We start from the raw sequence: 57,671 nt of genomic DNA, 5'->3' as shown, positions 1-57,671 counted from the left end.
TTCCTTATTTTATCATAAAACTTGTTTACTTTGCGAAAAAAACCTCACCTGGTTTGTTTATGCCCAGGTGAGGCGAAAGGTTAACGATTATCCTTCGTAATAATCTTGAATTCCATTAAATATCGCACGTGCTGCTTTATCATAATATCCCGGCTGCTTCATACGTTCCGCATCTCCCTTGTTTGTGACAAAACCAAGTTCGATGAGCGTGCTTGGCATGGAAGTCTCACGAATCACGTGGAAGTTGCCTTCTGCTACTCGGCGATGCTTCATACCAGTCGCTTTCACGAGCCTTTTTTGGATAGCTGTTGCAAGTTCCTTACTTTCTTTAGCGCGATGGCGGCTGTGATAGAAAGATTCCGCACCTTCTGCGCTAGGTAAAAAGGAATTAGAGTGGATGCTGACGAAGGAATCGGCTTTTGCTCTCTCCGCAATTGCCACCCTTCCACGCAGTGTTACAAAGGTGTCGTCGTCTCTTGTCATGACTACATCAACACCAGCATCCCTCAAGAGCTTCCCTACACGGAGGGCGACGTTTAAGTTAACTGTCTTTTCGACAAGTCCGTGTCCAGAAGCTCCCGGATCATGCCCGCCGTGACCTGCATCTACTACGATGGTTTTCCCTTTAAGAGATCCAGATCCAAAGTTCTCATTTAAATAACCACTGTGTGTATAAGCCCAATCGCCTTTATATTTGATGAGCACCCAGCTTCCGCTTGTCCGTTCATAAATGTCTACAAGTTCACCCCGGCTTAAGCTGCCAACTTTCTCATGGTTCGTACCCGGTCCGGAACGAACCAAAAGTGTGGAAGCTGTTACTTTTGCCTGCGCAATCGGTGATGCCGGTTTGGTGTTGTCATCTTTATCAGAGTGGACTTCATCTACTTTTTTAACATAACTCTGGTAGACGTAACCCGTTTTGTCATCCACTGAAATTTTGAGCCATTCTCCTTCGATAGCGTACACGTTTACTTTCGTGCCGCTTGTAAGAGAATCAATCACCTGGTGATCCATTCCCGGCCCTTTTCTAACATTCAATGGGGTGCTCGCCTTCACGACTCCTTCATATAAAATCTCATCGTCTGCCGGTTTATCTACCGATCCGGAAGAATCACCATTATCTGGTGTGTCACTTCCTCCGCCATTTCCATTTATACGCAGGCTTTCATTCAGCGCACGCGCTACATACGCGGATAATTCAGCCCGAGTGGCTGGTTCATTTGGCTGGAAACGGCCACCGTCCTCAATTATGTCGTTGTCTACTAACGTTGCTATGTAGCCTTTTGCCCAAAAGGAATTGGAAATATCACTAAATGTTACATCTCCTGTGAAGTTCTCCGATTCTTGTCCAAAAAATGCGCGGGCCACAATCGCTGCTACTTGTGCTTTTTCAATGCTGTCACCAGGAAAGAATTTGCCATTTTTCCCTTTAAAGATACCCATCTCTGCTGCTTTTTCAATACGGGTATATGCCCAGTAACCCCGATCCACATCGGAGAACGTCGGCTGTGAGCGGTCTAGACTGTCTTCACCAAGGGCATGCGTCATCATGACAGACGCCTGCGCACGAGTCAGTGATTCATCTGGTCTAAACCTCCCTGTGTCATCCCCGGTAGCGATCCCTTTTTCCGCAACATAATCGATCTCCTTTGAAGCCCAGTGGCTATTAGCCACGTCTGAGAACCTGTCGCTCGCTTCTGCGTTTTGAACGCCGAAAAACGGGAATACAGAAAGTACAACAGTCAGTGCAAGCAGTACATATGAAATTTTCTTGTTTACCAAAGACAAGTTCCTCCTCTCTCTTGATGTCCCTTTATGTTTTTAGGGAATGTCTTATTTAGAAAAGCAGCGGATCTACTGCCCATGGATATATAAGTACAAGAACGTAAATTTAGTGCAAAATCTACAAAGACAGGCAATATCCTCCAACCTTTTCCTTCTTTTGATAGAATACCACGCGAAAGTCTTTGAAACTAGCTTTTTTGGAAGATATGTTAAAAAATAGGTCATTCATATTATGTAAGATTACAATGCGATTACAAACATGTTGCAGAGCAATTTAATTCCTTCTCCGATCGTTTAATAATCTGAATTAATTTCATAAATGACTAATGGAGGTCATAAATACGAATGTCTTTGTAACAACTTATACAATACGAATACCAACCTGTTGATTGTAACGGAAGGCGGCGACTCCGACGGGCGTCGGCTAAAAGCGGTCACGTCCTGTGACCAACGCCGACACTAGAACGTCGTGTTCGTCGAAAGCAACAGTCCGAAGACCCCCACAGACCTGCTTGCAGGTCGAGGAGGGCTGAGGCGTTGCTGCGGCTAAGAAGACACAGTGAGAGCAAGTGTAAGCGCAGTCTCGAACTGATGTCGCACTTGTGCCCTCGGGGTGAAAGCGTCCGCCTGCAGTGGAAATCAACCGATCTATGCTATATCTAAATTGTCCGTGTTTTAATCACTGAATTCGAATTATGAAATTGATTCTAGTATTGATCCAGTGGAATTATGAAATTCCTTCATCTTTCCTTTCCTGTGATTTTCGTTTAAAATACGTAAATAGTAAGTGATATGGAAAAATGAGGGATGAGTGGGATGAAACGAGCTATAGTAACAGCAGGAGTGCTTTTTTTGTTAGTCATCATTTCCGGCTGTTCGACGTTTGGCATGAATCGGTACGTAGCAAAAGAAGAAGCGATCAATACGGACAAATATGCTTATCATGACGAGAATTTTACATACGATCTGGAGACGCTGCAGGAGCTTGCTGAGCGCTTTCGGCTGGAAGAACTGTCCACAAGCAACGTCAACAGCATCATGAAGGATGAGATAAAGAGAGGGCGTTTTAACGAAATCATCATTTATCTTCGTGAGCTGCAAGCGGAGGAAGAAGAAGAGGCCGCTGCATTTTCAGAACGGTATTTAGAAGCACTGGCGGCCCATGTGCAGCGAACCAAAGATCCTTCCGAGGCGTTAGTAGAAGATGCAGTGAAGCTTATGCAAAAGCAGTATGAGCTTGATCCCGAGGATGAAGAAAAAACAATCCGCTACGCCAATATGCTTATCGATTCCAAAGTGGATGTGAAAAGAGGAGCACACCTCTTATTCGATTTCGAAGAGCATTTAAAAGAACAAGGGGAACAACCGAGTTTAGATCTTTTACTTGCGTTAGCTCAGGCTTACTATGCAGTAGGAGATTATGAAAAGAGCTTAGCCAGGTACGAGAAACTTACGACACTGGAAACGAGCGATCCTACTCATTTTTATCGAATGAGCGAAGTTTTTGCAGCAATGGGAGATGAAGAGGGGGAAAGAAAAGCGCTCACGAAAGCTTTTGAACCGACTTCTGAATTCCTCGGTAAGTACGGAGACAACAATTTCAGCTTATATAAAGACTACTTAGACGAATCGATTGACGAATAAAACAAGCGGCTTGCATTCACAAAAGGACGTGTCCTTTTCTGTGGTTGCAGCCGCTTGTTTTTCATTATTCCATTGTCATAGCACGTTTTAAGAAGAGTGCAAACTGAGAACGGGTGACTGTTTCATTGGGACGGTAAGGATCCTGATTCGTCAGCCCGCTTTGGTATAACGTGTTAATCGCCTCATAGTTCCAAAAATCACCCGAAATATCAGCAAACTCATGGGCATCTGGATTTGCAGGCAAATTTTCTTTAAAGGCTTCTGTCAGCACAGAGGCCATTTGCGCTCTTGTCATGTTTTCATTAGGGCGAATCTTGCTGCCGCTTCCTGTCATTAAACCGTGGTATTCCATAGTCTTCATAGCATTGTAACCGAGATCACCAGTATCCATATCCGTTGCTTTCAATTGGTACGATTTATCGGCTTTTAAGTGAAGAGCTTGGGCTAGCATAGAAGCAGCATGTCTGCGTAAGATTGGTTCATTAGGACGAAACGTTCCGTCCGGGTATCCGCTGATAATATCTCTTACTTCAAGAAAGCCGACTGCTTCTGTAACTTCCTGCCTTCTCACATCATAAAAGGGGGTAACTTCTCCTTCCCGAACATAAGAACTTGCCATGTAGCCGTGAATATCAGCATAATGAAACGGATAAAAGCCGAAATGATTGTCCCGGCTGTTATCGTGCTGCAGCTCCCCTTCTACCGTCAACGGCATGTACAAAGGCACATCCCCGACTTTTCTGGCCGTTACAGATGGCCCTACCCTAAAATTAATAGTTGAGCCTGGCTCTTCCGCAAAACTATATACATGCTCCCCGTTTTGAAACATCTGCGTGGAAGGTGTCTGCTTTTCAGTCACAATATGCATATCTTCCTCGGCAAATCGCATCCGGTTCTCATCATCCTTGTAATAAGGCTCGAACTTCGGCAGATCCCCCATGTCGATTAAATTACGAGACGCGATTGTTTCGTACACGCTGCCCTGATAGGTAGCAGCGTTCTCCGGATCATTGCGACGATCCAGGCCGTTGTAGGCGAGCACGGCAAAATACCAGTTTTCCAACTTGTGACGGTCGCCATCATTCACTTTTGGAATAATGTTTCCCGACCAGGCGAATTTTTCATTTAATAGTTTCGCGCCCATCTCGATGTTATAGGCCGTGTTATATTTCAGTTTTTCCATATCTATTTCTCTTTTCGCCAAGTCCTCTTCACCCAGCGTTACTTGCATCATGCCAACACCGCCGTCATCGTTGCGGTTCATTACCGGGCTTCCGTCCTTCTCAAATTGCATCATACCCGTTTCTTGATAAGCGATCGCCTTTAGTATTTCCGGCGGGATATCATATTTAATCCCTGCTTCCGTCAAGAGATCCTTTTTTTCTTTGAAACTTAATTTTTCCGCAAACGGAGCCCCACTATCACTGTCCGCTGCAAACACTTGACCGCTCACAAACAACGCACCAAGCAGGACAACGAATAGAGCCAACCAGTTTCTCATTCTACCTTCCCCCTCTTCTTAAACTTCTATCTCTATTATAGAGAACCCTCCTCTTTCTCTACAATCACTTTTTCTGACAGGCTAGTGAAATCATCTGTACAAAAATGCTATACTATACAGGTAACTTCATAGAATCCAGTCATGGATAAGGAGAGAAGACAAGACATGATTGCTTCGATTAAAAAAATTATCGGCGATGAACAGCAGCGCCGCTTAAAAAAATACAATAAAACAGTTGAGAGAATCAATAAATTAGAACCAGAAATGGAAAGTCTTTCCGATGAATCCCTACAGGCGAAAACCGCCGAATTCCGGGATCGGCTTGATAAAGGGGAAGCACTCGATAAATTAAAAGAAGAAGCGTTTGCCGTTATCCGAGAAGCGTCAAAGCGTGTCCTCGGCCTACGTCATTATGACGTCCAGCTATTAGGCGGGATGACGTTAAATGATGGTGATATCGCTGAGATGCCGACAGGTGAAGGTAAAACACTGGTCGCCTCTCTGCCAAGCTATCTACAAGCGCTTACCGGCAAAGGGGTTCATGTTATTACAGTCAACGAATACCTTGCTCGCCGTGACAGGGAACTGATTGGCCAAGTCCATGAGTTTCTTGGCCTTACAGTCGGGCTCAATGTCCCTAGGCTTGCTTCCGACGAAAAACGAAAAGCTTATCAAGCCGACATCACCTACGGGGTCGGAAATGAGTTTGGTTTTGATTATTTAAAGGACAACATGGTGTATAACCTAGCCGAAAAAGTCCAGCGTCCTTACCACTTTGCGATCATTGACGAAATTGACAGTGTTCTTATTGATGAAGCAAAAACCCCTTTAATCATCGCGGGGAAAACGCAAGTAAACCCAAGTCTCTATCAAATATGTGCCAAAATGGCTCGCAGTTTTGATGCGGACAAAGATTATCTGTATGATCCTATTTCCAAATCTGTTAGTTTAACCGATCACGGCATTACGAAAGTAGAGCGCGCCTTTGGAATTGATAATCTTTATGACCTCGAGCACCATACGTTATATCATTTTGTTCTGCAGGCGCTCCGGGCCCGGGTTATGTTTAAGCTTGACGTCGATTACATCGTTCAAGAAGGTGAAATCAAGCTTGTCGATATGTTCACCGGCCGTATTATGGATGGACGCTCCTTCAGTGACGGTCTTCACCAAGCGTTAGAAGCCAAAGAGAACTTGGAAATTACCGAGGAAAACAAAACACAGGCGCAAATTACGATCCAGAACTATTTCCGCATGTACCCGCGGCTTTCCGGAATGACAGGAACTGCCAAAACGGAGGAAGAAGAGTTCCGTAACCTGTACGGGATGAACGTTATCCAAATTCCTACAAATAAACCACGTATTCGCGAAGACCGTGATGACGTGATCTTTGCCACTGCAGCGGACAAGTATAAGGCAGTAGCATCGGAAGTCGAAAGCAGATTTAAAAAAGGGCAGCCGGTTTTAATCGGAACCTCTTCCATCATTCAATCTGAAACGATGGCAAGTTACTTGGATGAACAAAACATACCTTATGAACTTTTAAATGCCAAAAGTGTGGAAAAAGAAGTGCAACTCATTTCACTTGCCGGGCAAAAATCACAGGTCACCATCGCAACCAATATGGCAGGCCGCGGGACGGATATTATGCTCGGTGAAGGGGCAGCAGAAGCCGGTGGACTGTTCGTGCTCGGTACGGAAAGGCATGAGAGCCGTCGTATTGACAACCAGTTAAAAGGACGTTCGGGCCGTCAGGGAGATCCTGGTGAGACGCAGATGTACATTTCCCTTGAAGACGAAATGCTGCTCCGCTTCGGAAGGGAAGATATCGAGAAGCTTCACGAGAAGTTAAAAACAGATGAACGCGGAGTTGTACAGAATGAGGAAGCCCAGGATATCGTCAACCAAGCCCAGCGCATGTGTGAAAATGCTAATCTGTCTCTCCGTGAATACACACTGAAGCTTGATGACATTTCGAATGAACAGCGCAATGTCATTTACACCTTGCGTAATAAAGTGTTGGAAACAGAAGATCCACTCGCATTGTGGATGGATATGGTCAAATCAAGTACGAAAAAACTGGTCGAAGCTTACTGTGGGGATGAGTATCTGCCAGAAGAATGGAATATTACAGAACTGGAAAGCCGTCTGGCTCACATTATTACGGTACCCCCTGTTAAAATTTCCAAGAATACCGAGAACCGCCGTGATGTGCTCGACGAGGTAGAAGAACAAACCGAAGAGTATTTAGAGAAAATAAATAGCTTCCAGGAGAAAAGCGGTGTCCAAAACCAAGCTCGCAAAGTGCTGCTTGCTACAATCGACCGTCACTGGCTCCGTCATTTAGAAGAAATGTCCCGTTTGAAAGAAGGAATCGGTTTACGAAGCTACGGCCAGGAAGATCCGATGCGTGTTTACACTCGCGAGGGCTTCGAGTTATTTACACGGATGTACGAAATGATTGAACAAGATGCTTCCGTTCATCTATCCAAATTATTGAGACCACTAATGTCAGAAGAAGAGGTGAAACAGTAATGCTTCCTTTTTTCCGAAAAAAAGACAATGAAAACCCGAAATTAAAAGGGAATGAAACAACTATTTCTTCCGAAGAACTTCTAAATGAAACAAGTGACTCGACTAAAGCAGAGCAAGAGATTAACACGGAATTATCTATTCATCCAGAATGGACCATCTCAAAGGAAGACCAATACTCTTTTCAGTTTTTGAACATGGAATGTCCACCGCTTTTACCGAACCAAATTTCCCTGTATGGGATCAGCCTGCAGGAGGAAAAAGAAGGGGATTACCAGGTAACCGCCTTTATCCGCAATAGTTTGGATAAATCTATTACACTTCGGGAAACGACACTCGTTCTGCTTGACGCAGAAGATAAAGTACTCGGACGCAAAACCGTCGACCTCTCGGAAGCCGGTACGATTCCGAAGCGAAGCAGTCGTCCTTGGAATGTCGTCTTTACAAATCAAGACCTCTTCACTACGCAGCTCCCGGAAACAGGCTGGAAACTTGCATTTCAACTAAAACCAAGTTCCCGGAAACACAGCCTGGAACTGGAAAACAGCTGGGAACAGACACTGGCAGAAAAGGATAAAAATAAGCTACACGACATGGTCGAGAAATTAACCCCTCCAAAGCCAGGTGAAGTTAATTTCATGGGGCTGCAAGCCAGTCAGAAAGAAGACGGCAGCCTGCACGTTACGATGCTGATCCGAAATGGGAATGAGAAAAATATCAAACTCGAACAAATTCCTCTGCAAGTCGAGGATGCCCAAGGTGAGTTAGTCGCTAAAGGCGGCTTCACTCTGGAGAATTTTGAAGTGAAAGCCAATACGAGCAAACCTTGGACGTTTATATTTCCTAAGGAGCTTGTCCAAAAAGAAAATACGGATCTAAGCCGCTGGAAAGCATATCCTGTTCAAAAACAATCATAAAAAAACTGGTCCTGTCAACGCAGGACCAGTTTTTTTACTGTAAATCTTCGAGTGCACGTTTCATAAAGACTGCGAACTGTGCGCGTGTGACCGCTTCTCCCGGACGGAATTGGCCGTTGCTGCCGCGTCCGATACCGTGAGCTGCTAATGCCTCAATCTCTTCATAAGCCCAGTAGTCAGCATCCACGTCTTTAAAGCTGTTCGTCGAGTCACTTGTCAAGTCAAAAGCACGGGTCAGAATAACCGCCATCTGCGCTCGGGTAAGTTCACCATTTGGCCGGAACTTCTCGCCATTGCCTCGCATTAGTTTTTCATCAGCTACGGCGGCTACATCCTTGTACGCATGAAAGTCTTCCGCAACATCCACAAAGTCAGGGGCCGGACGGTTATCAAGCTTTAAATCAAAAGCCCTAGCCAACATACTTGCAGCTTGCGAACGTTTTAATTGCGTACTGGGACGATATGTTTTGTCATCATATCCGCCTACGATATTCCGTTCTGCTAAATATTCAATTTCATTCGCCGCCCAATAGTCAGCTCCGACGTCTTTAAATAGAGACGGTTTCGTCACCTTCACTGCTGTTGAGCCGACTTGCTTGCCTTTATACAAGGCTTGAATGCGGCCTTCTCCTTCTTTCTCTGCAACAAAAACATTGCCTTCCATCGTGCCGATATCATTACTGACTGTCCAACTGATATCACTGGCATTCACATTTACACGGTTATAATGTTCGTCCATTCCGTACATGAAAGAAAGCTTCATTTTTTCCCCGACATCCAGGGAGCCGTTACGGTTGGTTGCCAACACAAGGCGGGACAATTCTGACGTTGGTGCGGTGCTGATGGCTTGAAGGGTAGATGAAATCGCACGCTCACGGCCAGCCGATAATCTGTTCATCACCGTCGCAAATTCATCGCCATGCTTTCTGGCGACCAGGGTGGTGGAGCCGCCGCCATCGAAGTTCAACGCACTATGAGCGCCGATTTTTTTCATGTAGCGGGCTAAATCACGAATGTTTCCTTTATCCATTGTGACCATAAACACGCGTTCCCCAGAAGCATCTACGCCGACCGCCGTCCGGGCTGTCTGGGCAGTAAAACGCCAGCTGCTTGGATCCATGGTAATATTAACTTCTCCGTTTTGAACGAGCTGGGGGCCGCTTCCGATAATGAAAGAGGCATCTTTCCAACGGTCATTAATGGAGGCACTGACCGAAATCGTATCCCCTACTTTCACATCACCAAGCTGGCTGTATTTTGTCCCGCGAGCTGAGATGATAAAGCCGTTTTTCGGAATGCGATTGTTGCCTTGTGCGTCATAATCATGGACCGCTGTAACCGTGCCGCTCATTTCATCACCGAAGGAAAAGCTTCCTGGGTTGCCAGAAGCACGTTCTACGACAATCTCCATTCCGTATTGGTTTGTGCCCGTTCTTTCGTTTATGTAAGAGGGAGTAAATAAGACAGCTTCATTATCAAGCCGATCACTATTAATGTTGTTGATGGAGACCGTTTTTCCATTCACTTTCGCAGAAACGTTCGCTTTATACTCTCCGATAGACGCCTTCCCATTCGCACGCTGCCCGAACACAATCGGCTCACTCCGGTAATGGTGGCGGCCGTTAGAAACTCGTCCATAACTAATAATCTCATTTTCTTTCGTAATAATACTAAATGGCAATTTGCTTGAGCCAGAACCCATATCAAAGAAAGAAGCATTAATAGCGCCGGTCACTCTATGGCCTTCCCTCGTAGCTGCTTTTGCTTGTTGCGAAGTTGTTTGCAGCCTGTTTAACGGTTCAGGTATACTTACATCCAGCTGACTGTATTCATTCGTTAAATCTACTTTTACTATATCAGCTCCCGTACCCCGATCATTTTCATAGGTAACCCCCGGACTTACTTCAAATGAAGCGGCGTCACTGTCGTGTGTCGCTGCAAAAAAAAGCGACATCGAGACAACCGAGATAATCCCGCGGTTTAGTTTGCTTTTTACTGTCATAATGTATGAACCCTCTCCCTATGTAATAAAAACTATGAACCTACTTGTAAGAATATGTCACGTGTCGGATGGTGTCAATCAAACAAAAATAAGTTAGGAAAAAAGATAGAGAGATTCATAGACACAAAAAAAAGACCCGCCGTCTTCCTCGGCAGGCCTTCTCATTTTCTATTCTTTCAACACCTCAAAGCTGTCCAGATGAATTCGCTCTCCTAATGACTTCTCATTTTTCTTCCCTGTCACGGTAATGGTCAGCGTATGCTCCTCATCTGTAAGTCCATCTGCAGTGAAAATGTCCTTGTGAAAAGCTGCTTCTTCGGAAAATGTATCTACTTCCGTCTGTTTGCCGTCGATTTCAACAGCGGCTATCCCCTGAGTTGGACCGGTATAGCCGTACCAGTGTATACCTGTCCCTTCAAAAGAGATCGTGATTGTATCTCCTGCAGTCTCACTGAAGGAAGCCGTGCCTTCAAAATGACGGTCATTTGCGCTTTCCTCCCACGTACCCGCGTATTGAGCAGCTGGGTGGCCATCGTTGTACACACGTGGTTCTGTTGCTGGATCTATAAGGTGTAAGCGCGCCATAGCGATCACTTCATCTTTTTTATTATGGATGGTGAGCAATCCTTCTCCGGCTTTTTCAGCAGTGAAAGTGCCCTTTTCTATTTTTCCAAGTGCAGGATTGCTGATAGAAGCATAAGCGCCTTCCTTGCTTACTTTCTTCGTCCAATTAAGTTTCTCACCTGTACGTAGACGAATCGTGTCTTTCGGGATCGGAATGCCAACAGCTTGGATCGTGCCAATCGCTTCTCCGCTGTTGTCCGAGATCGTAATTTCGGCATCCCCTGTTTCCGAGACCGAAAAGCGATTTTGTCTCTTGATGTCAACTTTCTTACTGGCGGACTCAAGAATCGCCGGCTTGCCGTCCACGCGGACCTCAAGCGGTGTATCAGCGGTGTAGGTTCCTGTCCACGTTCCATCCTTCACCGGTACGTCTTCTCCGTATACTTGTACGCGGTGTCCATCTTCAACAGAAAAAGTGAGTTCGGTTAGCCCTGACAAGCCAAAGTAATCGACTAAATGGGCGTACATATAATCGTCACGTACCTTGCCAAATTTCCGCATTACGTCGATATTTTTCTTCCACTTTTCAAGCGATTCCGGTTCGCCCCAACGTTTTATATTTTGGGCCATTTCTGGTTCATACATCGCTTCAAACTCGTCTAATAACTCGGTGACTCGTTTCTCATTAAAATTCGTGTTCAAGTAATGGGAGAACGTTCCCATAAATTGAGCCTGGAATTCCTCGTTTTTCAATAATGTCCTTAACAAATAAGTGGCCCAGTCCGGGTTCGGCCAACTCTGCCCCCCCTCCGCTGTCGCAAAATCGAGAGTATGGTGAGCAACCGTTTCATCCACTCCTTTGAGGCCAAAACCGAAGTCAAGGTCAAAAATAGTCCAACGCCATTTCCCGTTCGGCTTCTCCCGCCAATAGCGGTTGTTATTGGCCGGCCAGTCCAAATTTCTCGTGTAAATCTCCGCAATGTTGTAATCGATAAAGTTCTTCATATCCATCTGTTCGGTTACTTGCGCATACACTTGCGGGTCTGTAATGTCGTTATGTTCGATATAATCAAGCATCTTCTGATAATGACGATTATCCCCAACTCGTACACTGGCATTATTCTCTAAATACTCCAGGTTTTCTTCCTTAACGCCATATTTAAACTCAAAATAATGCTTATCAATCCGTTCACGCAAATTATAAACGCCCCAATATTTCCCGTTTAAATAAAGGTTTACCGGCCGGAATGCCTGCTTTTCTACGTCGAACCCTGTTAGTAATTCTTGTAAGAAAGCATCCCGGAATAACGTTTCATCCCAGTCGTTACCAGAATTCCGAATGAGAAGGCGATTGTATTCATTTTCTTCCTCCCCCGGAAAGAGAGGGTAACTAAATGTATTTTCCGAACTGTAGTCAGATCGGGCGTACAACCGGAACGATTTTTTCGGGTAATAGCGGCTCGTGTTCCCGTGCACTCGGACGCCGGCCTGTTGATGGATCATGTTTGTACCATCCGGGGCGTATATTTCCACACTTGCTTCCCTTTCCCAAAAGTCACCGCTTTGCGCGTAGTTAGCGGTCTCCTCCGGGGTCTCTGCGCTTTCATCGTATTGAGAACCTTGCGCGTATATGCCAGTCGCTTCATTAAAAAAGTGCTCCGGGTCTGCTGAAATCGATACAACCGGGATTGTACTTTTTTCCCCGATCACATACGTATTCCCTTTCGTTTGTCCGGGATTCCCATAGCGATCGAAAAATTTAGCTTTTATTACAGTTGGCTTTTTAACGGTAATTGGTTTTGTATATTCTCTAGATTCTTCCGACGGTTCACTGCCATCGAGTGTGTATCGAATTGTTCCCTCGGCACCAATTAATTGTCGGAGCTGGATCGTTTGGGGTGATTCGTATTGCCCGCCCTTTTTGTTAAACACAACGGCAAGGTCAGGTGCATCAATATCCATTTTCTCAATCTGGTCATACAGAGGAACAAAATCTTCCAAATCCACTCCCGGATTACCAGTCACATACAGTCGTTTATGTAAATGCGGCAACGAGAGAATGGGGGAAAAGTCTTCTATCCTATTATTACGGAGATTCACATCTTCTAATTTCGTTAGCTTACGAAGCACGTTGATATTTTTAATATTATTGTTCCGGGCATTAAGTACCCGTAATTGCTCCATGTTCGCAAGCGGCTGTAAAGACTCAATCCGATTGCCACGAATGTTAAGATCTGTTAACAATACCAACTCTGAAAGCGGCTCCACATCCTTAATTCGAGTATCGCGGATATCTAAGGTTTGCATTCGCTTTAGAGGCTGCAGTGCATCGACCTTTTTGATCGGATTATCACGAAGGTTCAGATGTTCTAAATAAACAAGATCGGCAAGCGGTTCGATGTTGTCAATTCGATTCCCTTCTAGATTCAGGTCTCGAAGGGTAACAAAATCCTCCAGCCCCTCCAGTGACTCTATACCTCTATGGCTTAAATCCAAGGAGTCAATCTGCTGTAAATCCTCCCGCCTCAATGTTCCTTTTTTCTTATCCAACGCTTCCCGAACAGCGAGTTCTAAGTTTTCATCCATAAAATGTACATCACTCTCATTTGAAATATAAAATGCTACGATCCCGATAGCCAGTGCAATAGGTATCAGCAGCAGTGCTGTCACTTTTTTACTTTTGCTAGTAGACAATACTAGGTCCCTGCCTTTCTCTTTCCCTAGTCAAAAAAAATAGACCAGACTTATTATAGCAGAATGACGCTATTTCAGACAGTTTTCTTCACTTGAATTGGAAACAACCTATGCGATGACATTCGTCTCCTGCAAGTGATATAATGAAAACAATGTGAAGAAAATAGATGAGAAGGTGGTGAAGGGCGTGCAGGCGCGTGAGATTTTTCAACGGTATGAATTAAAGTATTTAATCCCATTTGATAAATATAAAGCGATTGCCAAAGAACTTACAACAGGCGATAAAATGAGGTACGATAAATTTGGCGATGGTTTCGGCTGCTATAACATTGTCAGTCTTTATTTCGATTCAGACGACAAAAAAATTTACTATGAAACTCGTAATAAACTGCGGTTCCGCCAAAAGCTGCGTCTCCGTGTTTATGATAACGCCACTTTGGACAGCCCTTCTTTTTTAGAAGTGAAGAAGAAATTCAACAAAGTTGTTAACAAAAGGCGGACCAAATTAAAATTGGCGGATGCCTATGAATATTTGAAAGCAGATAACAAAAGCGGACCGTTAGATATGTATCAACCTTCCAACTTGCAAATTATGAATGAGGCAGAAGCATTTCGTTCCTTGTACAGCCTAACTCCCCGCGTCGTTGTCAGCTATGACCGTCAAGCCTTTCACGGAGTAGAGGACTCCGATCTCCGGGTTACGTTCGATTATAATCTAATGGCACGGGATAATAATCTGCGGATTGAAGACGGACCTGAAGGCATTCACTTCGTGGATCCAAACCTGGTTGTGATGGAAGTAAAAGTTTCGCAAAGCGTTCCTTTCTGGCTGGCAAGATTGCTTAGCGACTTTGAGTGCCCGCGGCAGAGCGTCTCTAAGTTCTGCACGAGTATCGATCTCATGGAAGAGCTGGCGTCTCATGGTGCAGCCGGAACGCAGCAAAAGAAAACACCTGCCCCCTCGATGATTATCTAATTGAGCGCGTGTGCTAAGAAAGTGCCTGTTGCTAGAAAGCCGCGTTCTCTCTATAATATAATATGGTTGAAGTTAGACAGGTTAGGGACAATGTTTGTATAGTAGTATGAATGCAGAGTTACAGCCTATCCTGCTGGCTCTGCTTACTTTTTGTTAAAACATCCCTTATTTTAATGTTGAGGAGAATATCGAATGAGCCAGTTTATGGATGAAATCAGCAACGTTTCAGACTTAACGACGAAAGCTGCTGTAGTGGAAGGACTCGCAGCTATAATACTTAGCTTTGTCTTAAGTTTATTCATTACGTACGTGTACAAAAAAACACATAAGAGCGGGCGCTACTCTCAGTCTTTCGTACACACGATCATCATTATGTCGGTCGTTGTCGCTATCATTATGATTGTGATCGGAAATAACATTGCGGTTGCGTTTGGTCTCGTCGGGGCTTTTTCAATCATCCGCTTCCGCAGCGCCATGAGCGACCCGAAAGACATTGCTTTTATCTTTTTCGGTATGGCAGCCGGTATTTCCTGCGGTCTGGGCTTCTACGTGCTCTCGATCTTGTTTACCGTCGTTTTATCTGTGTTAATCTATATTCTTTTTGCTTTTGATTACGGCGGCATTAAAAGTTCCTATAAGTCTTTAAAAATTACGATTCCTGAGAACATGCATTATGAGAATGTTTTTGATGATATCTTCGAAGAGTATCTGGACTATCACCAGTTGAACATGGTCGAAACAACCAACCTCGGCACGATGTACCAGCTCACCTATTTAATTGCCAAAAAAGAAAACGTAACAGACAAAGACCTGATGGATGCGATCCGCGAAAGAAATGCTAACTTAAAAGTAGCGGTCGGCATGGTCAATTAAACACAGCAAGAAAGCTTCCTATCTCCTTTATATGGATTGCAGCAGGTGGGGGAAGCACTTATAAAACAGGAAGAAGCGGTGGTCCAGCCGTGAGCGGTCTCATGGACGCTTGATAAGACCAACAACCAGAGCGCTCACTGAATAAATGGTCTTATGAACGCCTTATAAGACCAAAAATAGCGGGAGCCTAGCCCATTTTGGTCTTTTGGACGGCTCTGAACTAAGCCCGCGAGACCATATACTGTAAAAAACCGCAAATTAAAAGGTTCCGGTCATCGCTAAACGATGGTCGGAACCTTTTTTTTATGATCTTCGGCAAGTTCGTGCTGCCCTGTTTCCGAGTGCTTCAGCTTCACTTGTCTTGTTCTGCGAGCGTTTGTTTTACGTAATCCAAAAGCGGTTCGCGTAAGTCATCCCGCTGAAGGGCAAAGTCTATGGTTGCCTTTATAAAGCCAAACTTATCACCAACATCATGCCGCACACCGCCAAATTGATAGGCTAAAACGGCTTGGGTTTCATTTAATTTTTTTATCGCATCCGTCAGCTGGATTTCATTTCCGGATCCAGGCGGAAGGTTGTGTAAGATATCGAATATTTCCGGACGGAGTACGTAGCGGCCCATAATGGCCATATTCGAAGGTGCCTCTGCCAAGCCGGGTTTCTCAACCAGGTCGCGCAAATGGATGACACCAGGTTCAATGTCGTTACCTTTTGGCGAGACGATTCCGTATTTTGACACATCCTCATCGGGCACTTCCTGCACACCGACAACGGAAGAATGATAACGCTCAAATGTATCAATCAATTGTTTCAAACATGGCGTCTCCGATTTAACGATGTCATCCCCAAGCAATACTGCAAACGGTTCATCACCGACAAAGCGGCTCGCACAAGCGATAGCATGACCAAGACCGCGCGGTTCCTTTTGGCGGATATAATGAATGTTAGCCATGTTGGAGATCGCCTGTACCTCTTCCAGCAAGCTCCATTTTTCCTTTTTTGCCAACGTTTCTTCCAATTCATAGGATTTATCGAAATGATCCTCCATGGCCCGCTTTCCGCGCCCGCTAACGATAATAATATCTTCAATTCCCGAATCTATCGCTTCTTCTACAATATATTGAATCGTTGGCTTATCTACAATAGGCAGCATTTCTTTCGGCTGGGCTTTCGTTGCCGGTAAAAATCTTGTCCCCAAGCCGGCTGCCGGAATAATTGCTTTTCTAACTCTCACGTCGTGACTCCTCCCAATTGAAGCATTTAATTTACTATGTAAGGAAATACAGACAGTACTCTCTCCCACTACTCTCATTATAGCGTTGCCACTCTCCCTGTCAAAAAATAGCTGACATTAATTTGATGGAACTTTATAAAATATTGTGGGATTTTGCGGGAGGTCTGACATCTCATATTATTGCCGCATGTATAAAGATGTTTTTATTGGAATAATCTGCTATATTTAAGATAACTTACAAGAAAGGAGGACCAGTGTCATTCGTTTCATCCCCAAGTAGTTCCCCTTTTTTACCTTTCTTATTTTCCTTCGTATGAAAGAGGTGGTAATCACCGTGCCCCGTGAGCAGCAATTCTGGTTTCCTGGCACTACTTATTATATTAAAGCACGCGGCGTAAGAGATTTAAGGATTTTTCTTGATTACAAAGACTATGCCCACTACGTGTATCTTCTCACAAAAATGAAGGCGGAGTGCGATTTTGATGTACACGCCTATGCCCTTCTCCCAAATGAGATCCACCTTCTCCTTGAAACCATTTCCCAAAAAACATCGATCATTATGCAACGGCTGCAAACGGGTTACGCGATGTACTTTAATCGTCGCCACCGTTTAAAGGGCCACGTTTTTAACGGTCGTTACGCCGCTGAGTTAGTAAAAGACGAAACACATTTTTTTGAATCAAGCCGGAACATCCACCTCACCCCTTTACAGGAAAAGTTGGTGACAGACTTACATGATTACCGATGGTGCAGTGCACGCGACTACCTAACTCCTCAACCAGAAGACACTCCCAATCACCCTGTGCTGACGCTTGACCGAACACTCCGCCTCTTTCCCTCTCCAAAACACAACTTTTACCATGAATTTATTCATCAGCCACTGCAGAAGTAATACATTCACTTTCGAAAGGAGCTCTTCTATGTTTAACCAGGTAACGCTCGTCGGTCGCTTCACTCGTGATCCCGAACTAACCTATACGAAAGACGGGACCCCGGTGTGTAATTTCACCTTAGCTGTACAGCGATCTTTTCGTAATATGCACGGCGATTTTGATGCCGATTTTATCCCGGTCACCACATGGCGGAAACAAGCTGAAAACACCGCAGCCTACTGTCACAAAGGGGCGCTCGTCGGCATAAATGGCCGTATTCACAGTAGAATCTATGAAAACAAAGACCAAAAGCGTGTCCAGGTGATTGATGTCAATGCAGACCAGGTTCGCTTTTTGAAATTAAATCCTCCTCAAAGTGCTACGCATACCGAAACTGCTTCTTCTCCAACGCAAGAAGTTCCTCTCGAACCGACACAACCGCCTGCCGCAAACCCATCCCCTTCCCACCAAGAAGAAGAGATCCCCTTTTAACCCACTAAAAAACGGATTAAAATTCTTTCCTCTCCTTCCCCCCTCATTACTGCCGGTCTACCTATGACCGGCAGTTTTTTTTGTTAATTCGGTTTCATGACGAACCCTGTCCTCCTATGACGTCGCTATTTTGCTGAGAACACTTTTTCATAGTGCCATTTGGACACTAGGGTGTCTCTATTTCCCCCGCTGACCTAGTATGCAACGTCATAGGCTCCCAATGACGTCTTTGTTTTCAATTTGATAGTTTTTCAAGGCCTCATTCACTCCCTATGATGATGCTATTTTTCTATCAGCACTTTTTCACGACTCCATTCGCCTGCTTTGAGGTCGTTATTTCTCTGTCTATACATTTTCATGACTCCATATGAGCTTGATGAGGTCTCTATTTGCCCCACTTCTCCATGTCACTACTACCACTCCCCTTTACGTTGTCGTTATTGTCGGTAGTGTCAATTTATGTTACATCATAGAAAAACAATGCTTCTTTAAACAATGCAAAAACCCTCCTGACACATCAGCCATGTCAGGAGGGTTTTTATATTGTAATGGATTAATTCATAAACTCAACGAATGTTAAGTACTCGTGAAGCATTTTTGCCATTTGGGCCCTGGTTGTTCCGACTTTCGGGTCAAAGATCGTTCCATTTTCGCGGCCGTCAATGACACCAGCCTGCATCAACAGTTCAACCTCGTCTTTGGCCCAGTCACCAATTCTCTCTTTGTCTGTAAAGGAATCAATGCTGCGATCTTTATCTAATTTGCCGTGATCAAAAACAATGATCTCCATCGCGCGTGCAAGCATAGCAGCCGCCTGCTGGCGAGTAACAGATTCATTTGGCGCGAACGTACCGTCTTTACGGCCTTGGATAATGCCTTGTTCAATGGCCGGTTGAATTTCATCCGTGAACCAGTCATCCGCATCAACGTCTGTGAACTCACCGTTATATTCGCCTTCTGCAGAAAGACCAAGCGAGCGGACGATTAAAGCCGCAAATTGGGCACGGCGCATTTCTTCACCAGGCGCTACCGTGTTGTCAGAGCGTCCCTGGAAAATAAAACGAGAAGCCAGCTTATCAAAATAATCCTCTGCCCAGTAATCAACCGGGATATCTGCAAATTTCTTTTCATGTTCCACGACAACGTATTTACTGAAATGCTGTGTTTTAAAGGTAGCCTTACTACCCTTGATTATGGTAGGAGCCGCAGTAAAGTCATCACTTTCGTCATCCAGTCGAAGAACTACCGAATTCTTCGCATCGAAAGTGTCTTCCCCTTTGATCGTCCGGGCAATGTGTTTATCAAAACGAGTCAGCGGTTTCTCTTCGCCGTTGACAAGGACACTGACTTCAAACTCGACGATAGGAGTCTTTGTATTTAAATCTTTCTTCTCCAATACATCAGCGCCAGCTTTCGTCTCATTGATTGCTACGCGAATAGCTGCCTCTTCTTCTGTTTGAACCAATGCGGAAACCGGCAGTTGAACCGTAGCTTCAGCCGCTTCAATTTCCACAAATGAACCTTCCGCTTTAGTTTCAATCGCTTTCACCGCTTCCATCGGCAGGCGAATCTCGCTCATGGCACCTTTAGACTTCTCCACGGCGAAACGGATGGTATCAATACTATCCTGCTTATCTAAAAACGAAGTAAGCTTATCGGTATCAACGTTATGAATAACACGCTCCACACCATCTTCGCCAGTCACCTGCTCCGGCTCGGTAACATTGTCAGGTGACTCCACAACACCACTGTCTTGGTCATCGTCATCACTATCAGTCGGTGGAGTATCACTACCTCCGCCGCCACCAGAACCTCCAGAGCCACCGGAACCTCCTCCAGATCCGCCTGAGCCACCGGATCCCGAATCGGAATCATCAGAACCTATAATGGATCGAATCAACCCGTTTTTAATGTTATTTTTATAATGTCCATCTGGATCGACTTTTTCTTCTAAAGACGTTTGTATATTAAATAAGCCCTCTATTCCAATCCCTAAGTTATCTGTAAGTATCCCATCGTATTTACTTTCGTCTTTTGCGGTTTGCTTTATAGCCTTTTGCGTAGCTTCCTCTATATTAAAACCATTACCTGCCTTTATCGAGTCTAAAATTTCGTCTTTTACATTTTCCTCAAAAGTAGAAAAGATCTCTAAAAGATTTTCAAAGGAAAGATTGCCCTTGAAAATTTCATAGAATGTTTCATCATAGTCTTCTTTATATTCACCGATATCACTTTTGATAACTTCTTTATCTGTTTCTGTTGTTATAAGTAGTAGTGTGAGGTCTTTTACAGCATCATCTATGTTGATCTCTTCATCAACTTGTACGGACCCTAAAATCGTTTCCCACTGGTTATCAGATAAATTAACAACGTTATTTCTGACTTTTTTAATCTCAGCTTTTTCCTTGCTCTTCAATTCCTTATTGACTTTCACTAATTTGCTAACTAATTGATCGACATCTTGATTCTCTGCCGCTTGTGTTACGGATGGCCCAAAAACAGGAATGTTCACAGCAAATGGTGTTGCCACAAGTGCTGTAGCTAACATAACTTTTATGACTTGTTTACTATAAGGGTATTTCTTCACGCTATTACTCACCTCTCCATTATATTTTGTATGTATATACCTAATATTACCATTAACCTGCCTAAGAGTGAAACAATTTAAAATATTTTAATCAAGATAGATTAATAGACTTACTCCGGACTTCTCCTTGCTGGATCGTCAAACGTTGAGAAGCAAGCTAAACCTTACTTACTGGAATCAAGTTCAGAGGTGCCTTATTTCCGAACAGTTGTATAAAACAACTCAACATTATTCGTTAAAGCCTACATATATCTGTTGATTGTAACGGAAGGCGGCGACTCCTGCGTGCGTCGGCTAAAAACGGTCACGTCCTGTGACCAACACCGACACTAGAACGTCGTGTTCGTCGAAAGCAACAGCCGAAAATCCCGCAGGAGGCGAACTTTGCTTCCGAGGAAGTTGAGGCGTTGCCCGCGGAAAGCGTCCGCCTGCAGTGGAAATCAACCGCTCCATACTATACACTAATTGTTCGGGTGCCATTAACTGTATGTGAAAGTAACTCCTTTAACAAACCTATTGAACAAAGCTTTCTAACTCATCCCGTTTTGCTGCTTTTTTTCCTTCATAAATACTCTTGAATTTCGAAGCTTGAGAGGGGTTGTGTCCATTTCTTTCCAAATCACTCTTCAGCTGACTGTACGTGCTGTAAAACTCGCTGTCCGCTGTACTTTGTAAACTTGCTGCTTTGGATTTGTATTTTCCTTGATTAACACTCCCCTCATTCATATATTCCTCGTATGCTTGCTGAATCAGCCCGTTTAATTGGCTTTCATATTTGCCTTCCATTGCCCGGAATTCTGCTTCGTATTGGTTCATGATAGCATTTGCGCTTTGGTTGTTTGTGGCTGAAGGTTTACTAGATCCTGATGGGCTTGTACCGGTGGTGTTCGTTTGCTTTGTGCGGTCATCCTTGTTTTTTGCCGAGGATTCTGTTTTGTCGGCCGCATTCTTGGCCTTCTCCGTACGAGAGGTAGAGTTATTATCGCCGTCTGCGGCATCTTCGTTCTTTGTTTTGCTGTTAGCCGCGTCTTTTCCTGTTTTCCCGGTTTCTGAGGTTGCGTTGGGCGCTCCGGCTTCTGCCTTGTTTTCATTTTCCTCTGTATCCGCGGCATGCAGCTCGCTGTCTTTTCCTTTCGAGCTCCGGTCCACACCTTCGAGTTCCCCTTGCGTTTGTTCTACCTTATTATTAAATACCAATGTTCCCGTGACAGCAAGGACGACGAGCAAGGCTGCTCCTAAGCCGATCCACTTTTTCATCTTGCCCACTCCTTTCCGTTTAGGTGAAGCTTCGTAACGCGATTAATTCACGGATAAATGCGATACGTTTCGTTTCTTTTACGTTCTCGTATTCCCATTCGTATTCCCATGTATAAGATTCATCGTATCCTTCTTTGCGTAACGACTCCTTTAGCGCTTCCATTTGCGTTTCGAAAAGCTCGTCTAATTGGTTTTCCAGCTGATCCGCTTTCCCCCTATATTTATCAACAATATCTTTATGCACTTGCTTTTTCTCAGGAAGATGTTCTTGGTATTCCTTTCGTGCCTGCTGCAAGTAGTCCTCTAATTCACTTTTATACTTTTCATTAATCCGGACAAATTGATTGGCAAACGGTGCTGCCAATTCACTGGCCGGTGGAACTTCTGTCGTTTGTTCTTTATGTTCTTTACGCTCTGGTGTAGGCGGACGCTGTTTTTCCAGTACTTCTGCGGTGTTCTCTGTGTCTTGCGCTACTTTCTCCGTGCTTGGCGCTGCAGATGACACATTGGTTAATTCCGCGTTTACTTGTTCGCTTTGCTTCTGCCAATGCCACCAACCGAACGATCCAATCATTATCGTCATCCCCACTATTAGGAGGGAAAGCCAACGTCCCATGGCTCATCTTCCTTTCGTTTTTCTTCGGTGCCGGTAAAAGATGAGGACCATCACAGCAAGTGCACCCCCACTCATATCGAGGACAACATCCTGCCAGAGGCCTGTCCGATCCGGGTGAAAAAAGTGACGAACTTCATCCACTACGGCAAACAGTGTGATAAACAAAAAAGCCAACGCCAGCTTTTGGTGAAATTTGAGCCGGTACGGCGTCAAAGCAACATACGCACAAACTGTCATGAATCCATAGATCAGAACATGCGTACCTTTACGAATGAAAAATTCAATAAAACCAGCCACACCTTTTTCTTCTATACTGACCGTTCCGGAGGAGTATGTAAACGTCACATCACCAACTATTTTTTCCAGCCAAGCGATCGGCAGCATATGAAGGTAACCGCGTAAATCCTGCTGTTCATAAGACATCGAAGAAGCGACAACGAGAATCCCCGCCACGAACAGAAGGGGGATTACTGTTTTAATTTTTTTGTTCACACAAGTTAACCTTCTCGCGGTTCATTTTGGTAGTCTGTGTAAATTTGTCGTAATTTACAAGAGAGGTCGTAGATGACTTGTTCTGTAGTCTTAGTGGGATTGTTCTCTGACTCGGTTAAAATTTCCTGCATGAGCGCCGTGATTTGTTTTCTTTTCTCCACGAAAAATCCCCCTTCACGAACTTTCTATATCATATCGTTCTTTTCCCTTGTATGTGTAAAAATTCACTCGTTAACTTAAATAGCAACTCGAAAAATAAAAAAGGGTGTTTGTTTTTTCGAAACTGAAAAGAGCGTCGGGCGGCGACTCCAGCGGGAAAAGCAACAGCTGAAGATCCCGCAGTGAGCGATCTTCGCTCACGAGGAAGCTGAAGCGTTGCCCGCGGAAAGCGTCCGCCCAGAGCGAATGGAAGTTAGCTGCAAATGTGCAACAATAGAGTTTTGAAAGCACACATTATTTAAAAGTCAATTCAAGAAAAATTTGACGAATGCTTTTCCCTTTTTATCATTGACAATAATTGTATAGTTATTTCTGCTTTTTTCCAAGAGTTAATACGGTGTTTTCGACAAAAATTAAAAATAAGTACATTTTCTACCTCGGAATTTCCCTTGATATTTGTTAAAATAAACGTATAAAGGAAGCATGATTATTTGCAAATCGGTTTCCTTTTAGTATAGTGGTTTCAGGGTATTATAAAATCCTGCCAAAAGCAGGTCTTTTTTAAATAATATGGATTGCACCATGAGTTTGTGACACATGGGCTGTTAATAAGGAGGTGGAACGGATGGCTTTTGTTATTACCGAGCCTTGTATTGGAGAAAAAGCCGCCGACTGTGTAGATGTCTGTCCGGTTGATTGCATTGAAGAGGGAGACGATCAATTTTTTATTGATCCCGATGTTTGTATCGACTGCGGAGCTTGTATCGTCGTTTGTCCGGTGGAAGCTATCGTTGAAGATACAGAACTTACACCTGAGACGGAACCTTACCTGGAGAAGGCAAAAGAGTTTTTCGGCAGTAACTAAATAGGTAGCGTTTTAAAAAAAGTCCGGTTTTTTTAAAAAACTGGACTTTTTTATGGTTAAAATTGTGGAGAGCGGGTATATAAATACTACCCCACCCCCATACCTCTTATAGATGGGCATTGTGGAAGTTTTTCACAGTGCCCGAAATGGTTTCAACCATTTCTTTTACAGCTGCCAGCTTAACACGCCGGCAGCTGTTTTTATGTAAAAAACCCGACGTGTATGACGTTGTGAAATAGGATTGCCGCAGAAATAGCAACGTCATACAAGGCTAATGACGCCACAAAAAAGGATGGGAGATACAATAGCGACTTCATTGAGCATGTATGACGTCGTGAAAAGATACTATTTACAATATAACGGCATCATTGAAAGCATATGGAGTCGCAAAAAGGTGGAAACGTTGAAATAGCGACTTCATTGAGAGCAAATCATAGGATGGTTGCCGGGAAGTCTGTCCTGTTCCCGGGAGCGATGGTGTCAGCCCCCTTCCTTGACTTTATTTTTTCTGTATTTCTTCAATAAAGTGCGGGAGAATAGGAATAATTAATTCGTTGACACCGAGTCGGACTGCATTTGATGATCCAGGTAATGCAAATACAGCCTTTTCGTTAGCACTTCCTCCGACGGCACGGCTGAACATCGCCTTTGCTCCTATTTCATCGTAGCTTAGCATCCGAAATAATTCGCCGAAACCTTCCATTTCCTTTTCAAGAAGCCCGGAGACCGCTTCATACGTAACATCCCGCGGCGAAAAGCCAGTACCGCCGCTTAGGATAATGGCATGCAGGCTGTCACGGTCCAGCCACTTTTTCAGAAGGCTCTGCAGTTCTTTCAGGTCATCTTCCACAATGTCATACGCGACAACTTCATGCCCAGCTTCTTCCATCAGGTCGCGAATAATTTTTCCGCTTTTATCTGTCTCTTTCGTGCGGGTATCACTAACTGTTAGAACACCGATTTTTCCTTTAATATTCTCATTAGTTGGATGCATGTATTTTTGTCCTCCTTTATGCTTTTCTGTTACACTAAAGATAGTATTGATAGTCATATTTTCTATACTAGCATTATTTTTATCAGTAGCAACTTAACTTCCTTGGCTACCTCTAAGCAAGGGTTTTATAGAATTTTCGGTTTCTCTTAAGGAGGAGATGACCATGACGTATTCTCACACGACGGACAAGTTAAACCGGCCCTTAAGAGACTTGCGAATCTCGGTGATTGATCGTTGCAATTTCCGCTGTACGTACTGTATGCCTGCGGAGGTTTTTGGCGATGATTATCCGTTTATGCCAGAATCTGAGCTACTCTCATTTGCAGAAATTACTACGCTTGCAGAACAGTTTGCCGAATTGGGCGTAGAAAAAATAAGACTTACCGGCGGAGAACCTCTATTGCGGCGGAACCTGTCTTCCTTAATTGAACAATTAGCAACTGTTCCGGGGATTGAAGATATTGCGCTGACTACAAATGGTGTTCTACTCGTTCATCAGGCAGAAAAATTAAAGAAGGCAGGGCTGGAGCGAGTGAATATAAGTCTTGATGCGATAGACGAGAAAGTGTTTCAAAAAATGAACGGTCGCAATTTTAAACCAGATGCTGTTCTCAAAGGTATTGATGCCGCATTGGCTGCCGGTCTCCAAGTCAAAATCAACATGGTCGTAAAAAAAGGCGAGAATGATGATCAAATTATTCCACTGGCCACTTATTGTAAGGAACGTGGAATCACTCTTCGCTTTATCGAATTTATGGACGTCGGTCAAACAAACGGATGGGACTTCTCCCATGTTGTTACAAAAAAAGAAATCCACGATAAATTGACACGTATCGCCCCCCTTGTTCCGGTGGAAAAAGCATACTTTGGTGAAGTGGCCTCGCGCTACCGTTACGAAGAGACAGATGTTGAAGTGGGTTTCATCTCATCGGTTTCCGAAACGTTCTGCTCAAGCTGCACACGTGCGCGCATTTCTGCTGACGGGAAACTTTTCACCTGCCTTTTTGCAGAGAAAGGGCATGATCTCCGTGCACTCTTGCGTAAAGGGTATTCAAAAGAAGAAATCAAACAAGAAATCGATTCAATCTGGCAAAAGCGAACCGACCGATATTCCGATGAACGTACAGAGGAAACGGTAAAGAACCGTAAAAAGATTGAGATGTCTTATATCGGGGGATAGCAAGAAGAGGCGCAAGGAATTTTCCTGGCAAGGAGAAGCAATACTTGCGCCTTCGCTCTTAACATATACGTTATATTCATTCTCAGAGGAGGAATAAGGGTGGAAAGCCGTTACGCACGACAGGAACGTTTTCCGGGAATTGGATCACAAGGACAACAACGCCTTCAACAAAAACATGTACTGATTCTCGGCGCGGGGGCGCTTGGTAGTGCTAACGCGGAAATGCTCGTACGTGCAGGAGTCGGCACCCTGTCGATTATTGACCGCGACGTAGTGGAGTGGAGCAACCTGCACCGCCAGCAGCTGTATACCGAACAAGATGCCGAAAACCATACGCCAAAGGCATTAGCAGCAAAGGAACGGCTGCAACGTTTAAATAACGATACGGTCGTGAAAGCTTACGTATTAGATGCGAAAGCGGATAATCTGGAAAAGTTGATTCGTGACGTAGACGTCATTATTGACGGTTCTGACAACTTCGAGATTCGATTTATCATCAATGATCTTTGCCAAAAATACTCGTTGCCATGGATATTCGGTGCTTTTGCAGGAAGCTTTGGCATGACCTATACGTTTTTACCTGAAAAATCACCATGCCTTCATTGCCTTCTGCCCGTCCTTCCTAGCGGAGGAATGAGCTGTGAAACGTCTGGTATCATTTCACCGGCCGTGCAAATGACCGCTTCTTATCAAACAGCAGAGGCAATGAAGCTTTTAACAGGAAGAAACGAGGAAGTTAGAGAGTCACTTCTTCTTTTTGACGTTTGGAAAGCACAGCATCAGCTGATAAAAACAGCAGGCGTGAAAAAGACGAACTGTCCGTCCTGCGGCACCGAACGCACCTATCCTTATCTTGTAGAAGAACAGCACACAAAACTGGACGTTCTCTGCGGAAGGAATACGGTCCAAATCCGCCCTGCCGAGCCAAGATCATATAATTTTAAAGCACTGGCCGACACACTCCGTACACATGGGGAAGTCCGCCAAAACAATCACGTGCTGACATGTGCTTTCCCTGATTGCAAGTTGTCTGTTTTCCAGGATGGCCGCGTCCTCATTCATGGCACCCAAGAAATCGAGAAGGCAAAAAATCTCTACTATCGTTATTTAGCAAACTAAGGAATCAAATCACGGAAGGAGTTGAAGGAATTGGCAGTAGAAAAACGAACCCCCCTCCCGGTTTCCGATGCGGTTACCCGTGTAATGGAACACGTTCAACAACCACAGCTGGATTGGGTGAATATTGAGAATGCGTACGGCCGCTTTCTTGCACAGGATCTGACAGCTGATCACGATGTTCCTTCTTTTGACCGCTCTCCCTATGACGGTTTTGCCATTATTGCCGATAATAGTAAAAATGCTTCGCGCGAACAGCCCGTTACATTTGAAGTGATTGCGGAAATCGGAGCAGGTTCTGTGTATGACGAAGAAGTAAAAGACTTCCAAGCTGTCCGGATTATGACCGGTGCGAAAATTCCCGCGGATTGTAACGCGGTCGTCATGTTAGAGCTTGTTCATGAATTTCAAGAAAACAATAAAAAGTATATCAGTATAAAACGTCCGTTTCAGAGCGGCGACAACATATCGTTCCAAGGGGAAGATACAAAAAAGGGCACAGCGCTTGTAGAAAAAGGTACATATATTAACCCCGGAATTCACGCATTGCTCGCTACTTTTGGATACAGCAAGGTTCCCGTCGCGAAAAAACCAGTGATCGGCGTGATTGCGACAGGCAGTGAGCTTCTGGAAGTAAACGAACCCCTTTCTCCTGGTAAGATTCGGAACAGTAACGCCTACATGATCCTCGCTCAAATTGAAAAAGCAGGGGGCTCTGCTATTTATTTTGGTAAGTTGGCAGATGATTTCGATACCTGTTTACAGGCCGTTCAGGATGCTCTGGAGCAAGTGGACATTCTAATTACCACAGGCGGCGTTTCCGTCGGTGATTACGATTACGTTCCTGCCATTTTAAAAGAGTTGAATGCCGATGTCCTTTTTAATAAAGTTGCCATGCGTCCGGGAAGCGTTACAACCGTAGCGGCAATTGGCAGCAAATTATTCTACGGGCTGTCCGGGAATCCTTCTGCTTGCTATGTTGGTTTTGAATTATTCGCGCGACCAATCATCCGGCGTGCCTTGTTTTCAACTAAACCTCATCTGCGCAAGACAAAAGCGCTGTTAGGAGCGGACTTCCCAAAGCCGAATCCGTTTACGAGGTTTGTACGAGCTTCTCTTTCTGATGAAGACGGCAAATATGCAGCTGTTCCTGCCGGCTTGGATAAGTCTGGATCTGTAACTTCCCTCGCGGAGGCGGATGCATTCATTGTTCTCCCCGGTGGCACAAGAGGGTACAAAGAGGGCATGGAAGTTGATATTCTATTATTGGAAGACAAACAAGGAAGTGAGTGGCCATGGAACAACATTGTCCCGTCATACAGATAATTGGTTACCAGAACAGCGGAAAAACGACATTAATGGAGAAACTCATTCATAAAAGCACAGAGCATGGCCTGCAAACCGCGTCTATTAAGCATCACGGGCATGGCGGATACCCGGAAGAGGAATGGGTGGAAAAAGACAGCACCCGTCATAATCGTGCCGGTGCCTTTCTGTCTTCTGCAGAAGGGGACGGTAAGCTCTATTTACAAGCTTATCAAGAAAGCTGGACCTTAACAGAACTTGTTCGAATTTATGAACATTTTAATCCTGACGTCATTTTTGTAGAAGGGTATAAACAAGCAAGTTATCCGAAAATTGTCCTTCTCCGTGAGGCCGATGATGTTCCATTACTGCGAGACTGCTCGAATATCATCTGTGTCCTAGGAAGGGAAGACTTTTCTCAGGAAGCTGGCAATTTTCCGTTCTTCTCTACAACGGAAGAAGTGGTTGATTTTATTTTTCAAAAGGTGTTGGCATCCGTATGACAGAAAAAAAACGTTTTATTGTAACAGAGGAACCCATTTCTGTTGATGATGTGATTCATAAAGTCATTCGCCGGGAATGTGGGGCGATCACAACATTTTTAGGTACTGTACGAGAATTCACACATGGCAGACGCACCTTGCACCTTGAGTATCAAGCCTATAAAAGCATGGCGGAAAAGATGCTGGCTGATATCGACAAAGAAGTGAGCGAAAAATGGCCGGAAGCAATATCCGCGGTAACTCACCGCATCGGCCGCTTAGAGATTACGGATGCCGCAGTCGTGGTTGCTGTATCCTCCCCCCACCGACAAACAGCGTATGAAGCGAATCAATACATCATGGAACGCATTAAACAAATTGTTCCGATTTGGAAAAAAGAACATTGGGAGGACGGTACCTCATGGGTGGGAGATCAGTTAGGTACCACTTCCTATCCAGAAGGAAAGCCTCCCGAAAGGAGCTTCGAATGATTAAAGTGTTGTTTTTTGCTCGTTTGCAGGATGAAACAGGGAAAGAAAGTATCGAAGTCGATAAAACCAACATCACGGTGGATGACCTGAAGCAGCATTTAGAAGAAGAATACAACTTATCTTCTCTCTCCCACACCATGGTCGCCGTTAATGAAAACTACGCGGACGGCTCCACTACTTTAAAAGAGGGAGACACTCTTGCGCTTATTCCACCAGTGAGCGGCGGTTAGGTTAAAAAAAGAAGCTGTCCATTTGCGGACAGCTTCTTTTTTGTTTGTAGTAGTTATTCTTTCGGTGCAAGATCTTCAATGGAGTCGATATCCATGTATTCCGGAACAACAAGACCGATCTTTACTCCAGTCATGCTGACACCAGCGTCTACGATTTGATCTCCGTAGTCCTCAACATATTTAGCGTGAGTGACTGGCAACCAACCTGCAAGAAGAGCATCTGCTTTTCCTTCAGCAACGGCGCCATACATAATTGGCGCTTCCATCGAGCTGACCTCTACATTGTAGCCAAGGTCAGAAAGAACTGTTTTCATCACATTTGTAGATGCGATTGTAGAGTCCCAGGCAACCATTGCAAGCGTAATGTCACCGCCGTCTACTTTTTCCACACCGTCAGTCCATTCAGCTACGAGATCTTCATTGTTGTCCACCCACTCACGAGCAGCTTCTTCGGGGTCAGTGCCCTCATGAACAGCACTCATTACTTTCCCCATGTCGGCGTCCGTCCATTTGAAGTTGCTCAAAACTTGGAATGCTTCCGGCGCATCTTCTTCAAGTCCCTGACGAGTGAACGTGTGGATTTCTTCTTCCCCACCAAAAGATTCTTTTGGATCATCTAGATATTTCAAGTCATACACAGCAAATTTCCAGTGTGGATTCCAGCCGGTAACAATAATAGGCTCTTCATTTTCAATTGCATCACCGAGCGCACCTGTCATCGCTGCACCAGAGCTAGTTTGTACTTCCCAGCCATCTAGGCCGTAATCTTCCACTGCCTGGTTTGCAGCTGCCATAACGCCAGCACCAGGATCAATTCCTGTAATCGTGTAGTCGATTTCTTCACCAAAACCGCCGGCAGCTTCTCCGCCTTCTTCTGCGGAACCTTCTGATTGCTGCTCCGTATCTGTATCAGTTCCCTCTGCTCCTTGTTCCTCTTCGTCTGCTCCTCCGCCACAAGCTGCGAGAATGAGTGACATCGAAAGTCCTGCAGCGACGCCAACACGCTTCCATGTTTTCTTCATCGTTTGACCCTCTCCCTTTTTTAAATTTTTATATGTTTACTCTATTTATTTTTGGAAATAGAGTTAAACGCTAGTCTTTTCCTTCACTGAAGCTTTGTGTCAAACGGTCTAATATAATAGCAAGTATGACGATCGCAAATCCAGCTTCAAAACCACCGCCAACATCATTACGGCCGACCGCATAATAAACAGCTGTTCCAAGTCCGCCTGCCCCAATCATGGAAGCAATAACAACCATGGATAAGGAAAGCATGATCGTCTGGTTGACACCCGCCATAATGGTCGTCTTTGCCATTGGCAGCTGTACTTTAAAAAGTTTCTGCATAGCCGTAGAACCGAAGGCATCTGCCGCTTCAATCATTTCTGTGGATACTTGGCGGATACCCAAGTTCGTTAACCGGATCGTCGGAGGCATCGCAAAAATAACAGATGCCACAACACCCGGTACCTCTCCAATACCGAAAAAAGCGACGGCAGGTATTAAATATACGAAAGCAGGCATTGTCTGCATAAAGTCTAGTACGGGTCTTAACGTTCCCTCTACCGCCTGTTTTTTTGCCATCCAGATCCCTAAAGGCACCCCGACTACGACAGAAATAATAGCCGCGGTCAACACAATGGCTAAGGTTAAGACCATGTCTTCCCAATAACCCATGTTATCAAGAAGCAACAAGCCAATCAACACAAAGGCTGCGAGACCGACTTTACGACCTGCAAACCAAAACGTTAAGGCTGTAAAAGCAATGATTAAAATCCAGGAAGGCAGAATACCGATAGCACCGGCCAATCCCGTCAGAATAACATCAATGAAACTAGTCAACCCATCAAAGATAAAATCCGCGTTTTTCAACCAGTCTACAAATGCATCGATCCAGTCGGCAAGCGGCAATCTAGGAAGAAATTCCATTGAGTTTCACCTCACTTCCAGAAAGTGCCGCTACAACAGTACCACGGACAACGATTCCTTTGATTTTCTCGTCTTCCACAACAGCGACCGGCACGTTCGATTTATATGTCAGTAATTCTAAGATATCTTTCAAGACAGTATCCTTGGTCGTCGTTGGGATATCTCGGTCAATGACTTCTTCCACGCTGTTTTTCCCTTCTTTCATTAACCTGGAGACATCATCAGCATGAACAATCCCAATCAGCTTCCGTTCACGATTTACGACAAAAATGCTGGAGATCTTGGCATCCTTCATTCGTTGCATTGCAACGCGCGGCCCTTCCTTATCCATATTGATCGTTTCAGCCCGCATCATCACGTTCCCTACTGTAAATACTTTCGAGCGGTCCACGTCTTCAACGAATTTCTCCACGTATTCATCTTCTGGCTCGGTCAGTATTTCTTCCGGTGTCCCGATCTGAACAACGGAACCACCTTTCATAATCATAATCCGGTCGCCCAGACGCAGTGCTTCGTCCAGATCATGAGTAATAAAGACGATTGTTTTTTGCATTTTGTTCTGCAAATCAATCAGCTCATCCTGCATATCTTTACGAATAAGCGGATCCAGTGCCGAGAAAGCTTCGTCCATTAAAAGAATATCCGGATCATTTGCAAGTGCTCTGGCAAGACCGACACGTTGCTGCATACCCCCGGATAATTCCTCAGGATACATATTTTCATAGCCTTTCAGCCCAACAAGCTCCAAAGCGTTCTGCGCTTTATCGGCTCGTTCTTCCTTGGCCATTCCTTGAATTTCGAGCCCGTATTCGACGTTACTTGCTATCGTTCGAAAAGGAAACAATCCAAATTTCTGAAAGACCATGCTCATTTTTTTACGGCGTGTTTCCCTTAGTGTCTTCTCATCCATCGTCGATAGGTCTTCGCTGTCTACCCAAACCTTGCCGGCAGTTGGATTAATAAGCCGGTTAAGAAGGCGGACAAGTGTCGATTTACCGCTGCCGGAAAGCCCCATAATGACAAAAATTTCCCCGTCTTTGACGTCAAATGTCGCTTTATTCACTCCGACTGTATTACCAGTTTCTTTTAAAATTTCATCTTTGGTTTTATTTTGTTCCAATAGCTCTAACGCTCTTTTTGGTTTTTTTCCAAATACTTTGGTTAGGCCTTCAACTTTTATTTTGGCCACCCTTCAACACCTCTTCACCATTTAATTGGTTTCCGTCTTACACTTTCTTTACTATACGGGAGTAGTAACAAAGTATCAAACGCCGTTTACAGTCTCTATCGTTTGTTTGGATTGTACAGTTTTTACTGTACAAATGTTATGTACTCATATCTATAAATCCCTGTCTTTTATGACAGGTTTACTCACTTTTTCACTGTTTGGAGTCTAGACATTATTCTGTTAAAATTTTTATTAATTGTATTGATATCATTCTTTTCATTACAACGAATGCCCCTATTTCAACTAAAGGGAGGCCCTGTAATGTGCCAGCAGCAAAATTCGAATGGGTGGCAGGCTTTAGACAAAACCCGACATCAATTTATATCAACAATCGCTCAAAACATGGATCTTTACGGGATTACAGAAACGAATGGCAGATTATACGGTACCATTCTGTTTTCAGAATTCCCAATGACGTTAGATGATATGAGCCAGGCACTTGCGATGAGCAAGACTAGCATGAGCACCGGTGTCCGGTCCTTGACGGAAGCTGGAATGGTCACGCGTGTTTGGGAGAAAGGAGTGCGAAAAGACCTCTATCAAACGGATGATGACTGGTATAAATCGTTCGTGTCCATATTCGTGAACCGCTGGAGAGAAGCAATTGACACGAATAAGAAAGCTGCTGCGGATGCTTTATCTGAATTGAAAATGCTATATGAAGAAACTACCGATGAATCGCTAACGGATGAGATAGAGAAAGACAGACGTACACTTGAGCGGGCAATCAACTATTATAGTTGGCTCGATGAAGTGATCACCTTATTTGAAACAGGGGATATTTTCAACCTTGTTCCAAAAAAATAAGTTTGAAAAACCGGAATTCAACACGTAAAAGCCGGTTTTTTCTTTTGTCTTAAAGAAGGCTCATTTTCTACCAGGGGGACCGTTGGGGTGTATGGAGGGGTGTATGAAGGCGTGAAAAAACCTAGTCGGAGAAATAGCTGCGTCATAGGAAGCGTATGACGACGTGAAAATGCAATGGTGTTAAAATAACGACGTCATTGACAGCCTATGAAGTCGTATAAAAGTGCTGTCAAGAAAATAGTAGCGTCATTAGGAGCCTATGACACCGTATAAACGCGTTCCCAGGAAAATAGCGACGTCCTTCAGAACGTTGAAAAGATCCAACGTGTAAAAATTCTCATTGAAAAGGCTGGTTTTCAACAATAGGAAGAAAACCAGCCTTTTTTCTATTTATTTTGCGCAGCACCTGCAAGAGCATACAAAATGATGGTGGAAGCAAGATGGGCAGAAAATTGGTTGACATCTGTTTCCGGGTACACTTCCACAAAGTCCATCCCAACGATACCTTTCTTCGCGAATTCGTGGACGAGAGTGAGTAATTCGTAGGAGGTCAAGCCATTTGCATCCGGCGGTCCTCCCGGATTAAATGCATAATCGAGAATGTCACTGCAAATCGATAAATACACAACATCCACATCCTGGCTTGCTTTCGCGTATATCTCATCCGACATTTTATAAATGTCTCCACATTCACGAATATCGCGGACGGTAATCGTTACGGCTCCGGCTTCCTGTGCCCTCTTGCCATTCTCGGGCTTATTGCGCGGCCCGTGAATTCCAGTATGAATCAGGCTCTCATTCCGGACACCGTCAAGTTCATATAGACGGGCAAACGGGGTGTTTCGGGCATATTTTTCCCCGGCAAATGAAACCGCATTGTCGTAATGAGCGTCCAGGTGAATAATACCGACTGTTACATCGCGTTCTTCTACCAACCCTTTTATGATTGGGTATGTAATGCTGTGATCTCCTCCCAATCCGATTGGTAACACAGAGGTGTTCCAGACGTTTTCCTTTGTGAAATCGGTAATCCGCTCCATCGTTTCTTCAGGGTCATTCCAATTAATGGTCACATCGCCGAGATCGCCAAGTTTTATATGCTCGAAGACGTCTATAGCATCTAGTTCAGGAAGAAATCCGGAATAGCGTCCGGAAGCAAGCCGCATCACTTTCGGCCCCATCTCGCAGCTCGTATAGTTCCCCCAAGTCACACCACCTTCCCAAGGTACACCGTAGACAACTGCATCTACTGCTTTCATATCTGCATTACTGGTAATCTTTTTACTGTTTAAAAAACACGGTGTATTTCCGTAAACAAATTCGTCTTCCATCCAATTTCTCCTTTAACTGCTTTTTTATTTTTTATCTTTTAACATATCATGGTCCACATAACGTTCCCCATTCAGTTCACTCAACACATTTATCGCAACACTTGCTCCGTCACCGGCAGTAATAATCGTATGCACACTAGCTCCCGCAACAACGCCGGCAGCCCAAACATTACTCATGCTCGTTCTTCCTTCTTCGTCTGTGTCGACCACTACTTTTATTCGTGGTTCCGTTCCTGCTTTTGTTTTGATGCCGACCGCCTCGGCAAGCTTAGCAGAGTTGCCGGTAGCAAGGATCACACGCTGTGCTTCATAGCTCCCTTGATCTGTCTCCACCTTCACGCTCGCGTCGCCCTGATTTTTCAGATCACTCACTTCTGCTCTTACAAATTCAGCACCAAATTGTTCCGCCTGATTTTTGCCGACCTCCAACAATTCAGGGCCTCCCATATCCGGAGCACCGTAATGATTCTGAAGCCAAGCCGCTTTCGTCACGCTTTGATCGTTTTCTAAAACGAGTGTCTTTTTGCCCGCTTTCGCTGTAAAAATTGCAGCACTTGCTCCGGCGGGACCGCCCCCAATTACAATAATATCGTACATGTTGCAACTCCTCCTCTTTTTCTATCGTCCTTCAATCAGTTTACCGTCTTTCTTTCTAAACGCGCAACTATACCGATATCTATTCCTTCACGACGGACGAATGAAACATATCCCTATCCGAATCAGCCAGCGCGAAGTTTTTATCATTGTCCTTAGAACGTGCTAGAATAGGTTGAAGGAGGGATGGAACATGTTATCAGCTCAAAACATACAGAGTAAACTTGGAGAAGGAATAACCCCGGAAGCATTTATAGAAAAGATGCGGCCGGAGTACCGGGAAAAATTCGAAAAATGGTACCAATCCTTTACGTGGGAGGATCATAACCGTGCTGCATTGACTCCCCTCCAGGAAAGGGACGACCTCCGTTGTGCCATTATTGCCGGCGATTGGTGCGGAGACGTTCACCCTAACCTAGGACCTGTGCTGGAAACTATGAAAGAAGCAGCCATTCCCGTCGAAATGTTTGTACTCGAAGATCACGATGATGTAATGGATCATTTTCTGACGATGGGAGGCCGCTCGGTTCCGAAAGTAATTCTTACCGATAAGGAAGGACACGTGCTTTTCACGTGGGGACCGCGTCCTGCTTATATTCAAGAGCCGATGCTCCTCTTTAAGCATAAGAACATGGAGCCGGACGAGCCGCGTTATGAAGAAGAAAAACTGGCAGCATATCAAGAGATAAAAGCCCGTTACGGCAACAACGCGGATTATCAAAAGCTAATCGTTTATGAATTGACCAACCAATTACTGCAACTCTAAGAACTCTAGACCTAGAGAGAAGCAAGAGTGTTATGGCCCTACGGTGTAGACAGTTTACCCCGCCGGAACACAAGGCCAGCTCCATTTTCGCAACCCGATAGAATACTATTAAAGAGAGGACAGACCTATGATGTTACAGGAAGAATGGAACTTACAGATCCCGCAATGGAACAAGGAAACAGAAGAAAAAACCGCCGCCTACATAGATGCATTGACGAAGCCTCCCGGCAGTCTTGGACGCTTGGAGAAAATAGCAGCTAAGCTTGCTGGAATGACGGGAGATGCGTTTCCCGAAGTCGACCCGGCCGGTATTTTAGTATTTGCGGCGGACCATGGGATTGTCGAAGAAGGAGTCTCTGCTTTTCCGCAAGAAATCACAGCAAAAATGGCACAAAACTTTTTACATGGCGGAGCGGCGATTAATGTGTTTGCCAAACAAATTGGTGCTCACTTTCAGCTGATTGATATTGGAATGGCAGAAAATTTGCATGCAAGCGGCATAATTTCCCGGAAAATCAACAACGGCACCGCAAACTTTCTCAAAGAAAATGCCATGACAAAAGAAGAGGCCGTTGCGGCCATTCAGGCAGGCAAGGATGCCGCTGAAACGATGATCCACTCAAAGGGGATAAAGTGCCTGATTCTCGGCGAAATGGGGATTGGTAATACATCCGCAAGCAGTGCTGTTACCGCTGCACTAAGCGGGAAAAGCATCCGGGAGGTAACTGGTCCTGGGACAGGATTATCAAAGGAGCGCTTGCATGAAAAACAGCGTATTCTTGAACAAGCGCTCGAAAATAGAAATGTTGACAGTAACGATCCGATCGATGTGTTAACTAAAGTTGGCGGCTTCGAGATTGCCGGGATGGCCGGTGCGATGCTCGCTGCTGCAGCGGCACGTGTCCCGGTCCTGGTCGATGGTTTTATTAGTTCGACTGCTGCGTTAACTGCCCAGGCACTCGCACCGCGTGCTGCGGATTATATGTTCATTGGCCACCGATCTGCTGAACCCGGACACACTGCTGCAATCGACATGTTAGCGAAAGAGCCACTGCTTGACCTGGAAATGAGGTTGGGAGAAGGGACAGGTGCTGCTCTGGCATTCCCTATCTTACAAGCAGCGTGCGCAATGGTGCGGGAAATGGCTACGTTTAGTGATCTGGAGACCTATTAACCTTCATGATCGTTTGAAATAATCGGTAACTGTAAAGAAAAAACAGTGCGCCCGGGGTTGCTTTCTTTTAAACGAAGCTCACCTTTCATACTCCGGGCCATCATTTTACTAAACGGCAAACCAAGCCCAATCCCGTGTGTATCATACTTCTTATTGTTCCCTCTAAAGAACCGCTCAAAAATCAATTCCTTATCTTCATCCTTCACTCCCGGCCCGTCATCAATAATGTCAATGTTCACCTCTTCTGGCCCGCCACCTTTTACGGAAAGATGGACACGGCCATCACCTTGAATCGCTTGTTTCGCGTTATTTAACAAATTGACAATGATTTGCTGAAAGCGGATCGCATCAACCTGCACATTCCGGGGGATTTCCAAATAAGCAACGGTTACCTTCATCTCATCCGTTTCATTCGCCACTTGCCATTGATGCAACACTTCCTTCACTAAAGAATTGATTTCATGGGTTTCAAGTGTGACGGGGACGGCATGCGCCACAAATGAATTAAATGCAAGCAGGTCAGAAACCATAGCCTTTAAACGATTCGCCTCTTGTAAGGACACATGAAGAAATTCATCTGCTTCCTCTCCTTCCACTACGTTATCGCGAACTGCTTGAATGAGTCCGGTTATAGAAGTGATAGGTGTTTTCAATTCATGTGTCACACCGGCGAGCATTTCCGAACGAAGGCCCTCCAGCTGCTGAAGCCGGCCAGCCATGTCTTTGAAAGAATGCACTAATTCATGAACTTCCTGCTCCCGGATCTCTTCCGGAAGGGTGAAATTATAGTTTTCTTCTTTGATGTGTGTTGCCGCACGGGCTACATCTTGGATCGGCCGCGACAATCTTCTTGATAAAAAATAAATCGTCGCCCAGCCAATCAATGCTAGGGAAACCAACATAATTGCAAGAAGCCGGTACTCTTCATTCATTTCTGTCAGCTTACGTGCAGGCTGAATAGCTACCACCCAGCCTACCGTTATATCCTCGTAAAGAATAGGCGTCTTCACTATGTAGGACTGCGCCCCATTTTCCAGCTGCAAACGCTGAATGCTATTCTCGGGTTTCAGTAGCTGCAGGGGAAAATATTCCTCCGAATACGGATTACGATCGAAAGGGTTAGCTATGACTTTTCCTTTCGCATTCACAATGTATATGATCGGGTCTATTTCGGTATCTAATAAATTTTTGCGCTGTTCGATGTAATCAATAATTCCAGCCCTTGGTACCGCTTTTCCTTCCTGCTCCTCAACGAAGCGATCGGCTATTTCTTGAACGAGGTATTTCGTTACACTCAAGCGGTGCTCCATATTTGTGTGGCGTATCCAAATGATGGACAAGACGGCAACAAGGAGAAGCCCGATAATGAGGGTCAAAAAATACCGGGTAGTCCAATACCGAAGCAATGAAATTTTTTTCGTTTTATCATTCTTTCGCACAAAATTGATACCCCAATCCGCGTAATGTTTTAATTTCTCCTTCTGCAGCAGGCCAGTTTTGCAAAGACTTGCGGATGCGTTTAATGGACAAGTCAACCGCCCGGTCACTGCCTTCATAATCGATACCCCAAACATGTTCAATCAGTTGTTCCCGGTCAAACGTTTGATTCGGGTGCCTGGAAATAAATAAGAGAAGTGATAAATCCCGCGGTGTGAGCGGCACCTCCACCCCGTTAAGCTTGACAAGATGGGATTTCTGATTAATGACTAAACTTCCGTATTGCTGAACAGACTCTTCCGAAATCGCCTGCCTGCTTCTCCGCAATACTGCCTTCGTTCGGGCCACCACTTCACTTGCGTCAAAAGGTTTCGGGATATAATCATCTGCCCCGCCATTCAACCCTCGCAAACGGTAGTCGATGTCATCCAACGCCGTCAACATAATAATCGGACAGGTACTATCTTTACGAATTTCCGCCAAGATCTCCCACCCGTCTTTCCCGGGCAGCATCACATCAATGAGGGCTAGATCCGGAGAAAATTCATAGAATGTGGGGATTGCTTCATTCCCATGAAAAACAGCCCTCACTTCATAATTCTCTTTTTGTAAATAAGCTTGCAACACCTTACTAATGGCCACTTCATCTTCAATTAGCAAAATTTTCTCCATGTCACCGCCAAACCTCATTTCACCTCTGGATAATTTGCCCGACTAGCGCTTACTTTCTTCCTATTATAACAAAAGAAAATCCCTGATCGATTCGTCAGGGATTTCTATATTTAAAAGGGGGGTAATGAAAATAGTAACCAAGTGTCTGTGACTGTTCTTCAGCATTTAAGCTCTGGACAATTTTAGGTATGGGGTGTGTGCTGCGGGGGGACAGCACATCAAATGGACACTTATCTGCCTAGCATGGCTTTTTCAACTTCCTGTTCGAGTGTAGCTACGTCTTTTCCTTCAGAAGTTATTCCATATTCAGCTGCGAGTAATCGTACTTCCACTTCTTTTACTTCTCGTGCGATCTCAAATACATTTTTATACTTCGTGTCAATTTCAAGCTCTGCTGCTTTCTTTTCCAGCTCAACGGTTGTCATCGATCTGCGACTTGAACTCTTGGTAGCAGTTAGCACCTCGCTTCCCTCCTGAATATTGGGATGGTGTGTGGACCAGCTCTCTGCCGATCACATTTCTCACTTTAAAGTAAAAAGATGTCAGCTATATGTCAGAAATCTAATTTTCCAAAAAAAATTCTCCTTCATTTTCATAAGCAGCTCTCTGGATTCCTTTTTTCCTACAATAATAAATACAGGAAATAAAATCATGACTTTCCGGTCATTTATTACAAATATATTACATGTTAACATGCATTTATAATATACATTAATGACTTCGGGCATTCAACAAGAAGGAGGCGGACCAAGTGAACGAAAATAAACCCTACGTCGAACTGCTTCTATCCTCATCTAACCCGCATATCAGTTTTTTAACGTTGTCAGAAACAATCATTCATCAACCGTGCAGCGATGAAGATGCCAAGCAGAACGCCCTGCAAAAAGTGGTGGATGCATATGAAGAAATTTGCCGTGATCAGCCCTACCAATACAAACGAGCTGTCTCCTCTTAATTATAAGTAGAGACCAGTTATATCACCTGCCAACTTCCCACCGCTTCACCGAGCCACCAATAATGCGGTTCCATCTTCACTATGGAGCCGCATTATTCTATTTTTAAAGTAATCTACTTAAAGGCTTTTTATTGTCAGTTTTCTCTACCTTATATTAAAATAGATAGAATGGAAGAAAAGTGCTTTATTCTACTGAAAGGATTATTTGATTACATATGACCTCACAACTTTCTCATTCCCATGAACAACAACAAAAAAAAGGTTATTTTATGCTGATTGCAGGAATTATTGTGATCGCTTTTAACTTACGACCGGCTATTACCGCTGTCGGCCCGCTCGTACCGATCATTCGGGAGAGCACCGGGATGTCTAATAGTACGGCCGGACTTTTAACAACGATCCCGCTGCTTTCATTTGCTGTCTTTTCTCTCTTAGCACCGAAAATGGGACTGCGCTTCGGCAACCACGTCGCCGTATTTATTGCGCTCCTTATATTAACAGCCGGAACATTAGTCCGCTCCCTCCCCATAACCGCGTTGATCTTTACCGGCACAGCATTAATTGGCTCAGGAATCGCGATTTGTAACGTGCTGTTACCTGGAATTATTAAATACAGCTTCCCAAAAAAAGTCGGCATTATGACGAGTTTATACACGGCTATGATGGGACTCTTCGCAAGTATCGGCTCCGGCTTAAGCATTCCACTGGCGGAAAATGTCGGGCTTGGCTGGCAAATGACACTCGGAGTATGGGCTATTTTAAGTTTCGTTGCGTTACTTGTTTGGTTCCCGCAGATTAACAAAGATCGAAAAAGAAAGGGCGAGCAGCCAGTAAAAAAAGCACCACGTCCCTCCGGTTCGATTTGGTCCTCCCCTATTGCTTGGCAGGTTACGCTCTTTATGGGGTTTCAATCCTTTCTCTTTTATACGTTAATTACGTGGATTCCCGACGTCTTGCAGGAACTTGGTGTTGATTTATCACTGGGCGGTTGGATGCTGTTTTTACTACAGATTATTGGTATTCCGTTTAGTTTCATGACTCCGTTGCTTGCTGATAAATTGAAAAATCAAGCCCCCATTGTGATTGGGATTTGCACCTTGTATATGTTAGGGATATTCGGTTTGTTATTTATTCAAAATCTTCCTGTTATCATCATATCGGTTCTTTTAATGGGGATTTCGCAAGGTGCTGCAATTAGTCTTTCCCTTACTTTCCTAAGCTTACGGGCTGCAAATGCCCAGCACGCCGCCATGCTTTCTGGAATGGCCCAATCCTTTGGTTACTTATTAGCTGCCACCGGCCCGTTTTTGATGGGACTCTTATACGACATTTTTCACACGTGGCGACCGTATCTTTTCGTACTGATAGCAGTTGTCCTTATTATTCTAACAGCCGGTTTAAAAGCATCCCGCGATCGCTACGTCCTACCTGATCCCACTCATCAAAAGAGTAGTAGCTAAACAAAATACATTATTATGTACAGCCCTTTTAATCGGATCACAAATACGACAAAATATATACAAATTTGTAATGAGTCGGTATCTGTTGATTGTAACGAAAGGCGGCGACTCCTGCGGGAACAGCACGAGCCGAAGATCCACTTGGTAAAGGGTTTTACTTTACCAAGTTAGCTGAGGCCGTGCCCGCGGAAAGCGACCGCCTGCAGTGGAAATCAACAGTCCTAACCTTTGACTCTCCTTATGAAGGGATTAAACTTTAATGGGCTTATACATTTTTCATTTGTCTGAATTTTGACAACAAAACAACTAACCTATTATACTAGTTGTTACAAGAGGGAGTAGTTAGCTGTACAAGGAGGTCTTTGTGTGAAAGCGGATATTATTTTTTTCAATGGCCAAGTGGTAACGGTTGACCGCAACCAATCTGTCCACCAAGCTGCAGCCATCAAGGAGGAACGGATCTTAGATACCGGATCAAATGAAGAGATACAGGCGTATGCCGGTGACTACACGACCTGGGTTGATCTGAAGGGACGAAGCCTTCTTCCCGGCTTTATAGATGCTCATGCCCACATTGAAATTAATGGCACAAACAAATTGGGCGTGAACTGCAAAGAGCTTCCCTCCATTGCTGAGATTCAAACAGCACTTCGTGAACGTGCACAAGATACACCTACCGGAGAGTGGATCCGGGGCTGGGGGTATAATCATAAACAGCTTAGTGAAAATCGCCATCCGACGAGAGCAGAACTCGATGAAGTGTCTGTAGAACACCCTATTATTATTACCCGGACATGCAATCACACTTCCGTTGTAAACAGTAAGGCACTTGCATTGTTTGGCCTGGCGGATGATGCACCAGATCCCGAGGGTGGCAGACTCGGAAGGGAAAACGGCAGGTTAAACGGCCAACTTTTTGAATCTATCCATATGGCCATGTTTGAATTCTCTCAGTACGAAGAAGAGGAAATCATGAAAGGCTATCAGCTTGCATCCCAAGAGTATATAGAAAACGGGATTACTAGTTTGCATGAAGCAGGCGGGTATGGGAATGTTCATTTTCAGTGGCTGCAAAAGGGCGTATTAAACCAATTCATCGATGTGCGACTGTACATGTTAATGGGCTCCCTCAGCCGCTCCAAAGAAGTTCTTGAAAGAGCTTTGGAAGGCGGATTTTTAACGAAAATGGGGAATGACCGTTTTACAGTCGGGCCTGCGAAATTGTTTATTGACGGAAGCAGCAGCGGTCCTACTGCCGCTACTCGCGAACCGTACACGAGCGATCCGCATGACTCCGGTGTGCTGTATTATACACAAGAGGAGCTGGAAGAGACCCTTGTCAAGGCAAGCAGGATGGGGAACCAAATTACGTCCCACGCGATGGGCGATAAAGGGGTGGAAATGCTCATCACTTGTATTGAAAAAGCAAATGAAGTGGCGGATAGTGACAGAAGACATCGTATTGAGCATTGCGGCATTGCCCAAGCCGACCTTCGCGAACGTATTAAAAAAGCGAAAGCTGTGCCCATTCTGAATCCAGCTTTTCTTTACGAATTTGGAGACGGTTATCTCGTCGATTACGGAGAACGTGTTCACGATATGTTCCCGGCCCGCAGTCTGCTTGACTTAGGCGTGCGTCCTGCGATCGGTTCCGACAACCCCGTGACAACTGCTAACCCCTTTATCGGCATTTATGCGGCGGTAACACGCAAAACGAAATCAGGAAAAGAAATTGGAACAAACCAACGAGTCACTATTTATGAAGCAATCGAACAATATACGATAAACGGTGCATTCGCCAGTTATAAAGAAGATGATCTCGGCAGTATTGAGCCTGGAAAAACAGCTGATCTTATTATTGTCAATCAACCCATTCTTGACGTAGACCCGGAAGAGGTAAAGAACGTAAAAGTGGATGCCACGATGATCGGCGGGATTTTTTACTACCAACGATCCTCATCAGAGAGCTACACTCGTTCGTAAAAAGAACATGGGCGCCTTCAGCCCATGCTCTACTATTTATGGATACTACTGTTTCAGCTCTTCATAGACAAAAATCTGGGTCCAATAACGCAAATATATTCCGCCCTCTGCTTCGCCGACCCCCATGCTTACGTAGTTAGCAAGAATATTGTCACGATGCCCCGGGCTTCTCATCCACGCATCCACGACTAGTTCCGGGGTTGGTGCAGCAGCTGCGATATTCGAACCGTTAATTACTATCGGCAAACCCAACTTCTCATCTAATCCCATATCCATACCGTAAACCGGAGAAATATGATCAAAGTATTGGAGGTCTCTCATATCCTCCGATTTAAAGCGTGCAAGTCGTACAGCATCAGGATTAGCTTTGACGGCAGCAAGTCCGTGTTCTTTCCTGATTTCATTTACTAAGCGTAACACTTCTTTTTCCTCTGCCGTCATTTCACCGCTGTAGGTACGGCGAAGATCGGCCAGTGATTCAATTCCTTGTGAGCGTTTCTCGTCTTTATCCTCTTTTTCATCCTGCTCTGGAGCCGGCGGGTCATCTGGAGTCGGTGCTGTCGTCTCACCTGCATGATCACTCTCCCCCTCAGGAACATTCTCTTCCGCCTTTTTGCTGTGAGCCAGTGCCCGCTCGACAAACACTGCCAATTGGACACGCGTTACCGGATCACTCGGGCTGAATGTATACGGTGTCGTACCGGTCGTTATTTCGTTCGCCACTAACGTACTTACATAATCATAAGCCCAGTATGTATACGTAACATCTGAAAACACTTTGTCTCCTTTCCCTTCGAGCCCAAACGCTTCTACCAGGATCTTAGCCATCTGCGCACGAGTTAAGCTTTCGCCGGGCCGGAAAGTATCTCCCTCCTTAAATATACCTTCCTCCACCAGCGCAGCTATGTAGCCAGCACCACTTGTCGTCGGGGTGACGTCAGAAAAAACGGGCTCCGCACGCTTGACTGTGTCCACATCAAGCGCTCTTCCGAGAATTACGGCACTTTGAGCTCTCGTAACAGGCTGCTGTGGGCGAAACGTCCCGTCCGGATAACCACTCACAATCCCCTCTGACACCATCTCATCCATTTCTTCATAGGCCCAATAATCCTCTGGGACATCTGTAAAACTGCTTGCAGCACTGACTGGCTGAACAATGGCTAAGCTACTCCACGCCAAAGCACCCGCCAGCAGCCATGTTTTTGTTTTTCCCCTCTTCATGTTCCCCATTCCCCTCGTATCATCTGGTTGCTTTGCACAACATGAAAATTTTACCTGGTATTCTTCCAACATGCCACGTTTATTTATCATTTTCCCAAAATAAAAAACCCCTTTTGCAGAGGTTCTTTACGTCGTTGCATTTTCTTTTGTGGCAGCTGATTCCTTTTCTGCAGGGCTTTGGGGTGTCTTTTCTTTATGTTTAGTATGATCTTCGGTTGTTTTCTCTTTTTCAGAAGTGGCTACCGAATTTCGTCCGATGAGTGCTGATCTTGTTTCGTCATAAGCCCGCGGAATGACGTTATAGGCGATGAGGGAGCCTACACGTTCTGCCACTTCTTTTCCCGCTTTCACGGCAGCCTCAACAGCACTGACATCTCCTTCAACAAAAGTGGTGACGAGAGCCGGGTCCTTTTTGTTTTGATTTACGATGCGGACATCAGCCGTCTTCAGCATCACGTCAGCCGCTTCGATCGAAGTAGCTATGCCGCGTGTTTCGATCATTCCCAGTGCGTCTCCCAACCCTCTCACCTCTTTCCATTACGATATGGGACGATGCGTCAAAAGTTTTACGTTACTGAACCGTAGGTAATATTCCAGATATTTCATTATGCGGACGTGGGATGACATGAACAGAAAGTAATTCGCCAACACGCTGTGCAGCAGCACTGCCAGCGTCTGTCGCGGCTTTTACCGCTCCGACATCTCCCGTTACGAGAACCGTTACGATTCCGCCGCCGACATGGACTTTTCCTACAATATTCACATTTGCCGCTTTGACCATCGCATCCGCCGCTTCAATGGAACCGACCAATCCTTTTGTTTCAATCATACCAAGTGCACCATTCACTTCTCCAGCCATTCCAATTCCTCCTCTGTTGTAAAAAACACTGTCTAGCTATTAGTCTTTACCTTAGAAATGTGAAAATCTTACCTGTTCTTTATGTTGTTGCCGGTTGTGATTTCGACCGTTTGAAAAGGAAACGGAAATGTTATTCCAATCACGGATTTCCTGCTCTGATAACGGGCGGGTGTCCTGCATTTCTGTCCTGAATTGCGTTTGTTTTCCCACTTTCCCATTAGCAGCTGCAGGTGCGATTTCCTGCCAATGCCAGATTTCTTCGTTCGTTAGCGGACGAGTATCAGATGGCTTCTCCAGTTGTTCCATGACGAGTCTCGTAATTTGTTCGACTAAAGCATGGTCCATCGTATCGTCCTCCCTTCCTTATTCATCAGGCGTTATCGTCAGTTCATCATAATGATAAATAATATGGTCCGCTTCATGTAGATGATCTACTTCATTTTCAGAAGGGGTAATTCCCACTCTGACTTTCATACCTGCCCGCTTTCCCAGTTCCATATCGGCATTTGTGTCGCCAATCATCATTGTTGCTGAGAGAGGCACACCATATTTCTCACTTGCGAGGTAAGCCATGTCCGGATAAGGTTTCCCATTTTCAACGAGGTCGCTTCCTATGACAAAATCAAAAAAGTGATGAATCCCTAATTTTCGCAAGTGCTGGTGGGCTTTGTCCGTATCATCTGCCGTCAGTACCCCAATTGGAATCTGTTCGGCTTTCAACTTTTGCAAAACATTCTCTACACCGGCGACCGAACGAATCGAGACCGAATTATTCTGCACTTCATTCGCGTAATGAACGCCTTCCTTTGCATGTACGACGGCGGCGTCCCACGGAATTCCCCATTCATAGAGTTTAGTCGCAACAATTACTTCACTTTCGATCATACTGCCGATGGCAAGTGGACCTTTCGGATCCGTTTCCCCTGTCTCTTTTTTAATCCCGATAGCAAATCGGAATCCTTCATAATGTAACAGGTCATCCGGCAACCCTTTTTTCATATACTGAAAGATATCTTCGGCCCACGGAAGCCACATCGAGTCCATATCAATTAGTGTTCCATCTTTATCAAAAATGACTGCTTCCACTTTTTCTCCTAATATTCTCATGTCATGCCGCCTTTATCGTGATTCTGTATTCTCAGTCGTGCTGTGGCTCCCTGTATCCAGCTGACTAAATTGTTCCTCCGGTGCATCTGCGTTAATGTTGTGGCGTGCCCATACAAAATAATAAACAATAGCCACTGCAAAAGTAACGATACTGACAAAGAAAAAGGTTAAGTTTGCAAAAAAACTAGCAAAAATCGCAATCACAGCTAACACCAAGGAAACAATTGGCACTACTGGGTAAAATGGTGTTCTGTAAGGACGTTCCAGGTTCGGTTCCTTTTTACGAAGTATTAAAACCGATAGATTCATCGAAATGTACGAGACGAGCGCCCCAAACGTCGCGATTAAAATTAAGTCATCTGGATTGAACAGCACGACTAACACTAAGCCAATTATACCCGGAAGGATCACCGCCATGTAAGGGGTTCTTCGCTTTTTATGCAACTTCGACAAAAATTCCGGTAGATATCCAGCTCGTGATAATGCGAAAACCTGCCGGGAATATGCTAACATCACTCCTGAAAAACTCGCAATTAATCCTACCAACCCGATAGAAGCTAGAATTTGCGCAAGCCAATACGTGTTGCCGAAAGTCGCTCCTACCGCGAGCGGCAAAGGATCTTCTGAGGTACTTAACAGCTCAATGCCGCCTAAGCCAATTGCAGTTGTCGTGGTGAGCACCGACAAAATAATTAAAGTAAGAATACCCGACAAAATCCCTTTTGGCATATCTTTTTTTGGATCGCGCGTTTCCTCGGATAACATCGGCAGCATCTCAATCGCTAAAAACAACCACATCGCATACGGGAGTGCCGCCCAAACTCCTTGAAGACCACCTGGTATTAGGGCTTCTCCTCCGGAACCAAATAAATTCTCGACGTTGATCTGCGGAAGGCCTACAAAATACATGAGTACTAAAAGTGCCAATGCAACAAAAACGAGCACTGTTTCGAGACGGGCATATTCTTTTATACCGAGGATGTGAACGACCATAAAAAATACATACATTACTGCAGCCGCAATAACCGGGCTGATCGTCGGAAACAAGAAGTTAATATAGCCGCCAATCCCAATAGCTACAACCGGCGCGGCAATAAAGTATTCCAACGCAACTCCAATCCCAGTCAAGAATCCTACAAACGGGCCCATCGCTCTTCTTGCAAACGAATAAGGTCCCCCCGCATGAGGAAGGGCGGTCGACAACTCGGATATCCCAAGACACATGCACGCATACATAACAGCCATAAATCCAACAGCAATCAACATCCCAACATAACCAGATTCCATGAGGCCGAAGCTCCAGCCAAAGTAGTTGCCGGAGATAACTATTCCGACCCCTATCACCCACAAATGAAGGGGAGTTAACGTTCTTTTCAGCTCCAGGTTTTTCGTATCTTCCATCTACTCACCTCTTATTCGTTTTATGAGATGTAGAATCATGATGAAGAACTTTTATCCGTGAGAGCGTTGTCACTTCATTTGTTATTCGAATTTTTCTAAATAGTCTTTAGCTAACTGGTCTGTTGCTTCGGTATACTCGGCACCCATTTCTTCTGCCGTCTCGTTATCGCGGCTTCCTATCCAAGAGATAAGCATCAGCCTGCGCAGCATAATAAAAGTTGGGATTTCTTCTTCCTCTTCTTGTGATAACGGGCGCACTTTACGGTATCCTTTGACCCAGGCTTCCACCAAGTCAGGAACGTATGGCTTGTGCTCGATAAAACTGAGTGCTGCTCCCAGATCGAATAAAAACCAGCCAAATCCGCAGTCATCAAAGTCAATAACTTTGATATTTTCTCCTTCTACGAGCAGATTCGCAAGCCGCAGGTCTGCATGGATGAGGCCGTATCGCTCCGGTCCTTTTCCAAATTTCTCTAAGCGGCGTTTGATGGTGTCGGACACCCGTTGAAAGAGCTTCTGTCTTTCCGGGGTGATCGCAACTCCGTCCTGCCAACGTGCCCATTTCGGCTCATCACCGAGAATGGTTTCATAGTTCCATGGTTCGCGGTCAAGTGCGGAGGTGTCGGGCCAGTTCTGACTATGATTGTGTAGATGGGCCGTTACTTCTCCCAGTTTTTCAAACTGCTGAACCAACTCCTCCTCTTTCTCTTCGTCAGGCGCTGTTCCCTCTAAGAAAGTAAACATCGTGCAGTAGTAGTCACGCGGATCATTCTCTAGCTTTATCTGTTGAACGAACTCCCCGTTTTTCCCTTGTACCGGTACAGACACCTCAATAGATGACTGTTCATCCACCGCCCGCAGCCAAGCAAGTTCACTCTCAATTTGTGTCTTTTTGTGGTAATCGGGGCGGCATACCCGTAAAATATTTTTCTCGCCGCTTTTTCGATTTTTCACGAGGTATGTCGCATTCTCCGAGTAGTCCAGCAGGTTAACATCGAGATCCTGGCTATTAGGAAATAAATGAATAGCCCGTTTTGCAATGTCATCAAATTTTTTCACTGACTCTTTCCAAAGCTCCGCACTTGATTGACTCACTTTTATGAACTCCTTTCTAATTAAAGAGTTTGTTTAACGGCTTGAGCTGCTTCTTTAATACTGTCCTCACACCTGGTCAACAAGTCGTCACAGTATGCTTTATCAAGAAGCAAGCCTGGTTTAAATTGAACGACTTTTGTATCCAGCATCGAGTAGATTGCCCACACACCATTTTTATAAAGAGAACGCATGACATATTTGGCACCTTCCGGATGATTAAACTCAAGACCCATCACAACCCCTAACTGGCGAATACCAATGAAAAAGTCGGGATACTTTTGTTTAATCGTTTCAAGCCCGGATCGTAAATAGCGTGACACATACTCCACATTTTTCACTACGTTAGGGCGCTGTGACATTTCAAGCACTTTCATTGCGACGACACAGCCCAGCTCAGAGCCGCCGAACGTCGAAATATGTGCAAAACCGTCTTCTTCCATCCAGCCGCCTGCTTTCTCACTGACAACGGTCGCGCCGATCGGATAGATCCCGCCGCTCAATCCTTTGGCCGTAACTAAAATATCCGGCTCGATGTTATAATGCTCAATACCCCATAGCTTCCCGGTCCGCATTAAACCCGTTTGTACTTCGTCTGCGATATACATCGTGCCGTACTGCTCACATAGCTCCTTCACCGCCTCCAAATAACCGGGTTCAGGCAATGGAAACCCGTACGTCGCCGGAATCGTCTCGATCACCACACAGGCAGCATCTTCGTTCGCAAGTGCTCGGCGCATTGCCTCGATATCATTGAATGGCACTTGTACAAATTCGTCTGGATCGCCTTCACTTAAAAAGGGACGTGAATACCGTTCATTTCCGATTGATACCGCCAATCCGGTATGACCGTGATAGCCGTTTTGAATGGAAATGATCTTTCGCCGCTTTGTCGCGTAACGGGCGGATTTCATCGCCACATCCACTGCTTCACTGCCGCCGCTTGAAAAGATCGAATACCGGACACTGTTCGGTGTACACTTGTTTAGGTCCTCTGCCAACTGTGCTCTTGCAATCGACGGGAAGTGATGATTGCCGATATCGAACTCCTCTAATGCTTCTTTCAATGTTTCAATAATTTCAGGGTTGCGGTGTCCTAGATTGTATGTGCCCCCGTTCAAATGCAAATTCATTAGTTTTTTCCCGTGCATATCATACACGTAATAGCCTTCGCGCTTCCCCATCACAAAATCGATTTCGTCCTTTTGCCATTGCTTTGTTTTGCCCGGGTTCCACCACTCAATGGATTGTTCGATGACTTTTTCTTTACTGTTATGATTTAACATATGGCTGTATCCCTCACTTCTCCATAAGCTCACTCTTCGCGAAAAATTCTTTCTTCGCGTGTTCTGCGATTACTAGTCCTACTTCATGCTCTGTTAATAGTTTCTCCCATGTTTCAGAACATGGCTGATTCGTAACAATCATAGCTGCTTCCGTTAAAGGATTAATATAAGCAAACGTCGACTTCCCGAACTTCGTATGGTCGGCAAGTAAAATGACTTCATCGCTCCGCTCCATCATTTTTCGGGAAATGCTGGCACCGTTTAAATCGTAATCGGTGATCCCGCTCGCTTTTGACAAACCGCCCGCCGCAATAAATGCTTTATTTGCCTTTAATTGTTCCAACGTTCTTTCTGCCAGCGGACCAACTGTTAATTTTTGCGCTTTCTCCATCTCCCCGCCGATAAAGATAACCCTTCCCGGAAACACGTCCATCGCTGTGGTTAAGATTGGGATTGACGGAGTGATTAAGGTAACATCCTGTTTGTCGGCAAGAAAATAAACCATTTCCATGGTAGTCGTCCCATGGCCAATCATAATGATGTCACCGTCTTCCACAAGTTCAGCGGCAGTTTGGCATATAGCACGTTTCTCTCGTTCATTAATCGTTGTTTTTTGTTCAAAAGGCAGTTCTGTTGAATGGAACTTTTCTTTTACTGCCCCTCCGTATACTTTTCGGAGCATCCCCTCTTTTTCAAGACGGTCGAGGTCGCGCCGAATCGTTTCTCCGGAGACATGCAGCAGTTCAGCCAGTTCAGGCACCTTGACCTTTTCTTCTCGGTCTAAAAGTTCCATGATTGTCTTTTTTCGTTCGACAAATGAGATGGACATGCTGTTTCACCCGCTGTCTTTATTCTTCAGGGAGTGTTTGCCCCCCGTCCACTACGATCGCCTGGCCGGTAATAAAGCCTGCTTCTTTAGAGGCTAAGAAAAGAGCGGCATAGCCAATATCTTCTACTTTGCCAAGCTTTTTAAGCGGTATTGCCTCCGCCATCTCTTTTAAGTAGTCCTCTCCCATTCCTGCTAAACCTTCTGTCATCACGTTGCCTGGTGAAACGGCATTTACCGTAATGTTGTGGTCCGCACATTCCAAAGCTGCCGTACGCATAAAGCCTAACTGAGCCGCTTTACTGGCTGCATAATGAGACCACCCTGCGTATCCTGTTATCGTTCCGGTTATGGAAGAGGTTAAAATAATTCTCCCGTACTCTGCTTTTTTCAAATAAGGAAGCATTGCCTGTACGGTATAGAAAGTCCCTTTCGTGTTTGTATCCATCACATGGTCCCAGTCATTACTCTCCATATCTTCAAGCGATTTCGAAGGGAAAATACCAGCATTCGCACACACAACATCAATGCTGCCGAACTTTTCATAAACTTCTTTTGCAATCGCTTTCATCGATTCAAGATCAGTGACGTCACCGCGGCATGCATGTACCACCGAGCCGTCTTCCATCAGCTCCTTTGCACACTCTTCGGCAGCATCTAAATGTCTGGCAACAACCGCTACATTCGCACCGTGTTTCGCAAATACCTTCGCAATCCCTTTTCCAATCCCCTTACTCCCGCCAGTGACAATAACCGTCTTCCCTTCGAACGAACCAAACATTCCAACATCTCCCTTTCCTTATTTAGTTGCTTATGCTTAAAAAAACAACACAACTTCACAGCTGTTAGGAATACTCATGTTGAATGTTATTGAATTTATGTGGATTTAATTTGATTATAGAAAGGAATCGTTAATAAGTCAATAAATTCTTTCTATTTTCAAAAGTAAAAAAAGACCCTCTCGGAAAAGGGTCCTTTGCGTGCAGCCGGATGGTTTTAAAAAGTGAATTGAGCGGCTTGTAGAAAGAGGATGAGTAAGACCATGTACATGGAACAAAATGTAAAGTTCCAGTTGGATATTTTAAAAGGATTTTTGTCAATGATGTTCGACATTACTCCAATCGTTGCATTGTAAGGCCCCATTAAGAAGGAGGGTACAGCACTTCCGAGCATCGCGATCGTCATGACAAGCGGAGATATTCCCAGTACCTCCGGGTTCAGCGCTTCTACGATCAAAACGAAAGCGACGGCCGGATGAAGACCGATAAAAGCAAGTGCTACCGGGACCATTGGCAATATTACTAAAAATACCTGCACGCCTGTCACATCAATAAGTGCGCTGATCCAATGATTAATGGTTTGATCAGCTCCCGATACATTGATAGCTGAAATAAAGAATCCTGCCGACAAAAAGAGAAAAAACTGATCTTTCATTTTGAGGACATGTGTTTGAAAGTGATTTTTCAAACCTGAAACATAGTCGACCCCTTTTCCCAACAACAACGTCCATGTGAAAGAAAAAGGGATAACTAACAGACTAATTAAAAAGATAAAACTAAGATCAAAAAACTGTTCAATGATCAGAATGACAATATTCAGAATAATAATAGCCGCTAATATATGGAATAGCCGTCTGAAAGGCGATCGTTCCGGTTGTTCCTCGGCAGCAGAGATTTCCTCTGCTGTCTTCTTTTTCATTCCTGTTTCTTGTTGTTTCTTCTTTCCTTTAGGCATTTGTTCAGAGCGACGAGAGACAAGATGTGCCATGGACCAGTCAAGCAGCAGCCCTAAAATACTAAACGGCACTAAAATCGGCAGCATACTGCTGTAATTCACACCGGTCATTTCGATCACGACGCCCACGATCGGAGTAACGGGCGTCCATAATGTCGGCATCGCAAAGCCGTGGGTAATAGACCGAGACATAAAGCGCTCTTTATTCTTAATCTCAAAGCTGTCGGCCGAGGGACGAATCGAATAATACGTCATCGGGAGAGCTGCCAGATTCATAAATGAGCTAAGAAAGTAAGAAATACCCGAGGAGACCATATATAGCTGGCCGGAGTTATGGATTTTTTTATGAATAACCGCTGTGACGTCTTTCGCGTAGTTTCCAAGTTTAATAGGAAGCGATAAAATCGGGATTAATGCAAATAGAGTGAGCAAGTTCAACATCGGACCAAATGAATAGAGAAAATCAGCAGCCCCCGCCCCGCTCCCGATTAACATCACACTGCCAATACCTAGGAATACAACCCCGAACGCTAAAACAATTCGCTTCACAAATACAATGCTTGAAACAACAGCTAATAAGGAAGCGATTGATAATAAAGTACCTATAAACGGGGATGACACGAAATTGGACAAAATGTATAAAAAAATAGCCGATAAAAATAGATACCTTATCATAATACCGCTCCCTTACCTTTATCTTTTATGTAGATTCATTAGCATTGATTTCCACTGCAGGCGGACGCTTTCCGCGGGCAACGCTTCAGCTTCCTCGTGAGCAAAGAACGCTCACTGCGGGATCTTCAGCTGTTGCTTTTCCCGCTGGAGTCGCCGCCTTCCGTTACAATCAATAGGTATTCACACTCAATTCGAATGACACTACAGAAGTGTATATTAGCGAAGTCTTGAAATGAAGTGTACGTCAACTGCGTTGTAACTAGTGAAGGTAAAAAAAGAAGAGCACCGTGCTTGGTTGCTGCATCCTTCTATGGTTATGAAAAGATGATTTGCACGGTGCTCTTTTGGTTGGGTTTAGTTTGTTTCTTCCCAAATAACTGGTGGCCGGCAGGTTACTTTGGTGTGGCCGTTTTCTTCGGTAACCGCATGCAGCCATACGCAGTTTTGACAATCTTCCATGCAGACAGATTTATAAAGTGGGCAGTGGACATTGTTCTCCGTTGTCACGTATTCTTCTCTCAGCTTAAACATATGGTTGTTCCAATTTAATTGTTTTGGTATCAACATCTTTCTCTCCACCCTTTATATCTTTGTATTGTATATTGTATACCAAAATAACTTAAAAGAAAAGGCCTAATTTTTTTCCTATTCAACACTCACCTTGTTCTTAAAAGGAACGTCTTGCACTTTAATCGATTCAGATGGGCAGCATTCTTCTGCCTCGATGAGATCCTCAACGAATGTTTCTGGAACTTCTTTCGTTCCTGTATTGTCGTCTAATGTTACTTGGGAAAGTCCCTCGTCGTCGTACTCAAAAATATCAGGTGCGATTTCCTCACAAGAACCGCATGATATACATGTTTCTTTATCAACCCATGTGAATTTTGCCAAATCAAACCCGCCTTTCTTGTATTAAGCCATTACTGATGTACTATGAAGGGGCTGCACTTTTGCAGTCGGATCCATATATGCCTTCGCATTATTGACAGCCGTAGGAGCTTCTCCAAAGCCTGTCGCAATTAATTTTACTTTTCCATCGAAAGTGGTGACATCACCTGCTGCATAAACGCCTGGGATATTCGTTTCCATTTTTGAATTCACTACAATGGAGTTCTTTTCAATTTCAAGGCCGATATCTTTGAGTGGACCGAGTGATGAAATAAAACCGTAGTTTACCACGACATCGTCTACCTCAATGCACTCATTTTCTTCGCTTTTTCCCTTTTCGATAACAACCGAAGCAATTCTCTCTTCCTCGTCGATAAATTGGACTGGCTGGTACGGTGTTTTCACGGCGACAGATGAAGAAAGCAGTTGCTCTACACTAGATTCATGAGCTCGGAATTTATCGCGCCGATGTACAATGGTTACTGCACTTGCAACATCTTCTAACATTAGGGCCCAGTCTACAGCAGAATCGCCACCGCCACATACCATCACACGCTTGTCACGAAACTGTTCCATATCATCAATGAAATAATGGAGATTTTTCCTTTCATAGCGTTCCGTGTCTTCGAGCGACAGCTTGCGCGGCTGAAAAGCTCCCACACCGGCTGTAATGATAACAGTCCTTGAACGGTGGATTTCGTTGTCGGTTGTCAGTTCGATAAGACCATCCGACAACACTTCCAGCCCTTTCACTGATTGGCCCGTGCAGATCGTCGGGTCGAACTGTCTCATTTGTTCTTCCAGAGAAGCAATTAAATCTTTCGCTCGAACTTTTGGAAATCCAGCAACGTCGTAAATATATTTTTCTGGATAAAGCGCTGCCAGCTGGCCCCCGAGTTGCGGCAGGCTCTCAATGATTTTTACAGAAGCCTGGCGCATTCCCGCATAAAATGCAGCGAAGAGACCGGCTGGACCGCCGCCAATAATCGTAATATCATACACCTTGTTCTCCTCCATCTCGTGATGTCACCTCCGTTTAGATTAAATGATCAAGCCAGATAAGAAAACACTCCCGTAACATAACGCCCCTAAAATCACGAGAGCCGGGTGTACTTTAAACCTCTCTAAACAAAGAAAACTAAGAACGGCCAAAACGATTACATGTAACAGTCCGCTGTCGGCAAAAGAAGTATAAAAAAACTGGATAGCCAACACGCCTAGAAGAATCGCGATGACAGGCTGAACAGATCGGGTCATAAACTTAATTTGCAAAGAGCCTTTAAACATGGAGGCGAACTTTAAGAGAATAATAACAGCTATCGCGGAAGGTGCTATGGTTGCGACAAGGGCTACAACAACTCCAAGCACACCACCGACTTCATACCCGATAAAACCACCCAGCTTCGTAGCAATCGGACCTGGAAGCGCGTTTGCAATGGCGAGTAGTTCGCTGAATTCATTTAAATTCATCCACCCGTACTGATCAACCACTTCATTTTGGATCAGCGGAATCGTTGCAGGCCCGCCTCCATACCCGAGTAAATTTGCAATAAAAAACGCCCAAAAAAGCTCTACATATTCCATCATTATTTAACTTCCTTTATTTGTTCTGTGTCTGTTTTGTTTTCATTTAACTTCCTTATTTTATAAGTAGCAAAAATAAAAGCGGTGATTAAAAAGACAGCTATGACGATGCCTGGGTGAATCGAAACGAGTTCGATCAACAAATAACAAAATGCTGCTATGATTATCGCCCATTTGTATCCTAGTCCTTTGGAGGCTTTTTTCAGAAAATCATAAGCCATTACCGCGAGCATCACTGCAATAACGGGGGTTACTCCTTGTACCATACCGCTGATAATTGGTGACGAGCGAAACGAGTACAAGAAACTTAATAACCCGATCAGGGCAAGCAGGGACGGTAAAATGTGGGCTAAAATAGCAAGAAAGGCACCGACTGCCCCTTTTACACTGTAACCAACGTAAGCGGCCATTTTTGTGGCGATCGGGCCGGGGAGTGTGTTGGCAAGTGCAAAGATTTCACCGAATTCCTCACTTGTCATCCAGTTATAGTTTTTTACTGCTTCATATTCGATAAGGGGGATAACAGACGGGCCGCCGCCATAACCCAGCACCCCCGACCTCGCAAATCCAAGTGTAATCTGCCAATACGTATTCACGGTTTGCCTCACCTCTCGTTGTCTACCAATCAGCAGAGGACGACCAACAAATGGCCTGCCTCTGCTCGCATTTTTATTTTTTATAATTTTATGTCTGCTTGGGTCATTACTTCATGGTTGTCGTCTTTTAGGTGTTCGGCAAGTGCTTCTAGTGCTGCGGTTCCGACTGCTGTGTCTTGTTCGCCGTTGCCGCCGCTGACGCCGAC

At 44.7% G+C, this 57,671-nt stretch carries 56 protein-coding genes (1 of these 56 running past the window's edge); 20 read left to right on the top strand and 36 right to left on the bottom strand.

From position 1 onward, the window contains the following. Positions 1–87: 87 nt before the first annotated feature. Complete coding sequence (locus tag LOR49_RS01610) at positions 88–1,782, bottom strand: N-acetylmuramoyl-L-alanine amidase (protein WP_240374364.1); 1,695 nt, start codon at positions 1,780–1,782, stop codon at positions 88–90. Between the two features lie 819 nt (positions 1,783–2,601). Between LOR49_RS01610 and LOR49_RS01605 the strand changes: the two genes are divergently transcribed. Further along, positions 2,602–3,429 carry a tetratricopeptide repeat protein gene (locus LOR49_RS01605; RefSeq protein ID WP_240374363.1) on the top strand — a complete coding sequence of 276 codons (828 nt, stop codon included), beginning with the start codon at positions 2,602–2,604 and terminating at the stop codon, positions 3,427–3,429. A gap of 64 nt (positions 3,430–3,493) precedes the next feature. Here LOR49_RS01605 and LOR49_RS01600 read toward each other — a convergent pair whose 3' ends face one another. Continuing rightward, positions 3,494–4,930: an S-layer homology domain-containing protein gene (locus LOR49_RS01600; protein WP_240374362.1), complete on the bottom strand. Its 1,437-nt coding sequence runs from the start codon at positions 4,928–4,930 to the stop codon at positions 3,494–3,496. A gap of 165 nt (positions 4,931–5,095) precedes the next feature. Here LOR49_RS01600 and secA2 point away from each other — a divergent pair, with 165 nt between their 5' ends. Together secA2 and LOR49_RS01590 are read left to right on the top strand one after the other, a co-directional pair. Further along, on the top strand, positions 5,096–7,465 hold the full coding sequence (gene secA2, locus LOR49_RS01595; protein WP_240374361.1) for an accessory Sec system translocase SecA2: 2,370 nt from the start codon (positions 5,096–5,098) through the stop codon (positions 7,463–7,465). Beyond that, positions 7,465–8,379, top strand: a complete 915-nt coding sequence (locus LOR49_RS01590; RefSeq protein WP_240374360.1) for an accessory Sec system S-layer assembly protein — start codon at positions 7,465–7,467, stop codon at positions 8,377–8,379. Before secA2 ends, LOR49_RS01590 begins: the two co-directional genes overlap by 1 nt. 34 nt (positions 8,380–8,413) lie before the next feature. Here LOR49_RS01590 and LOR49_RS01585 read toward each other — a convergent pair whose 3' ends face one another. Together LOR49_RS01585 and LOR49_RS01580 are read right to left on the bottom strand one after the other, a co-directional pair. Beyond that, complete coding sequence (locus LOR49_RS01585) at positions 8,414–10,381, bottom strand: S-layer homology domain-containing protein (protein ID WP_240374359.1); 1,968 nt, start codon at positions 10,379–10,381, stop codon at positions 8,414–8,416. Positions 10,382–10,549: 168 nt separating this feature from the next. Continuing rightward, positions 10,550–13,639 carry a CotH kinase family protein gene (locus LOR49_RS01580; protein ID WP_240374358.1) on the bottom strand — a complete coding sequence of 1,030 codons (3,090 nt, stop codon included), beginning with the start codon at positions 13,637–13,639 and terminating at the stop codon, positions 10,550–10,552. Positions 13,640–13,826: 187 nt separating this feature from the next. On the opposite strand from LOR49_RS01580, the gene LOR49_RS01575 reads away from it, so the two are divergent. Both LOR49_RS01575 and LOR49_RS01570 read left to right on the top strand, forming a co-directional pair. Next, on the top strand, positions 13,827–14,615 hold the full coding sequence (locus tag LOR49_RS01575) for a VTC domain-containing protein (protein WP_240374357.1): 789 nt from the start codon (positions 13,827–13,829) through the stop codon (positions 14,613–14,615). Between the two features lie 192 nt (positions 14,616–14,807). After that, positions 14,808–15,488: a DUF4956 domain-containing protein gene (locus tag LOR49_RS01570; protein ID WP_240374356.1), complete on the top strand. Its 681-nt coding sequence runs from the start codon at positions 14,808–14,810 to the stop codon at positions 15,486–15,488. Between the two features lie 352 nt (positions 15,489–15,840). Here the strand turns inward: LOR49_RS01570 and galU are convergent, their stop codons facing one another. After that, positions 15,841–16,722: a UTP--glucose-1-phosphate uridylyltransferase GalU gene (galU, locus tag LOR49_RS01565; protein ID WP_240374355.1), complete on the bottom strand. Its 882-nt coding sequence runs from the start codon at positions 16,720–16,722 to the stop codon at positions 15,841–15,843. A 334-nt stretch (positions 16,723–17,056) separates the two neighbouring features. Here galU and LOR49_RS01560 point away from each other — a divergent pair, with 334 nt between their 5' ends. Together LOR49_RS01560 and LOR49_RS01555 are read left to right on the top strand one after the other, a co-directional pair. After that, the gene (locus LOR49_RS01560; RefSeq protein ID WP_240374352.1) at positions 17,057–17,614 is read left to right on the top strand and encodes a transposase; all 558 of its coding nucleotides are present in this window, start codon (positions 17,057–17,059) and stop codon (positions 17,612–17,614) included. Positions 17,615–17,642: 28 nt separating this feature from the next. Then, a complete protein-coding gene (locus LOR49_RS01555) occupies positions 17,643–18,086 on the top strand; it encodes a single-stranded DNA-binding protein (RefSeq protein WP_275899447.1) in 444 nt (147 codons plus the stop codon). A 553-nt stretch (positions 18,087–18,639) separates the two neighbouring features. Here LOR49_RS01555 and LOR49_RS17595 read toward each other — a convergent pair. The 5 genes from LOR49_RS17595 to LOR49_RS01530 form a co-directional block, all read right to left on the bottom strand. Further along, complete coding sequence (locus tag LOR49_RS17595; protein WP_240374347.1) at positions 18,640–20,673, bottom strand: S-layer homology domain-containing protein; 2,034 nt, start codon at positions 20,671–20,673, stop codon at positions 18,640–18,642. Positions 20,674–21,186: 513 nt separating this feature from the next. After that, on the bottom strand, positions 21,187–21,930 hold the full coding sequence (locus LOR49_RS01545) for a hypothetical protein (RefSeq protein WP_240374345.1): 744 nt from the start codon (positions 21,928–21,930) through the stop codon (positions 21,187–21,189). 19 nt (positions 21,931–21,949) lie between these two features. Further along, complete coding sequence (locus LOR49_RS01540) at positions 21,950–22,546, bottom strand: hypothetical protein (RefSeq protein WP_240374338.1); 597 nt, start codon at positions 22,544–22,546, stop codon at positions 21,950–21,952. 3 nt (positions 22,547–22,549) lie between these two features. Continuing rightward, positions 22,550–23,038: a VanZ family protein gene (locus LOR49_RS01535; protein WP_240374331.1), complete on the bottom strand. Its 489-nt coding sequence runs from the start codon at positions 23,036–23,038 to the stop codon at positions 22,550–22,552. Positions 23,039–23,043: 5 nt separating this feature from the next. Beyond that, positions 23,044–23,199, bottom strand: a complete 156-nt coding sequence (locus LOR49_RS01530) for a hypothetical protein (RefSeq protein ID WP_240374329.1) — start codon at positions 23,197–23,199, stop codon at positions 23,044–23,046. A 623-nt stretch (positions 23,200–23,822) separates the two neighbouring features. Between LOR49_RS01530 and LOR49_RS01525 the strand changes: the two genes are divergently transcribed. Next, on the top strand, positions 23,823–24,062 hold the full coding sequence (locus LOR49_RS01525; RefSeq protein ID WP_240374327.1) for a DUF362 domain-containing protein: 240 nt from the start codon (positions 23,823–23,825) through the stop codon (positions 24,060–24,062). Between the two features lie 499 nt (positions 24,063–24,561). Here LOR49_RS01525 and LOR49_RS01520 read toward each other — a convergent pair whose 3' ends face one another. Continuing rightward, a complete protein-coding gene (locus tag LOR49_RS01520) occupies positions 24,562–25,056 on the bottom strand; it encodes a MogA/MoaB family molybdenum cofactor biosynthesis protein (protein ID WP_240374325.1) in 495 nt (164 codons plus the stop codon). 157 nt (positions 25,057–25,213) lie between these two features. On the opposite strand from LOR49_RS01520, the gene moaA reads away from it, so the two are divergent. The 6 genes from moaA to moaD all read left to right on the top strand — a co-directional run bounded on the left by moaA (position 25,214) and on the right by moaD (position 29,860). After that, entirely contained in the window at positions 25,214–26,236 is a 1,023-nt protein-coding gene (moaA, locus tag LOR49_RS01515; RefSeq protein WP_420830384.1) for a GTP 3',8-cyclase MoaA, read from the top strand. A 99-nt stretch (positions 26,237–26,335) separates the two neighbouring features. After that, positions 26,336–27,355: a ThiF family adenylyltransferase gene (locus LOR49_RS01510; protein ID WP_240374316.1), complete on the top strand. Its 1,020-nt coding sequence runs from the start codon at positions 26,336–26,338 to the stop codon at positions 27,353–27,355. A 30-nt stretch (positions 27,356–27,385) separates the two neighbouring features. Next, positions 27,386–28,678, top strand: a complete 1,293-nt coding sequence (locus tag LOR49_RS01505) for a molybdopterin molybdotransferase MoeA (protein ID WP_275899446.1) — start codon at positions 27,386–27,388, stop codon at positions 28,676–28,678. Further along, complete coding sequence (gene mobB, locus LOR49_RS01500) at positions 28,648–29,160, top strand: molybdopterin-guanine dinucleotide biosynthesis protein B (protein WP_240374314.1); 513 nt, start codon at positions 28,648–28,650, stop codon at positions 29,158–29,160. The genes LOR49_RS01505 and mobB overlap by 31 nt, the downstream gene beginning before the upstream one ends. Further along, a complete protein-coding gene (locus LOR49_RS01495; RefSeq protein ID WP_240374312.1) occupies positions 29,157–29,630 on the top strand; it encodes a molybdenum cofactor biosynthesis protein MoaE in 474 nt (157 codons plus the stop codon). Before mobB ends, LOR49_RS01495 begins: the two co-directional genes overlap by 4 nt. Then, positions 29,627–29,860 carry a molybdopterin converting factor subunit 1 gene (gene moaD, locus LOR49_RS01490; protein ID WP_240374310.1) on the top strand — a complete coding sequence of 78 codons (234 nt, stop codon included), beginning with the start codon at positions 29,627–29,629 and terminating at the stop codon, positions 29,858–29,860. The genes LOR49_RS01495 and moaD overlap by 4 nt, the downstream gene beginning before the upstream one ends. Positions 29,861–29,913: 53 nt before the next feature. Here the strand turns inward: moaD and LOR49_RS01485 are convergent, their stop codons facing one another. The 3 genes from LOR49_RS01485 to LOR49_RS01475 form a co-directional block, all read right to left on the bottom strand. Beyond that, positions 29,914–30,882 (bottom strand): glycine betaine ABC transporter substrate-binding protein, encoded by a 969-nt coding sequence (locus LOR49_RS01485; protein WP_240374308.1) that lies wholly within the window; start codon positions 30,880–30,882, stop codon positions 29,914–29,916. A 70-nt stretch (positions 30,883–30,952) separates the two neighbouring features. Continuing rightward, on the bottom strand, positions 30,953–31,789 hold the full coding sequence (locus tag LOR49_RS01480; RefSeq protein ID WP_240374306.1) for an ABC transporter permease: 837 nt from the start codon (positions 31,787–31,789) through the stop codon (positions 30,953–30,955). After that, positions 31,773–32,978 (bottom strand): quaternary amine ABC transporter ATP-binding protein, encoded by a 1,206-nt coding sequence (locus LOR49_RS01475; protein ID WP_240374304.1) that lies wholly within the window; start codon positions 32,976–32,978, stop codon positions 31,773–31,775. The genes LOR49_RS01480 and LOR49_RS01475 overlap by 17 nt, the downstream gene beginning before the upstream one ends. A gap of 300 nt (positions 32,979–33,278) precedes the next feature. Here LOR49_RS01475 and LOR49_RS01470 point away from each other — a divergent pair, with 300 nt between their 5' ends. After that, positions 33,279–33,824, top strand: a complete 546-nt coding sequence (locus LOR49_RS01470; RefSeq protein WP_240374302.1) for a GbsR/MarR family transcriptional regulator — start codon at positions 33,279–33,281, stop codon at positions 33,822–33,824. Between the two features lie 386 nt (positions 33,825–34,210). Here the strand turns inward: LOR49_RS01470 and LOR49_RS01465 are convergent, their stop codons facing one another. Next, positions 34,211–35,155: an agmatinase family protein gene (locus LOR49_RS01465; protein ID WP_240374300.1), complete on the bottom strand. Its 945-nt coding sequence runs from the start codon at positions 35,153–35,155 to the stop codon at positions 34,211–34,213. Positions 35,156–35,179: 24 nt separating this feature from the next. After that, the gene (locus LOR49_RS01460) at positions 35,180–35,752 is read right to left on the bottom strand and encodes an FAD-dependent oxidoreductase (RefSeq protein WP_240374298.1); all 573 of its coding nucleotides are present in this window, start codon (positions 35,750–35,752) and stop codon (positions 35,180–35,182) included. A 190-nt stretch (positions 35,753–35,942) separates the two neighbouring features. On the opposite strand from LOR49_RS01460, the gene LOR49_RS01455 reads away from it, so the two are divergent. After that, positions 35,943–36,515: a thioredoxin family protein gene (locus LOR49_RS01455; protein WP_240374296.1), complete on the top strand. Its 573-nt coding sequence runs from the start codon at positions 35,943–35,945 to the stop codon at positions 36,513–36,515. A 127-nt stretch (positions 36,516–36,642) separates the two neighbouring features. Beyond that, positions 36,643–37,689 (top strand): nicotinate-nucleotide--dimethylbenzimidazole phosphoribosyltransferase, encoded by a 1,047-nt coding sequence (gene cobT / locus LOR49_RS01450; RefSeq protein ID WP_240374294.1) that lies wholly within the window; start codon positions 36,643–36,645, stop codon positions 37,687–37,689. Here the strand turns inward: cobT and LOR49_RS01445 are convergent. The 3 genes from LOR49_RS01445 to LOR49_RS01435 form a co-directional block, all read right to left on the bottom strand. Then, entirely contained in the window at positions 37,686–39,128 is a 1,443-nt protein-coding gene (locus tag LOR49_RS01445; RefSeq protein WP_240374292.1) for a HAMP domain-containing sensor histidine kinase, read from the bottom strand. The two genes, cobT and LOR49_RS01445, sit on opposite strands and share 4 nt — an antisense overlap. Beyond that, entirely contained in the window at positions 39,115–39,798 is a 684-nt protein-coding gene (locus tag LOR49_RS01440) for a response regulator transcription factor (RefSeq protein WP_240374290.1), read from the bottom strand. Before LOR49_RS01440 ends, LOR49_RS01445 begins: the two co-directional genes overlap by 14 nt. 230 nt (positions 39,799–40,028) lie before the next feature. Further along, on the bottom strand, positions 40,029–40,259 hold the full coding sequence (locus LOR49_RS01435; protein ID WP_240374289.1) for a hypothetical protein: 231 nt from the start codon (positions 40,257–40,259) through the stop codon (positions 40,029–40,031). Between the two features lie 290 nt (positions 40,260–40,549). Between LOR49_RS01435 and LOR49_RS01430 the strand changes: the two genes are divergently transcribed. The 3 genes from LOR49_RS01430 to LOR49_RS01420 all read left to right on the top strand — a co-directional run bounded on the left by LOR49_RS01430 (position 40,550) and on the right by LOR49_RS01420 (position 44,196). After that, positions 40,550–40,753, top strand: coding sequence for a hypothetical protein (locus LOR49_RS01430; RefSeq protein WP_240374288.1), 204 nt, complete (start codon positions 40,550–40,552; stop codon positions 40,751–40,753). A gap of 269 nt (positions 40,754–41,022) precedes the next feature. Next, positions 41,023–42,213 carry a CynX/NimT family MFS transporter gene (locus tag LOR49_RS01425; RefSeq protein WP_240374286.1) on the top strand — a complete coding sequence of 397 codons (1,191 nt, stop codon included), beginning with the start codon at positions 41,023–41,025 and terminating at the stop codon, positions 42,211–42,213. A 366-nt stretch (positions 42,214–42,579) separates the two neighbouring features. Continuing rightward, positions 42,580–44,196: an amidohydrolase gene (locus LOR49_RS01420; RefSeq protein ID WP_240374284.1), complete on the top strand. Its 1,617-nt coding sequence runs from the start codon at positions 42,580–42,582 to the stop codon at positions 44,194–44,196. A gap of 45 nt (positions 44,197–44,241) precedes the next feature. On the opposite strand, the gene LOR49_RS01415 is transcribed toward LOR49_RS01420, so the two are convergent. The 17 genes from LOR49_RS01415 to LOR49_RS01335 all read right to left on the bottom strand — a co-directional run. After that, positions 44,242–45,417 (bottom strand): S-layer homology domain-containing protein, encoded by a 1,176-nt coding sequence (locus LOR49_RS01415; protein ID WP_240374282.1) that lies wholly within the window; start codon positions 45,415–45,417, stop codon positions 44,242–44,244. A gap of 126 nt (positions 45,418–45,543) precedes the next feature. Continuing rightward, a complete protein-coding gene (locus LOR49_RS01410; protein ID WP_420830382.1) occupies positions 45,544–45,945 on the bottom strand; it encodes a BMC domain-containing protein in 402 nt (133 codons plus the stop codon). A gap of 43 nt (positions 45,946–45,988) precedes the next feature. Next, complete coding sequence (locus tag LOR49_RS01405; protein WP_240374279.1) at positions 45,989–46,276, bottom strand: BMC domain-containing protein; 288 nt, start codon at positions 46,274–46,276, stop codon at positions 45,989–45,991. A gap of 51 nt (positions 46,277–46,327) precedes the next feature. Beyond that, positions 46,328–46,621 (bottom strand): hypothetical protein, encoded by a 294-nt coding sequence (locus LOR49_RS01400; protein ID WP_240374277.1) that lies wholly within the window; start codon positions 46,619–46,621, stop codon positions 46,328–46,330. A gap of 18 nt (positions 46,622–46,639) precedes the next feature. Further along, complete coding sequence (locus LOR49_RS01395; protein WP_240374275.1) at positions 46,640–47,383, bottom strand: HAD family hydrolase; 744 nt, start codon at positions 47,381–47,383, stop codon at positions 46,640–46,642. A 12-nt stretch (positions 47,384–47,395) separates the two neighbouring features. Continuing rightward, positions 47,396–48,784 carry an ethanolamine permease gene (gene eat / locus LOR49_RS01390; RefSeq protein ID WP_240374273.1) on the bottom strand — a complete coding sequence of 463 codons (1,389 nt, stop codon included), beginning with the start codon at positions 48,782–48,784 and terminating at the stop codon, positions 47,396–47,398. An 81-nt stretch (positions 48,785–48,865) separates the two neighbouring features. Next, entirely contained in the window at positions 48,866–49,879 is a 1,014-nt protein-coding gene (locus tag LOR49_RS01385) for a phosphotransferase enzyme family protein (protein WP_240374270.1), read from the bottom strand. A 20-nt stretch (positions 49,880–49,899) separates the two neighbouring features. After that, entirely contained in the window at positions 49,900–51,162 is a 1,263-nt protein-coding gene (locus LOR49_RS01380; protein WP_240374269.1) for a class-III pyridoxal-phosphate-dependent aminotransferase, read from the bottom strand. 13 nt (positions 51,163–51,175) lie between these two features. Continuing rightward, the gene (locus LOR49_RS01375; protein ID WP_240374267.1) at positions 51,176–51,991 is read right to left on the bottom strand and encodes a DeoR/GlpR family DNA-binding transcription regulator; all 816 of its coding nucleotides are present in this window, start codon (positions 51,989–51,991) and stop codon (positions 51,176–51,178) included. A 19-nt stretch (positions 51,992–52,010) separates the two neighbouring features. Beyond that, positions 52,011–52,769 carry a 3-oxoacyl-ACP reductase FabG gene (gene fabG / locus LOR49_RS01370; protein ID WP_240374265.1) on the bottom strand — a complete coding sequence of 253 codons (759 nt, stop codon included), beginning with the start codon at positions 52,767–52,769 and terminating at the stop codon, positions 52,011–52,013. Between the two features lie 215 nt (positions 52,770–52,984). Further along, on the bottom strand, positions 52,985–54,397 hold the full coding sequence (locus tag LOR49_RS01365) for a hypothetical protein (RefSeq protein ID WP_240374264.1): 1,413 nt from the start codon (positions 54,395–54,397) through the stop codon (positions 52,985–52,987). A gap of 354 nt (positions 54,398–54,751) precedes the next feature. Next, positions 54,752–54,964 (bottom strand): hypothetical protein, encoded by a 213-nt coding sequence (locus tag LOR49_RS01360; RefSeq protein ID WP_240374262.1) that lies wholly within the window; start codon positions 54,962–54,964, stop codon positions 54,752–54,754. Positions 54,965–55,042: 78 nt separating this feature from the next. Then, positions 55,043–55,288 (bottom strand): ferredoxin, encoded by a 246-nt coding sequence (locus LOR49_RS01355; RefSeq protein WP_240374261.1) that lies wholly within the window; start codon positions 55,286–55,288, stop codon positions 55,043–55,045. Positions 55,289–55,309: 21 nt separating this feature from the next. Next, positions 55,310–56,302, bottom strand: coding sequence for an NAD(P)/FAD-dependent oxidoreductase (locus LOR49_RS01350; protein WP_240374260.1), 993 nt, complete (start codon positions 56,300–56,302; stop codon positions 55,310–55,312). 24 nt (positions 56,303–56,326) lie between these two features. Further along, positions 56,327–56,869: a chromate transporter gene (locus LOR49_RS01345; protein ID WP_240374953.1), complete on the bottom strand. Its 543-nt coding sequence runs from the start codon at positions 56,867–56,869 to the stop codon at positions 56,327–56,329. Between the two features lie 2 nt (positions 56,870–56,871). Then, positions 56,872–57,465, bottom strand: a complete 594-nt coding sequence (locus LOR49_RS01340) for a chromate transporter (RefSeq protein WP_240374258.1) — start codon at positions 57,463–57,465, stop codon at positions 56,872–56,874. Positions 57,466–57,545: 80 nt separating this feature from the next. Further along, positions 57,546–57,671, bottom strand: the 3' portion of a protein-coding gene (locus LOR49_RS01335; protein WP_240374256.1) for a GlcG/HbpS family heme-binding protein. 354 nt of this gene lie beyond the right edge of the window; only the last 126 of its 480 coding nucleotides appear in the window; its start codon lies beyond the right edge, outside the window — the gene reads right to left on this strand; it ends in the stop codon at positions 57,546–57,548.

The organism is Bacillus piscicola (assembly GCF_022458745.1).
Classification (GTDB): Bacteria; Bacillota; Bacilli; order Bacillales; family Marinococcaceae; genus Alteribacillus_A; species Alteribacillus_A piscicola.
The sequence above is the reverse complement of the archived record's forward strand: the minus strand, read 5'-3'. Positions and strand labels throughout refer to the sequence as shown.

What these genes read in the sequence shown, in the direction of transcription:
- LOR49_RS01605 (WP_240374363.1), top strand. Translation starts at nt 2,602, where the DNA reads ATGAAACGAGCTATAGTAACAGCAGGAGTGCTTTTTTTGTTAGTCATC.
- LOR49_RS01600 (WP_240374362.1), bottom strand. Translation starts at nt 4,930, where the DNA reads ATGAGAAACTGGTTGGCTCTATTCGTTGTCCTGCTTGGTGCGTTGTTT.
- secA2 (WP_240374361.1), top strand. Translation starts at nt 5,096, where the DNA reads ATGATTGCTTCGATTAAAAAAATTATCGGCGATGAACAGCAGCGCCGC.
- LOR49_RS01590 (WP_240374360.1), top strand. Translation starts at nt 7,465, where the DNA reads ATGCTTCCTTTTTTCCGAAAAAAAGACAATGAAAACCCGAAATTAAAA.
- LOR49_RS01585 (WP_240374359.1), bottom strand. Translation starts at nt 10,381, where the DNA reads ATGACAGTAAAAAGCAAACTAAACCGCGGGATTATCTCGGTTGTCTCG.
- LOR49_RS01570 (WP_240374356.1), top strand. Translation starts at nt 14,808, where the DNA reads ATGAGCCAGTTTATGGATGAAATCAGCAACGTTTCAGACTTAACGACG.
- LOR49_RS01555 (WP_275899447.1), top strand. Translation starts at nt 17,643, where the DNA reads ATGTTTAACCAGGTAACGCTCGTCGGTCGCTTCACTCGTGATCCCGAA.
- LOR49_RS01545 (WP_240374345.1), bottom strand. Translation starts at nt 21,930, where the DNA reads ATGAAAAAGTGGATCGGCTTAGGAGCAGCCTTGCTCGTCGTCCTTGCT.
- LOR49_RS01540 (WP_240374338.1), bottom strand. Translation starts at nt 22,546, where the DNA reads ATGGGACGTTGGCTTTCCCTCCTAATAGTGGGGATGACGATAATGATT.
- LOR49_RS01525 (WP_240374327.1), top strand. Translation starts at nt 23,823, where the DNA reads ATGGCTTTTGTTATTACCGAGCCTTGTATTGGAGAAAAAGCCGCCGAC.
- LOR49_RS01520 (WP_240374325.1), bottom strand. Translation starts at nt 25,056, where the DNA reads ATGCATCCAACTAATGAGAATATTAAAGGAAAAATCGGTGTTCTAACA.
- moaA (WP_420830384.1), top strand. Translation starts at nt 25,214, where the DNA reads ATGACCATGACGTATTCTCACACGACGGACAAGTTAAACCGGCCCTTA.
- mobB (WP_240374314.1), top strand. Translation starts at nt 28,648, where the DNA reads ATGGAACAACATTGTCCCGTCATACAGATAATTGGTTACCAGAACAGC.
- LOR49_RS01495 (WP_240374312.1), top strand. Translation starts at nt 29,157, where the DNA reads ATGACAGAAAAAAAACGTTTTATTGTAACAGAGGAACCCATTTCTGTT.
- moaD (WP_240374310.1), top strand. Translation starts at nt 29,627, where the DNA reads ATGATTAAAGTGTTGTTTTTTGCTCGTTTGCAGGATGAAACAGGGAAA.
- LOR49_RS01485 (WP_240374308.1), bottom strand. Translation starts at nt 30,882, where the DNA reads ATGAAGAAAACATGGAAGCGTGTTGGCGTCGCTGCAGGACTTTCGATG.
- LOR49_RS01480 (WP_240374306.1), bottom strand. Translation starts at nt 31,789, where the DNA reads ATGGAATTTCTTCCTAGATTGCCGCTTGCCGACTGGATCGATGCATTT.
- LOR49_RS01470 (WP_240374302.1), top strand. Translation starts at nt 33,279, where the DNA reads ATGTGCCAGCAGCAAAATTCGAATGGGTGGCAGGCTTTAGACAAAACC.
- LOR49_RS01465 (WP_240374300.1), bottom strand. Translation starts at nt 35,155, where the DNA reads ATGGAAGACGAATTTGTTTACGGAAATACACCGTGTTTTTTAAACAGT.
- LOR49_RS01460 (WP_240374298.1), bottom strand. Translation starts at nt 35,752, where the DNA reads ATGTACGATATTATTGTAATTGGGGGCGGTCCCGCCGGAGCAAGTGCT.
- LOR49_RS01455 (WP_240374296.1), top strand. Translation starts at nt 35,943, where the DNA reads ATGTTATCAGCTCAAAACATACAGAGTAAACTTGGAGAAGGAATAACC.
- cobT (WP_240374294.1), top strand. Translation starts at nt 36,643, where the DNA reads ATGATGTTACAGGAAGAATGGAACTTACAGATCCCGCAATGGAACAAG.
- LOR49_RS01440 (WP_240374290.1), bottom strand. Translation starts at nt 39,798, where the DNA reads ATGGAGAAAATTTTGCTAATTGAAGATGAAGTGGCCATTAGTAAGGTG.
- LOR49_RS01425 (WP_240374286.1), top strand. Translation starts at nt 41,023, where the DNA reads ATGCTGATTGCAGGAATTATTGTGATCGCTTTTAACTTACGACCGGCT.
- LOR49_RS01415 (WP_240374282.1), bottom strand. Translation starts at nt 45,417, where the DNA reads ATGAAGAGGGGAAAAACAAAAACATGGCTGCTGGCGGGTGCTTTGGCG.
- LOR49_RS01405 (WP_240374279.1), bottom strand. Translation starts at nt 46,276, where the DNA reads ATGGCTGGAGAAGTGAATGGTGCACTTGGTATGATTGAAACAAAAGGA.
- LOR49_RS01400 (WP_240374277.1), bottom strand. Translation starts at nt 46,621, where the DNA reads ATGGACCATGCTTTAGTCGAACAAATTACGAGACTCGTCATGGAACAA.
- LOR49_RS01395 (WP_240374275.1), bottom strand. Translation starts at nt 47,383, where the DNA reads ATGAGAATATTAGGAGAAAAAGTGGAAGCAGTCATTTTTGATAAAGAT.
- eat (WP_240374273.1), bottom strand. Translation starts at nt 48,784, where the DNA reads ATGGAAGATACGAAAAACCTGGAGCTGAAAAGAACGTTAACTCCCCTT.
- LOR49_RS01380 (WP_240374269.1), bottom strand. Translation starts at nt 51,162, where the DNA reads ATGTTAAATCATAACAGTAAAGAAAAAGTCATCGAACAATCCATTGAG.
- LOR49_RS01375 (WP_240374267.1), bottom strand. Translation starts at nt 51,991, where the DNA reads ATGTCCATCTCATTTGTCGAACGAAAAAAGACAATCATGGAACTTTTA.
- fabG (WP_240374265.1), bottom strand. Translation starts at nt 52,769, where the DNA reads ATGTTTGGTTCGTTCGAAGGGAAGACGGTTATTGTCACTGGCGGGAGT.
- LOR49_RS01365 (WP_240374264.1), bottom strand. Translation starts at nt 54,397, where the DNA reads ATGATAAGGTATCTATTTTTATCGGCTATTTTTTTATACATTTTGTCC.
- LOR49_RS01360 (WP_240374262.1), bottom strand. Translation starts at nt 54,964, where the DNA reads ATGTTGATACCAAAACAATTAAATTGGAACAACCATATGTTTAAGCTG.
- LOR49_RS01350 (WP_240374260.1), bottom strand. Translation starts at nt 56,302, where the DNA reads ATGGAGGAGAACAAGGTGTATGATATTACGATTATTGGCGGCGGTCCA.
- LOR49_RS01345 (WP_240374953.1), bottom strand. Translation starts at nt 56,869, where the DNA reads ATGGAATATGTAGAGCTTTTTTGGGCGTTTTTTATTGCAAATTTACTC.